This is a genomic window from Hungatella effluvii (genome assembly GCF_003201875.1).
Classification (GTDB): Bacteria; Bacillota; Clostridia; order Lachnospirales; family Lachnospiraceae; genus Hungatella; species Hungatella effluvii.
Map to the genome: position 1 here is coordinate 519,045 of NZ_QJKD01000002.1, position 57,671 is coordinate 576,715.

Annotated in this window: 46 protein-coding genes and 1 pseudogene (2 of these 47 cut by a window edge); 42 read left to right on the forward strand and 5 right to left on the reverse strand. The window is 49.7% G+C overall.

Annotated features, from left to right (window positions below):
* The 3 genes in view from DFR60_RS05520 to DFR60_RS05530 are tightly spaced (at most 27 nt apart) and all read left to right on the forward strand, a layout consistent with a single transcriptional unit that may run on beyond the window.
* On the forward strand, window positions 1–196 hold the end of the coding sequence (locus DFR60_RS05520; RefSeq protein WP_110321983.1) for a carbohydrate ABC transporter permease. 674 nt of this gene lie to the left of the window's left edge; the window shows 196 of its 870 coding nt (coding positions 675–870); the start codon falls outside the window, past its left edge; it ends in the stop codon at window positions 194–196.
* Complete coding sequence (locus DFR60_RS05525) at window positions 196–1,047, forward strand: carbohydrate ABC transporter permease (protein ID WP_110321984.1); 852 nt, start codon at window positions 196–198, stop codon at window positions 1,045–1,047. The genes DFR60_RS05520 and DFR60_RS05525 overlap by 1 nt, the downstream gene beginning before the upstream one ends.
* Window positions 1,048–1,074: 27 nt before the next feature.
* Window positions 1,075–2,760 (forward strand): alpha-glucosidase, encoded by a 1,686-nt coding sequence (locus DFR60_RS05530; protein ID WP_110321985.1) that lies wholly within the window; start codon window positions 1,075–1,077, stop codon window positions 2,758–2,760.
* Between the two features lie 47 nt (window positions 2,761–2,807).
* Here DFR60_RS05530 and DFR60_RS05535 read toward each other — a convergent pair whose 3' ends face one another.
* On the reverse strand, window positions 2,808–4,187 hold the full coding sequence (locus DFR60_RS05535) for an MATE family efflux transporter (protein ID WP_110321986.1): 1,380 nt from the start codon (window positions 4,185–4,187) through the stop codon (window positions 2,808–2,810).
* A gap of 188 nt (window positions 4,188–4,375) precedes the next feature.
* Here DFR60_RS05535 and DFR60_RS05540 point away from each other — a divergent pair, with 188 nt between their 5' ends.
* Window positions 4,376–5,200, forward strand: coding sequence for a MerR family transcriptional regulator (locus tag DFR60_RS05540; protein ID WP_110321987.1), 825 nt, complete (start codon window positions 4,376–4,378; stop codon window positions 5,198–5,200).
* Window positions 5,201–5,278: 78 nt separating this feature from the next.
* On the opposite strand, the gene DFR60_RS05545 is transcribed toward DFR60_RS05540, so the two are convergent.
* On the reverse strand, window positions 5,279–6,274 hold the full coding sequence (locus DFR60_RS05545) for a LacI family DNA-binding transcriptional regulator (protein ID WP_110321988.1): 996 nt from the start codon (window positions 6,272–6,274) through the stop codon (window positions 5,279–5,281).
* Window positions 6,275–6,686: 412 nt separating this feature from the next.
* On the opposite strand from DFR60_RS05545, the gene DFR60_RS05550 reads away from it, so the two are divergent.
* From DFR60_RS05550 to DFR60_RS05690, 31 genes and pseudogenes are all read left to right on the forward strand, one after another.
* Complete coding sequence (locus DFR60_RS05550; RefSeq protein WP_243004979.1) at window positions 6,687–7,421, forward strand: hypothetical protein; 735 nt, start codon at window positions 6,687–6,689, stop codon at window positions 7,419–7,421.
* Between the two features lie 163 nt (window positions 7,422–7,584).
* Complete coding sequence (locus DFR60_RS05555; RefSeq protein WP_110321990.1) at window positions 7,585–8,157, forward strand: hypothetical protein; 573 nt, start codon at window positions 7,585–7,587, stop codon at window positions 8,155–8,157.
* A 59-nt stretch (window positions 8,158–8,216) separates the two neighbouring features.
* Window positions 8,217–8,336: pseudogene (locus DFR60_RS05560) on the forward strand (ATP-binding cassette domain-containing protein); the annotation flags it as partial.
* 9 nt (window positions 8,337–8,345) lie between these two features.
* Window positions 8,346–8,750 carry a hypothetical protein gene (locus tag DFR60_RS30145; protein ID WP_146218578.1) on the forward strand — a complete coding sequence of 135 codons (405 nt, stop codon included), beginning with the start codon at window positions 8,346–8,348 and terminating at the stop codon, window positions 8,748–8,750.
* A gap of 1 nt (window position 8,751) precedes the next feature.
* On the forward strand, window positions 8,752–9,627 hold the full coding sequence (locus tag DFR60_RS05565) for a sugar phosphate isomerase/epimerase family protein (protein WP_110321991.1): 876 nt from the start codon (window positions 8,752–8,754) through the stop codon (window positions 9,625–9,627).
* Window positions 9,624–11,024 (forward strand): MATE family efflux transporter, encoded by a 1,401-nt coding sequence (locus tag DFR60_RS05570; RefSeq protein ID WP_110321992.1) that lies wholly within the window; start codon window positions 9,624–9,626, stop codon window positions 11,022–11,024. Before DFR60_RS05565 ends, DFR60_RS05570 begins: the two co-directional genes overlap by 4 nt.
* A gap of 256 nt (window positions 11,025–11,280) precedes the next feature.
* Complete coding sequence (locus DFR60_RS05575; protein WP_110321993.1) at window positions 11,281–12,156, forward strand: carbohydrate ABC transporter permease; 876 nt, start codon at window positions 11,281–11,283, stop codon at window positions 12,154–12,156.
* Window positions 12,146–12,979, forward strand: coding sequence for a carbohydrate ABC transporter permease (locus DFR60_RS05580; RefSeq protein WP_110321994.1), 834 nt, complete (start codon window positions 12,146–12,148; stop codon window positions 12,977–12,979). Before DFR60_RS05575 ends, DFR60_RS05580 begins: the two co-directional genes overlap by 11 nt.
* 14 nt (window positions 12,980–12,993) lie before the next feature.
* Window positions 12,994–15,522, forward strand: a complete 2,529-nt coding sequence (locus DFR60_RS05585; protein WP_110321995.1) for a hypothetical protein — start codon at window positions 12,994–12,996, stop codon at window positions 15,520–15,522.
* The gene (locus DFR60_RS05590; protein ID WP_110321996.1) at window positions 15,515–16,594 is read left to right on the forward strand and encodes a glycoside hydrolase family 88/105 protein; all 1,080 of its coding nucleotides are present in this window, start codon (window positions 15,515–15,517) and stop codon (window positions 16,592–16,594) included. Before DFR60_RS05585 ends, DFR60_RS05590 begins: the two co-directional genes overlap by 8 nt.
* 16 nt (window positions 16,595–16,610) lie before the next feature.
* On the forward strand, window positions 16,611–17,525 hold the full coding sequence (locus DFR60_RS05595; protein ID WP_110322076.1) for an AraC family transcriptional regulator: 915 nt from the start codon (window positions 16,611–16,613) through the stop codon (window positions 17,523–17,525).
* A 21-nt stretch (window positions 17,526–17,546) separates the two neighbouring features.
* Window positions 17,547–18,806, forward strand: coding sequence for an ABC transporter substrate-binding protein (locus tag DFR60_RS05600; RefSeq protein ID WP_110321997.1), 1,260 nt, complete (start codon window positions 17,547–17,549; stop codon window positions 18,804–18,806).
* 313 nt (window positions 18,807–19,119) lie between these two features.
* Complete coding sequence (locus DFR60_RS31550) at window positions 19,120–19,236, forward strand: putative holin-like toxin (protein ID WP_373266368.1); 117 nt, start codon at window positions 19,120–19,122, stop codon at window positions 19,234–19,236.
* Window positions 19,237–20,251: 1,015 nt separating this feature from the next.
* Window positions 20,252–21,616: an ABC transporter substrate-binding protein gene (locus DFR60_RS05605; protein WP_167437512.1), complete on the forward strand. Its 1,365-nt coding sequence runs from the start codon at window positions 20,252–20,254 to the stop codon at window positions 21,614–21,616.
* Window positions 21,617–21,670: 54 nt separating this feature from the next.
* Window positions 21,671–22,591, forward strand: coding sequence for a carbohydrate ABC transporter permease (locus tag DFR60_RS05610; RefSeq protein ID WP_243004980.1), 921 nt, complete (start codon window positions 21,671–21,673; stop codon window positions 22,589–22,591).
* On the forward strand, window positions 22,591–23,469 hold the full coding sequence (locus DFR60_RS05615; protein WP_110321999.1) for a carbohydrate ABC transporter permease: 879 nt from the start codon (window positions 22,591–22,593) through the stop codon (window positions 23,467–23,469). Before DFR60_RS05610 ends, DFR60_RS05615 begins: the two co-directional genes overlap by 1 nt.
* Before the next feature lie 111 nt (window positions 23,470–23,580).
* Window positions 23,581–24,795, forward strand: a complete 1,215-nt coding sequence (locus DFR60_RS05620; RefSeq protein WP_110322000.1) for an ROK family transcriptional regulator — start codon at window positions 23,581–23,583, stop codon at window positions 24,793–24,795.
* Window positions 24,796–24,823: 28 nt separating this feature from the next.
* Entirely contained in the window at window positions 24,824–26,908 is a 2,085-nt protein-coding gene (locus DFR60_RS05625) for a Sip1-related alpha-galactosidase (RefSeq protein WP_110322001.1), read from the forward strand.
* A complete protein-coding gene (locus tag DFR60_RS05630; protein ID WP_110322002.1) occupies window positions 26,908–28,314 on the forward strand; it encodes a sedoheptulokinase in 1,407 nt (468 codons plus the stop codon). Before DFR60_RS05625 ends, DFR60_RS05630 begins: the two co-directional genes overlap by 1 nt.
* A complete protein-coding gene (locus tag DFR60_RS05635) occupies window positions 28,305–29,285 on the forward strand; it encodes an ROK family protein (protein WP_110322003.1) in 981 nt (326 codons plus the stop codon). Before DFR60_RS05630 ends, DFR60_RS05635 begins: the two co-directional genes overlap by 10 nt.
* A 12-nt stretch (window positions 29,286–29,297) precedes the next feature.
* Window positions 29,298–30,746 (forward strand): sucrose phosphorylase, encoded by a 1,449-nt coding sequence (gene gtfA / locus DFR60_RS05640; protein ID WP_110322004.1) that lies wholly within the window; start codon window positions 29,298–29,300, stop codon window positions 30,744–30,746.
* A complete protein-coding gene (locus DFR60_RS05645) occupies window positions 30,736–33,318 on the forward strand; it encodes an FAD-dependent oxidoreductase (protein WP_110322005.1) in 2,583 nt (860 codons plus the stop codon). Before gtfA ends, DFR60_RS05645 begins: the two co-directional genes overlap by 11 nt.
* A 17-nt stretch (window positions 33,319–33,335) precedes the next feature.
* Window positions 33,336–35,792: an alpha-mannosidase gene (locus DFR60_RS05650; protein WP_243004981.1), complete on the forward strand. Its 2,457-nt coding sequence runs from the start codon at window positions 33,336–33,338 to the stop codon at window positions 35,790–35,792.
* The gene (locus DFR60_RS05655) at window positions 35,779–38,208 is read left to right on the forward strand and encodes an alpha-mannosidase (RefSeq protein WP_110322006.1); all 2,430 of its coding nucleotides are present in this window, start codon (window positions 35,779–35,781) and stop codon (window positions 38,206–38,208) included. The genes DFR60_RS05650 and DFR60_RS05655 overlap by 14 nt, the downstream gene beginning before the upstream one ends.
* Window positions 38,209–38,211: 3 nt before the next feature.
* Window positions 38,212–38,817 carry a D-sedoheptulose-7-phosphate isomerase gene (locus DFR60_RS05660; protein WP_110322007.1) on the forward strand — a complete coding sequence of 202 codons (606 nt, stop codon included), beginning with the start codon at window positions 38,212–38,214 and terminating at the stop codon, window positions 38,815–38,817.
* A 235-nt stretch (window positions 38,818–39,052) separates the two neighbouring features.
* Window positions 39,053–40,066 carry an ABC transporter ATP-binding protein gene (locus DFR60_RS05665; RefSeq protein ID WP_110322008.1) on the forward strand — a complete coding sequence of 338 codons (1,014 nt, stop codon included), beginning with the start codon at window positions 39,053–39,055 and terminating at the stop codon, window positions 40,064–40,066.
* Window positions 40,067–40,933, forward strand: coding sequence for an ABC transporter permease (locus DFR60_RS05670; RefSeq protein ID WP_110322009.1), 867 nt, complete (start codon window positions 40,067–40,069; stop codon window positions 40,931–40,933).
* A 24-nt stretch (window positions 40,934–40,957) separates the two neighbouring features.
* Window positions 40,958–42,328 (forward strand): GldG family protein, encoded by a 1,371-nt coding sequence (locus DFR60_RS05675; RefSeq protein ID WP_110322010.1) that lies wholly within the window; start codon window positions 40,958–40,960, stop codon window positions 42,326–42,328.
* 61 nt (window positions 42,329–42,389) lie between these two features.
* Window positions 42,390–43,370, forward strand: coding sequence for a DUF4340 domain-containing protein (locus DFR60_RS05680; protein WP_110322011.1), 981 nt, complete (start codon window positions 42,390–42,392; stop codon window positions 43,368–43,370).
* A gap of 312 nt (window positions 43,371–43,682) precedes the next feature.
* Window positions 43,683–44,192, forward strand: coding sequence for a hypothetical protein (locus DFR60_RS05685; protein WP_110322012.1), 510 nt, complete (start codon window positions 43,683–43,685; stop codon window positions 44,190–44,192).
* 346 nt (window positions 44,193–44,538) lie between these two features.
* Window positions 44,539–45,039 (forward strand): MarR family winged helix-turn-helix transcriptional regulator, encoded by a 501-nt coding sequence (locus tag DFR60_RS05690; protein ID WP_110322013.1) that lies wholly within the window; start codon window positions 44,539–44,541, stop codon window positions 45,037–45,039.
* A gap of 83 nt (window positions 45,040–45,122) precedes the next feature.
* On the opposite strand, the gene DFR60_RS05695 is transcribed toward DFR60_RS05690, so the two are convergent.
* Entirely contained in the window at window positions 45,123–45,374 is a 252-nt protein-coding gene (locus tag DFR60_RS05695; protein WP_110322014.1) for a hypothetical protein, read from the reverse strand.
* 286 nt (window positions 45,375–45,660) lie between these two features.
* Here DFR60_RS05695 and DFR60_RS05700 point away from each other — a divergent pair, with 286 nt between their 5' ends.
* Window positions 45,661–46,839: a MalY/PatB family protein gene (locus tag DFR60_RS05700; RefSeq protein WP_110322015.1), complete on the forward strand. Its 1,179-nt coding sequence runs from the start codon at window positions 45,661–45,663 to the stop codon at window positions 46,837–46,839.
* Window positions 46,840–46,910: 71 nt separating this feature from the next.
* Here DFR60_RS05700 and DFR60_RS05705 read toward each other — a convergent pair whose 3' ends face one another.
* Together DFR60_RS05705 and DFR60_RS05710 are read right to left on the reverse strand one after the other, a co-directional pair.
* A complete protein-coding gene (locus tag DFR60_RS05705; protein ID WP_110322016.1) occupies window positions 46,911–48,257 on the reverse strand; it encodes an SLC13 family permease in 1,347 nt (448 codons plus the stop codon).
* 182 nt (window positions 48,258–48,439) lie between these two features.
* Window positions 48,440–49,363, reverse strand: coding sequence for a LysR family transcriptional regulator (locus DFR60_RS05710; protein ID WP_167437513.1), 924 nt, complete (start codon window positions 49,361–49,363; stop codon window positions 48,440–48,442).
* A gap of 341 nt (window positions 49,364–49,704) precedes the next feature.
* Between DFR60_RS05710 and leuB the strand changes: the two genes are divergently transcribed.
* From leuB to DFR60_RS05745, 6 genes are all read left to right on the forward strand, one after another.
* A complete protein-coding gene (gene leuB, locus DFR60_RS05720; protein WP_110322019.1) occupies window positions 49,705–50,787 on the forward strand; it encodes a 3-isopropylmalate dehydrogenase in 1,083 nt (360 codons plus the stop codon).
* A gap of 29 nt (window positions 50,788–50,816) precedes the next feature.
* Window positions 50,817–52,493 (forward strand): dihydroxy-acid dehydratase, encoded by a 1,677-nt coding sequence (ilvD, locus tag DFR60_RS05725; RefSeq protein ID WP_110322020.1) that lies wholly within the window; start codon window positions 50,817–50,819, stop codon window positions 52,491–52,493.
* Window positions 52,494–52,701: 208 nt separating this feature from the next.
* Complete coding sequence (gene ilvB / locus DFR60_RS05730; RefSeq protein WP_002604620.1) at window positions 52,702–54,381, forward strand: biosynthetic-type acetolactate synthase large subunit; 1,680 nt, start codon at window positions 52,702–52,704, stop codon at window positions 54,379–54,381.
* Between the two features lie 27 nt (window positions 54,382–54,408).
* Window positions 54,409–55,494 carry a 3-phosphoserine/phosphohydroxythreonine transaminase gene (gene serC / locus DFR60_RS05735; RefSeq protein WP_055660678.1) on the forward strand — a complete coding sequence of 362 codons (1,086 nt, stop codon included), beginning with the start codon at window positions 54,409–54,411 and terminating at the stop codon, window positions 55,492–55,494.
* A 19-nt stretch (window positions 55,495–55,513) separates the two neighbouring features.
* The gene (locus tag DFR60_RS05740; protein ID WP_110322021.1) at window positions 55,514–56,677 is read left to right on the forward strand and encodes a phosphoglycerate dehydrogenase; all 1,164 of its coding nucleotides are present in this window, start codon (window positions 55,514–55,516) and stop codon (window positions 56,675–56,677) included.
* Window positions 56,678–56,819: 142 nt separating this feature from the next.
* Window positions 56,820–57,671: the 5' portion of a DUF1015 domain-containing protein gene (locus tag DFR60_RS05745; protein ID WP_110322022.1), read on the forward strand. The gene runs 396 nt beyond the window's last position; only the first 852 of its 1,248 coding nucleotides appear in the window; it begins with the start codon at window positions 56,820–56,822; the stop codon falls past the right edge of the window.

The window sequence follows — 57,671 nt, forward strand, 5'->3', positions numbered from 1 at the left end:
TGATCAGAACCTGGCGCTGACTCAGGGCGGCCCTTATAAATCAACGGAAATGCTGGCGCTGAACATCTACAACTCCGCATTTGGGGCCAATGAGTTCGGATTTGCACAGGCAAAGGCAATTATCTTTATGATCGTGGTGGCAGCCATCGGTGTTACACAGCTGGTGCTCACAAAGCGGAAGGAGGTAGAGATGTAATGGCAGAGACGAAGAATGTAAAACGTGATTCCAAAGGTGCTCAGAGAATTATTATGGGAGCTGCCGGACTTTTTCTCGGTTGTCTGTTCCTGTTCCCAATCTATATTCTGGTTCTGAACTCATTTAAGAATACGAAGGGAATCTTTACCGATGTCATCGGATTCCCGAACGCGGCTACCTTTACACTGGCAAACTACCCCAATGCGTTTGAGGCTCTGGAGTACATCAGATCTTTTATGAACTCCCTGACAATCACGGTGATCGCAACAGTTCTGATCCTGCTGATCTCAGCTATGGCGGCGTGGGTTTTAGTCCGGTATAAGACAAAGACCAGCAAGATTATCTTCTTCCTGTTCGCGGCCTCCATGCTGATCCCGTTCCAGTGCGTGATGCTTCCGCTGGTGGGATTTGCCAGCCGCATCGGAATCATGAACCCACAGGGGCTGATCTTCATGTACATGGGCTTCGGCAGCAGCATGTCCATCGTTATGTTCCACAGCTTCATCAAGAACATTCCGGAGGAACTGGAGGAGGCGGCTACCATCGACGGATGCGGTTCCTTCCGGCTGTTTTTCTCCATCGTGATTCCGCTTATGAGAACGATTTTAATCACGGTTGCGGTGCTTAATGTGATGTGGATCTGGAACGATTATCTGCTTCCGTCCCTGATTATCAACAAGCCGGGCTGGCAGACACTTCCGCTGAAGACCTACCTCTTCTTCGGACAGTTTGCAAAGCGCTGGGATTTAGCGTCCGCAGGACTGATCATGTGTATCATACCAATTATCATCTTCTATCTGTGTTGTCAGAAGTATATTGTTAAGGGCATTACGGATGGCGCGATCAAATAAATAGTAACTCATTAAAAGGAGAGAATTATGGCGGCAGAATGGTGGAAAAAGGCAGTAGTCTACCAGATTTATCCCAGAAGCTTTAAGGACAGCAATGGAGACGGAATCGGGGATTTAAACGGCATCACGGAAAAGCTGGATTATCTAAAGGAACTGGGAGTGGATGTGATCTGGGTCAGCCCGATGTATTGTTCTCCCATGGATGATAACGGATATGATATCTCTGATTACTATAAGGTAGACCCGATGTTTGGCACGAATGACGACATGGACCGGCTTCTGGCCGAGGCGGAAAAAAGGGGCATGAAGGTGATCCTGGATCTTGTGGTCAACCACTGTTCCGACGAACACCAGTGGTTTGTAAAGGCGAAGCAGGACCCGGACTGTGAGGAAGCAGGATACTTCTACTTTAGAAGGAAGGAAGACGGCGGAGAGCCGAACAACTGGAGGTCCAATTTCGGCGGCTCCGTGTGGACGGAGCTTCCGGATGGGCGGTGGTATTTCCATACGTTTTCCAAAAAACAGCCGGATTTGAACTGGGAAAACCCGAAGCTGCGGGAGAAAATCTATGAGATGATCAACTGGTGGCTGGAGAAGGGCGTGGCCGGATTCCGGGTGGATGCGATCACCTTCATCAAGAAAGACTTAACCTTTGCTTCCAGGGAGACGGAGGACGGCCTTCGCTACCCGATTGAAAATCTGACGGACTATCCGGGAATCGGGGACTTCCTGGCGGAAATGAAGGAGAAGTGTTTCGACCTGCACGACTGTATGACTGTGGCGGAGGCCCCGGGAGTGGGAGAAGAAACGTTCCGCAGATATGCCGGAGAGCATGGGTATTTCTCCATGATCTTTGATTTTACCTGGGAGAACATGGAAGGCGAGGCGGACAAATCTTCCGTGGAAGCCGTGGAGCGGTGGAAACAGAGAATTTTAAAGAGTCAGCGGTTTACCAGCGAGATTGGCTGGAACGGGCTGTTTCTGGAGAATCACGACCAGTCCCGCTGTGTCAACAAATACCTGGAAAAAGATCAGATTGGATATGCAGGCGCTTCGGCCATGGCTGTCATGTATTTCTATCTCTACGGGACCCCGTTTATCTATCAGGGGCAGGAGATCGGCATGACCAATGCGGTGTGGAACTCCATCGAGGAGATGGACGATGTGCGTGCAAAGGGAATGTACCGGGAGGCCCTGGAGCAGAAGAAGGATCCACAGAAGGTCCTGGAATACTTTGGAGAACTGGGCCGCGACAACGCGCGGACTCCGATGCAGTGGTGCAATGAAAAGAACGCCGGATTTACAGAGGGAACGCCGTGGCTGAAGGTGAACGAAAACTATCAGGACATCAACGTGAAAGCGCAGGAAGCGCGCGATGATTCCCTTCTGGCCTTTTATAGGAGGCTGACTGCGCTGCGCCATCAGGAACCGTATGCGTCCGTGTTTGCGGAAGGCACGGTCCGGCCGGTGATGGAAGAGCTGCCTGCGGTGATCGCCTATGAAAGGGAATGGAACGGGCGGACCGTAACTGTGGCTGTGAACTTTAAAAAGACGGAGCAGGAAATCCCGGCGATTAACGGGGCTTTGTCTGCGGCGGGGAATCCTACGGAAGGAACTTGCCTGCTGAGCAATGAGGGAGAGCCGGAACGGATCGGAGAGAGGTATTTGCTGAAGGCTTACCAGGCGGTGGTGTTCGATGGAAAAATGGTATAAATGATCAGACGTGGAATTCCGTCTGTGACAGAAGAAAGTGCTGCCCGTTATCGGACAGCACTTTTTGGCGTTCTGAATACCTCGAATCGTTCTTTTTGATTCCAGAAGGTATCCTTCCGGCAGTAAATCAGCAGCAGCAGCCCTGTAACGGCAAGGCATGCAGTTTCCGATACCAGCGGAGACCACCAGATTCCTGCTCCTCCAAAGATTCTCGTCATGACGATGAGGCAGCCTGCCATCAGGACAAGGCCGCGGCCGGCGGAGATGACGAGAGCCTCGGCGGCCCGCTCGACAGAGGTAAAGTAGCCGCTGACCGCGATGTTGAAGCCAACCAGCAGGAATGAGGCTGCGAAGATGCGGAACGCAGTCACGGAACTGTCGCGCAGAGCCTGCAGTTCTGGTCCAATGAAAATATCCACGATACTGCGTGCCAGGATGAAACAGGCGGCGAACGATACGGTACACACCACGCCGGCAGCCACAAGACTGTAGCGGAACAGCGACTTGCATTTATCAAGACTTTTCTGTCCGTAGTAATAACTGATCAACGGCTGCGCTCCCTGTGCGATACCGGTAGCGGACAGTACAACAATGTTATTGACATAGGAGATGATGGTGTAGCTGACCAGCGCATCCTGAGTCAAATACATCAGGATGACCTGATTGAATAGAAAGGTCACCATACCGGAGGACATCTCCGTAACACCGGAAGAAAAGCCGTTGCGCATCTGCCGGACCAGGATACTGAAATCAGGCTTAAAGCGTTTGAAGCTCAAAACGCCTTTCCCACTCAGAAAATGGTGCAGGTACAGAATAATTACCGTGGCCTGGGAGAGGCTGGTTGCAAAGGCGGCGCCCTGAATCCCTTTGTGAAGCACCATGACGAAAAACCAGTCCAGAATGCAGTTTTCCACAGCACCAAAAATAACAATCAAAGTTGCTTTTTTCGGGTAACCATCGGTCTTCAATAAAATTTCGAAAGAGTAGGAGAGCAGGTAAACGCAGGAAAACGGTGCAATCCAGGTTATGTATTGGATTACGTAATCGGCAGTCTGCTGGTTCGGCGCTCCTAAAAAACGGGCAAAAGACTCCCGGTTTAACATGACCAGAAGCGCAATCACCAGAGAAAAGATTACCTGTAGAACAATATTCTGTGTAAATACCTCGCAGGCCCGCTGATGGTGGTTCTCCCCCAGCAGTATCGAGACAATGGTGGAAGCTCCCACTGCAAACAGAAGGGAGAGCGCAAAGAGAAACGCAACAAACGGATAGGATAAATTTACCGCGGTAAGTGCGATTTCGTTGACCCCTTTTGCCACGAACATGCCGTCTACCATGGAGTAGAGTGAATAGACCCACTGCGCAAGAATGGATGGAATGATGTACCGGATAAAGTTGCTTTTTAAAGATTTGCCGTCCAGATTCATACTATAACCTCGCTTTTTTACTTGAAAATATTGCCAAAAATTTTGTGCTTTCAGTATAAACCCTGGTATTGTCCCAGAGTCAAGCCTTAAAGAAGGGCCTTGATAATATTTTGTAAAAACCGAAATTCTGTGATAGAGTAAGAGCAGAATTGCCAAATGTACAAAATGCAGATAGGGGGATTGTTTACATGGAACCAGACAAAGGAAAATATCGAATGACAAAGGAGAGGTATTATACCATAGGGGAAATCGCCAAAATGTATCATCTGGGAGTGGATACGCTTCGTTACTACGAGGAGAAAGGGATCCTGGAGCCGATTCGCGGCCAGAATGGATATCGTTATTATGACAGTCAGAGTATCTGGAGAATGAATGTAATAACGAATCTTAGAAATCTCGGTTTCTCGGTGCCCCGAATCAGGGATTACTTTCAAAATCATACTGTGGAGACGACTCAGGAGCTGCTTTATGAGGAGCTGGGAGTGATTGCCGAAAAAATAAATGAATGGACGAATCTGCAGAAAATGGTACAGGAGCAGGTGAGAACCATCAGACAGGCCCAGGCACTTGAGATTGGAAAAGTGAGGTCTCTGGAATTAGAACCCAGAAAGGCCTTTGAGATCCGTAAGGATTACAGTACAGACGAAGATATGGATCTTTTGATGATGCAGCTTCTGGAGCAGAATCACAGAAAACTTTATATGATTGGAAATAACCGGATGGCTTCCGTGATGTCTGAAAATGGCGATCATGCGCTTTTTGAGAGTGCGGTCATGTTTGATGAGGAGGGAGACATTGACATACCCGGAGGGACCTATTTATCGGTCTGCTACCATGGGGTGACAGACAGCCGCCGCCAGGCCGATATTATAAGGGCATACGCCTCCGAACATCGTATTGTCCTGAAACCGCCATTTATGGATCTGATGTGGATCGATGTCCATATATCCGCGGATCCGGCTGAATATATTTCGGAGGTGCAGGTCCGGGCTGAATGGAAGCAGGAGAAATAGAATAAACCGGAGGGAAAGTATAAGAGAATGCAGCAGACGTGTTTAGATATCATGACATGTCTGCTGCATTCTCTTTTTCTAAGCCTGCAGCTTGAAGGTCTCTCCTTCAATCAGTTTTGGAGATACTATGATATGGTGAGCGGCGTCCTTGCCGTCCAGAAGACTCATAAGTGTATTGATTGCATTTGTACATAGGAACTCTCTCTGGTTGTCAACCGTTGTCAGGCGCGGAGTGCAGGCAAAGGCAAAGTCAGAGTTGTTGAAACCGACTACCGGGATGCTTAAACCGGCGGTATTCAGAGCCTGAAGGGCGCCGACAGCCAGGAGATCATCTGCGGATAGTATGGCGTCAATTCGCCGCCCGTTTCGGATGAGCCGTTCAATTTTTTGCTGTGCATCCAGGATCTCATTGCTGTAAATTGGAATTGTAATGCATTTGGAAGTTGCTTTCAGATTGCATTTGTTTACGCCTTCCAGGAATCCATTCCTTTTTTCGACGGCACAGAAGGTGGTATTGTCCTCCAGATAGTAGATATGGCGGCAATTCCGCTTATACAACTCTTCGACCAGATTGCAGATGGCGCTTCGTTCATCACAGCGGATGCTGTAGACGGTTGGAACATCTACAAAGCCATTTAAGATTATAAGCGGAACCTGCTCTGAAACTTCTCTGTAGACCTCCAAATCATTGGCATCTCCGTAAGATGAACCAATTTCGATGATCGCATCTACCTGCTTTGCCATTAAAAATTCAAAATGCTCCCGCTGATAGGGGCGATACTCTCCCGAGCAGCACAGAAAAGAGCTGAAGCCGTGTTCGCGCAGCTGTTTTTCCAGCAGAGAGAGGATTTTTGCGTGGTTGATATCGTCCAGCTCGGAACATAGAATACCAATACTTTTGGTCGATTTGGAATTCAAACCACGGGCAAAAATGTTAGGGGTATAACCATGGTCTGCCATAACAGACAAAACCAGTTCACGCTTTTCCGGCCGTACATTTGGCTGGTTGTTGATGACTCTGGAGACCGTTGCAACAGATACTCCGGATAGTTTTGCAATGTCTTTAATATTCATAGAAGATATTATTCCTCACATTTATTTCCGCAGGGAGCGAGCCGGCTGATATACCTGGATGGTTTGCCGGTGACTCTGGCGGGCATTTCATTACGATATATAGAAACATCCACATTATAACATGCAAAAAGCAAAACATCCAGTAAGAATATTGATAACTAGTTACATATAGTTGCTGACTAAATCGGCTGAAAATCAATTGAAGAATGAAATAAATAGTAAAAATGCATATCAAAATACAAAAAATAATCAAATATAACAATGAATTGAACAAAACGTATTGACAAAAAGAACAAAAGGTTATAGAATACAATCGTAACAAATGAAACTAGTTACATAAAACCAAAAAATAAAAGTAAAAGGGGAAGAGAAATATCTCGGAAACCTGGAGAAAGGAAGGAGAATTGTGGCAATGGATATTACCAAAAAAGAAGACATCGCACTAGAATTTCATAATGGATACGCCAGGACGGAGGTGCTGAAAGGCGTTTATCCACTGGTAAAGACGTACAAATGTCTGCTGAAGGCGGGGCATAGGGCAGAGCCGGAAAGATATTCGGATAAAATACAGGTGTTCAGCTTTACAAGTGGTACTGGTTACATATGCGGGGAGAAGAAAGCTTATAACATTGAAGAACTTAGTTTTTACATTCCTGATTTTGATCGTGAAAGGTTTTCAATTTATGCAGCAGAAGACATGGAAATTGTACTGTGGGTTATCGATATGCTGGAATCGGATCGTGTGGCATATGAGGATACGCACATGGTTCTTCCGAGTTTTAAACGCTTTTCAGAATGTGAGCCTTATGACCAGAGCTGTAAGGGACCGCATACCCAGAGCTGGACGGTCATCACCGACGGCAATCTGGCGAGAGTGCTTATGGGGGTTGTAAAAGCGGAAGGCGAGGGGACGAAAGAGAGAGGCCACGCAGAGGTGGCGCAGTGGAATTACTGCCTTCCGGGGTCTGATTTCTATTTTACAGTTGAAGAGGAAACGGTAAATCATTATGAGGGGGATTTCAGCTATGTGACGGCCGGTCTGGATCATTCTCTGATCGCAGATCCCGGAAAGACTGTTTTTTATATCTGGTTTGAGCACCGGGTGGAAGAAAAGAAGATAAACCCACAAAGCTATGAGGTGAAATAATATATGCATTGAAAGGAGAAGGAAGCAATGCAAAGGTATTAATTTCCAGGGGTAAAGATTACAATCCGACAGACTATGTGAACGGACTGGCAAAAGAGGAGGTCCTTCCGGGAATATGTGATGAGATTGCTATGTATCGCTGTACTTTGAAGGGGGGACTTCGTTGAAGCCCGTGGTATTTGCGTTTGAAGAAAAAATGCAGATTTTTCTGTTCGTAGAAGGAAATGGTTACATAACTACGGATACAGAGGCCTATCGTATTGATGACCGCGCTGTATTTGTATCGAATTTCAACAAGAACGAGGTGCTTATAAAAGCTGGAACAAAAGATCTGACCTACATTCACATCGTGGGTGAAATGACCAGATGGGATCAGGAAAGAATGAAGATTGATCTTATTGTCCTGCCCCGCTTCCGCCTGCTGAAAGACTCCTGGGAATATGCGGAAGGCTTTACCGGAGATGCCGGTTCCAATATTAAAAGCCATATGGTTCTGGAACATGAATATCTTGGACGCTACAGTATGGGCTGGAACTGTGGAAAAGGACCTGCGTTTATCGGTACCCATGTTCACGAAGACCTTCTACAGTGGTACTTAAATATGCCGGGTTCCAGTTTTACTTATCATGCTGCGGATGAGACCGTGAATGTAGAAAGCGGTGATATCACATTTACCGAAATCGGTTCTCCGCATGGAAGTGAAGCGCCCGAGGGGCAGTGCATTGACTATGTGTAGTTTGAACTGGCAATCAACGGTTACCTCCATGATGACGATGTTTTGGAGAGAATCAAGTACTGAGAGGCGTTAATACGAAGGTTGAGAAGGGCGAGGTGGTTTGTGTAATCGGACCGAGTGGATCGGGAAAAAGCACATTTCTTCGCTGTATCAATAAGTTGGAGGCAGCCACAGGGGGCATATCTACTTTGAAGGCGGATTATCACGTTTCACTGGCAGTAGGCGGGAACAATGCGTTTGCCGCAGATCTGCCTGAATATAGAAGGCTGATGGAGAAAATAAAGAATCCTTCCGTAAAGTGTTTTTTTGAAACAGAAATTCTGCTGTTCAGCAAATATACGTTGCGGGAATGGCTTGGTGAACTGAAGGAGGCGCTGGTACATATTCATTTTGCAGATGCTAATGAAATGGGAAGCTGCAAAATAGGAGATGGCTGTCTGCCGATGAGACAATATCTGGGTGAAATCATGAAAAGCGGTTATCTGGGCGGTTTGAGCCCATTTTTTACGGAATTTTCCTGTGAGAAGAACCCTGTTTTGATCAGTTTGGAGCATGAACGGGTTTTAAGAGAACTTTTAGAGGAGGAGCTTTAAAATGCTGAAACGGGAACAGATTGCAGGGATGAATCAAATGTACCGGTTTTACTCCTTCGAATACTTTTTAAGCTGTATGGAAGCAACGGGGATAAGAAGCCTGGAGCTCTGGCTGGGATCTCCTCATTTCTGGATTGATACAATAGGGTATTTCCAGTGCCTGGAAAAGAAAAAACAGATCTGTGGTCATCGGCTTAAAGTTGTGAGTGCCTGTGTCCCGAGCATGGCATACCAGTATCAGTATGGACACGGGAACAAGGAATACCGGGACAAATCGTTTCTATTTTTTTCGAATGGAATAAAAGCGGCAGCAGCTATGGGGGCGAGAATTGCCGTTGTAAATTCCGGCTGCTGTGAGTTAGACATCCCTTTTGAGGAGGCGGTGAAAGGGCCGGCGGAACTTTTACACCGGCTGGGACGAGTGGCCGGGCAGGAGGGGGTTACCATGGCGATTGAATCCCTGACCGCCGATGAGACGAACATTGCAGACAGTCTTGCGCATACCAGGGAGCTCATCCGACAGGCCGATACGCCGAATCTGAAAGCGATGGCTGATACAGTCGCGGTCTATGCCGCGGAAGAAACCTTGGAAGAATGGTTTCAGGCTTTTGGAAAAGATTTGATTCATATGCATTTTATTGATGGATTTATGAAAAAACGTACCTATGATCATCTTGTTTGGGGAGATGGGGACTTTCCGCTTGCGGAAATGGTTCAATGTATGGAGAAATACGAATATGCAGGATACCTGACCCAGGAGCTGGAGTATGAAGCTTATTATGGAGATCCTGTGGAGGCGGAACGGAAAAACTGGAAAGCGCTTTCTGACACCGTGCTGTGTAAGGAATCGGGAGATACACGCTCTGGGGTTGGATGAAACAGAGCTTGCGTTTTGTGAAAGGCGGTGAGTGGTCTGTGCGTGCTCGCAGTAAAGTGATTGATATGACGACGGGATCGTCGGTAGGCTGTATTATGTACTTTGCATTGCCGATAATCCTGGGAAATCTGTTCCAGCAGTTATATTCTCTGACGGATGCGGTTATTGTCGGGCGGTTTGTTAATCTGAACGCGCTGGCGGCAATCGGAGGCACCGGCTGGGTGCGCTGGGCGATATTGGGCGTCTGCATGGACTGTACGATGGGGTTCGGCATTGTGGCATCCCGAAGGATTGGCGCGGGAGACCGGACCGGATTCAAAGAGGTGGTGGCAGCCGGTATTGAATTTGTTCTGGCAGCAGGGCTTTCTCTGACACTGCTGTCGTGTCTTTCTCTTGACTTTGTGCTGCGCCTCCTGCATATTCCAGAAAATATCTATGAAGATGCGAGACTTTATCTCTGGTATGCATCAGTCTCGATTCCGGTTGGGCTGATCTATAATATGGCCTGTGCATTTTTGAGGGCGGCGGGAAACAGTAAGGGACCGTTTGCGGCTGTCGTGCTCTCGGCAATACTCAATGTTGCCCTTGACCTGTATTTCATTGTGGACTTGCACTGGGGAGTCTGCGGTGCCGCCCGGGCAACTCTGATCGCGCAGACGGCTGCCGCTGTGCTGGTGTTGCTTCTGACGGTAAGGCAAGAACCGTTTCGTACTACGAGAAACAGCTGGAAGTGGAACCCGCGCATACTCAGGGAGACTTCTGCACTTTGGATTCCCATGCTTTTTAACAGTATAGCGATCTCGGCGGGAGGGGTGATTGTGCAGCGCTATATTAATTCCTGCGGCGCCATTGTGGCGGCGGGAATCGATGCGGGTGAAAAAATTTACTGTTTGCTGGAAACGGTAGAGAAGGCGGTTTGCTCAGCCATCAGTGTTTTTGTAGGACAAAATCTGGGGGCTATGAAGACGGTCAGAATCCGTAAAGGGATGAAAAGCATGACTGTGTTTGCCTTCCTCTTTGCGGCGTGGCTGGCTCTTGTTTTACTTGTGTTCGGAGATTCCCTGATCGGGCTTTTTTTGAATAAAAATCAGGATCCTGCTGATCTGAAAGAAGCCTATCACGCGGCCAGAGTGTATTTGAATGTACAGTGCGTTTCTATCTTTTTCATGGTGCCCATGCATTTCTACAGAGGAGCCGTCCAGGCGCTTGGGCATGCGGTATATCCTATGATAGCTGCGTTTCTGCAAATTGCCGCAAGGTGGCTTACGGTAGCGCTGCTTGTTCCTACGCTGGGGATGGTTGGAATGTGTCTACCTGATGGAGTCGCGGCGCTTGCCAGCCTGCCGGTTGTTGTTATACCGTATTTTATATTCATGAGGAGGCTGGAGCGGGAATGAGGAATGGAGAATGCTGAGCTGAGAATGCTGGGGCTGGTTTTAATTGAAAAGAGTGACAGATGATTGCGAAAAATCACCTGTCACTTTTTTCGTTATAGTAAAGCCTGCCCTGTGAAACAAAAAACTCTCTGTTCGTGCAAATGTTAAAAAAATAACGGCTCCGGGTGACAATATATTGTTATATTTGCATAAGAAAACAAGATTTTTACAAAAAAAATAGTGTTATAATAATAAAAAATAAAAGGAGAACCTGGAAATGAAGAGCTTTGAGCAGAAAATATTCCCATATCTTTTACTGGCTCCGACTATGATTATCTTCGGCCTGTTTCTGTTTTTTCCGGCGCTGAACGGCCTGTGGATATCGCTGACGAAATGGGATGGCGTTAATCCCCAGGTGTTTGTGGGGGTAAAAAACTATGTGACGCTTTTGGGCGATAAGAGCTTCTGGAACTCGTTTGTGAGGACGCTTATATTTACTCTGGTATCCGTCCCCTCGGTCTATGCGGCGGCCCTTGGACTGGCGGTTCTGCTGGCTGGAGGGATTCGCGGAAGCAATTTCTTCCGGGCGGTGTTCTACTGGCCGACCATGATTTCCACGATCATCGTCGGACTTACCTGGCGTTTTCTGCTGGGTGAAGATTTTGGCCTGGTCAATTACCTTCTGACTGCGATGGACCGGACGCCGGTCAAATGGCTGACTGATCCGAACAATGCCATGGGAGTCGTGATCTTTGTCACGGTCTGGAGCATGGCAGGCTACTACATGGTCATGTTTGTGTCGGGAATCAAGGCGATCTCTGAGACATGCTACGAGGCGGCCCGAATCGACGGTGCAGGCGCGTGGCAGCAGTTTCGGTTTATAACGCTTCCTCTGCTGAAACCCACCAGCCTTCTGGTGCTGGTTTTATCCACGGTATCGATCATCAAGACGTATCCTCTCGTGTATTCCCTGACCCAGGGCGGTCCGGCCGGGGCTACGAAATTCATGGTGCAGATGATCCAGGAGACAGGGTTCGAAAAGAATAAGATGGGCTATGCCAGCGCAATGACCATGGCGCTGTTTCTTATCCTGGCGCTGTTTACAATTATTCAGTTCAAACTGAATCAGGGAGGTGAACAGGATGCAGACTAAAACAAAGAAAATCTGTACAGAGGGGCTCAAATGGATTCTTCTTCTGGTTTTGACCTTTTTGTTTCTGATGCCGGTAGTCTGGGTGATCTGTTCTTCTTTTAAGAGCGTCGGCGAGCTGTTTTCCTGGCCACCCAGCCTGCTGGGGAAGAATCCGTCTCTGGATAACTACACAAAGGCCATGGCGGAAGGCCACTTTGGCATATACTTTTTCAACACGGTGTTTGTCAGCCTTGTGGCCACATTTCTGACCATAGTGGTAAATGTGATGAGCGGCTATGCATTTGCCAAGTACCATTTCAAGGGGGACAAAATCCTGTTTGGAATCGTTCTTGCAACGCTGATGGTACCGCTGGAAGTCATTATGATCCCCATTTTCAAGGTGATCGTGGCGACTCATCTATACAATAATTTGTGGGGGCTTATCATTCCGGCGGTCGCATCCCCGACGGCGGTGTTCCTGGTGCGCCAGTATTATGTGGGAATCCCGGATGCCTATATGGAGGCGGCCAGAATCGACGGTGCGTCAGAGCTTAATATCCTCTTAAAGATCATGCTTCCCATGGCGAAGCCGGTCATATCGGTTCTCTGTATCTTCTCCTTCATGTGGAGGTGGAACGACTATCTGTGGCCGAAGCTGGTAATTAACGGAAAGGAGCGCTATACCATCCAGCTGGCCCTGGCCAACTATTCGGGCGAGTATTCTGTGGACTGGAACAGCCTTCTGGCCATGTCCGTGATCTCGATGATACCGGTGATCATTGTATTTGTAACACTTCAGAAATATATTATCGGCGGCATGACTGCCGGAGGAGTAAAAGAATAAGAGGAGGGTCTGCTATGAAGTACTTGGAATATCCGCTGTTTGCGGAAGGGTATGTCAACCGTTTTCTGACCGCCGGTGTCTTCACGGAGGTTCAGCAGTTTGACAAGGTGAAGCTTTACGGCCGGGTGAATGAGTGGCTGAAAAAGGGATTTGCAATCCATGAAAATCCGTGCAGAAAAGAGTTTGTAAGAAAGAGACAGGAGAAAATGCCGGATTATCTGGAACTTGACGGGGCAGTGGACGGGAAAACAGTAAAGGTCTTTGGACAGACGCGCCCGCTCATTCCGTACTTTCCGTTCGGCAACACGGGCGTGGATAGCTCTGGATTCTATTACTGCCCGACCTGGCTGCGCATGTACAGTTATGTGCTGCTGGAAGCAGAGGCGGAAGGTGACGTGGAGTTTGAGCTGGAAACCTGCGGCGGTGTTACAATTTGGGTGGATGGGGCGTTTGTCACGGACTTTACCCCATTTACAAGGAACATGGTGAAGAAGACGACGGTCGTTTTGCCGCTTAAGGCGGGAAAAAACCGGCTTCTGGTCTGCCTCGATGATCTGGCGGAGCGGGACACGGACTACTATTTCCGCTTAAAACGCCTGGGAGACGCGTCGCTTACCATGCTGGTGCCGGTGAGGGATGAAGTGGATGCAGACGTGATCGGGCGGTTGGAAAATATGCTGGATCAGATGTATTTCGATAAGGAAGCGTATATCAGTGAGACGGTGAAGCTAAATATATCGAATCCATTTTCCTGTCCTCTGCCTGTCGCGGTAGCGGTAGCTCCGGGTGAATTTATCGAGAAGATGGAGGGGCAGGAAAGTCTGATGCGCGCCTTCCGCCATGAACTGGAACCGGATCAGAAGGTTCTGGAGCTTTTCGAGTCGGATGAGATCCCGCCGGGATACTGTTGCTTTACGGTGTGTGCAGAACATCGGGGGATTTCTCTGAAACGTAAGATTGGGAATCAGCTGGTAAGAAAAGAATTCTTAGAATATCATGAGGCTGATCTGGAGGATAGAAAACGCCATATCCTGAGGGTAATTACAGAGTATGCGCCGGAAAATACATACAAGGCGGCTGCGCTCTTAAAGCTGGGCCCTGAGACGGAACGTGCAGAGCGGATCCTTCTCACGGAACTTCCCGGCGTTTGGGCGAGAAAGGACTGTTCGGATTTCCATTTTATTATTATGCTGTATATTTACCGTACATTTTATGAGCGTCTGTCGCCGAAGATGCGGGAGGAGCTGGAGCTTGCCATGTGCGGCTTCCGGTACTGGATCGATGAGCCGGGAGATGACGTGATGTGGTTCTTCAGTGAGAATCACGCGCTTTTATTCCATTGCTGCCAGTACCTGGCGGGAAGCTGGCTTCCGGACAGAATCTTCACGGGCAGCGGGAAAACCGGGCGGGAGGCGAGCGCCAGAGGCGAGGAGCTGCTTCGCGAGTGGTTCGAGGACTTCTTCAAAGAATTTATCACCGAATGGAACTCCAATGCCTATATTCCGGTGGATGTGCTGGGCCTGGGCACGCTCTATAATCTGACGGAACCCGGAAGCGAGTTCCATCAGAAGGCAAAACGGGCTCTGGACATGATCTTCTGCTCGCTCCGGGTAAATGCGCACAAGGGCGCCGTGATGACCAGCTTCGGCCGCTCCTACGAAAAGGAAATGAAGGGAAATTTCAATGCGGGTACGACGTCTCTCCTCTATCTCGCCTACGGAGACGGGTATTTGAACCGGGCCTGCAATGGCTGTATTCCGCTGGCTCTCGGAGACTATGCGGCACCGGAGGAGTTTAGGCCTTACGGAGCGTTAAAGGAGAACCAGGAACTGATATTTAGGAATACTCAAGGGTTTGAGAAGCATGTGAATCTCTATCTGTATAAGAACGCTTATGCCCTGCTCTCGACTGCGGTGGGATTCAAACCATTTCAGAAGGGATATCAGGAGCATATTGTTCAGGCAGTGATTGATGAACTGGCCCAGGTGTTCGTAAACCACCCGGGGGAGTCATTCCCGTACGGCAGCGGCCGGCCTAACTTCTGGGCTGGGAATGGGATCCTGCCACTGGCAGTCCAATACCGCAATACGGCGATTCTCCGGTATCGGATTGGCAGGGAGGAAAGAATCGGCTATACTCATGCTTATATACCGCTCTCCGCATTTACCCGGTATCTTGGGGAAGACGGCGTCATTGTCCTGGATAAGGACGGCGCTTACATTGCGGTGAAGGCGATGAACGGGCTGACCATGCAGCAGGAAGGACCAAACTGTTTCCGGGAATTCATGAGTCAGGGCCGCGATAATGTGTGGGTCATTCGGGCAGGACGAATGGACGAGTACGGCGATTTGGATGCGCTGCTTGCTGCGTTTAAGAAAATAGAGATCCGGACAGACGGGGAGGAGACTGTGGTAAGGGATGAGAGGGGAACGGAGTTCCTGACCGGCCCGGATTTCCTTCTGAAAGTAAACGGAGAAACGGTCTATGACTATCCGCTGGACGTGGAGGGCAAATTAATTCTGGAGGAATGCGATCGTGGTTGAGAAACAGATTATGGAAGAAAAGCTGAATCTTGTATCGGACAAGATGATGATACTGAAAAATAATGGAATGAAGGAGAAATATCCGGTCAGCCTGATCGACATCAACTGTTGGGAATGGCCGCAGGGGGTGGGGCTGTTCGGCCTTTACCGGTATTATGAGATGAGCCGGAAACCGGAGCTGCTCACGTTCCTGACGGAATGGTATGACAGACGCATGGAGGAGGGAATCGTTGAAAAAAATGTGAATACGACTTCCCCCATGCTGACACTCACCTACCTTTATGAAATTACGAAAAAGGAGTCCTATCTCTCCTTAATTGGAGAATGGGCGGACTGGATCATGGAGGATAAAGGACTGATTCGGACCGGAGACGGCTGTTTTCAGCATATGATTACCGGCAATCCCAATGACTCGGAGATCCTGATCGACACACTGTTTATGACGGTGCTGTTTCTGGCCCGGGCCGGCAAGCTCTTAAATCGGCCGGATTATATCGAGGAAGCAAAGTATCAGGTTTTGTGCCATATTAAATACCTTCTGAATAAAAATGAGGGGCTGTTTTACCATGGCTTTAATTTTAAGAGGAACGACAATTATGGCGGAATTCTCTGGGGGCGGGGAAATTGCTGGTATACGATTGTGGCAATGGAACTGATCCAGGAAATTCCTATGGAGGAAGGGCTGAAACGCCATTTCCTTACGGTCTATGAAAATCAGGTGGAGGCGCTGAAACGGTATGCAGATCCGGAAACGGGGCTGTGGCACACGGTGATCGACGACCCGGATACCTACCTGGAACTCTCCGCCAGCGCGGCATTTTTAAGGGGCATTATGCAGGGCGTGAGGCTTGGAATTCTGAAGCGGGAAGCGTACGAGGGGCTCATAGAAAAGGCCGTGAAGGGGCTGCTGGACAACATCGGCGATGACGGAACGGTGAAGAATGTATCTTATGGCACCCCAATCGGGCTTGATAAGGAATTTTACAATAAAATTCCGTGCTGCCCCATGACGTATGGACAGGCACTGATGATACTGGCCCTTCAGGAGGCATTGACGGATTACTGGCATTAGAATGGAGGTTGTGACAATGAAAGAACGCGTATTTTTTGAAGAATTTGAATCTCTGTATTATTTTCATGGAAGTACACAAAACTGGTCGATGCAGGGCTTTCATTTTCACAACCAATATGAGATTATTCTGTTCTTAAGCGATGGGGCGCTGCTGGAAATCGGTGACCGCGTCTACCATGTGATGAAGGGCGATCTGTTTTTTGTTAACAACCGGGAATATCACCGCACCAGTGGGGCGGAGGGGCAGGAATACAACCGATACGTCCTGATGTTTGAACCGGAACTGCTGGAACCGATGACAAAGGCGTTTGGCTATGACTTTACCATGTTTTTCGAGAACAGGGGAGACGATTTCGTCCACAAGCTCTATCTGGAGGGCGAAAATCTGAAGCGGGTGGAGCGGCTCCTGGCCAGAATCGAGACGAATATAGGCAGCGGCAGCAGTGATGAAGCGTCTGTTAAGATCCGCCTCTCCATTCTGGAACTGATTACAGCCATTAATGAGATGTATAAGTTTTTTACGAAGGAGAAACACACTGCCGCGGATCAGGAGGAACGGAAACTGAAAGGGGACGAGGAGAAATTCCGGGACCCGATTCTGTACCGGGAGCGGGTGGAACAGATCAAGAAATATATCGCAACCCACGTGGAGGAAAAACTGGACCTGGATGAGATTGCGGGAAAATTTTATATGAACCGTTATTATTTAAGTCATTATTTCAAAAAGGAGACCGGGTTTGCGGTTCTGCAGTATGTGACGAACCAGAAGATTATTGCGGCCAAAGCACTTTTGAAAAAGGGCACTTCGGTTACGGATGTGGCGCTGAAACTTTCTTACAACAGTGACAGCCACTTTATCTCGGTGTTTAAAAAGAGTACGGGGATCACACCGAAAAAGTATGCACAGAATAAAAAGAACAATAATGTATGATTTTTGAAAGGAGAGAATCTTATGAAGAAATGGTTATCAGTTCTGCTGGCAGGGGCTATGGTATTGGGGACGCTTTCCGGCTGTTCCGGCGGGGGCAGGAAGACCGAAAATGAAGTAAAGACGTTGGATGTCGTCTGGTTCAGTGATGGAAAAGAGGGGGAATCCTTCATGAAACTGGCCGGCAAATATATGGAGGAGCATCCGAATATCAAGATCGAGCTGATCGAAGTTCCATATGCGGATCTCGAAAGCAAGATCAAGAACATGATCAACGGCAAGGAAGCTCCGGCGCTGGCCAGGCTTACGAATATCGGGCCGTTCCAGAACCAACTGGTGGATTTGGGCGGATACGTGTCGGACAAGGATACGTTCCAGAACAGCTTTGGCGAGGGGTTAAAGTTTGTATTTGACGGAAAAATCCTGGCGGCTCCCATGGATGTAACAGCCAATGGATTAATTTATAATAAGACAGCGTTTGAAAAAGCCGGTGTGGCTGTGCCGCAGTCAGAGGATGAGATCTGGACCTGGGATGAATGGAAGGAAGCCATGAAGACCGTGATGGATAAGAGTGACTGTAAATACGGACTGGTCTATGACAAGTCTCCGCAGCGTTTCACCACTCTGCTGTACGAGGCTGGAGGCAGCATGTTAAACAGCGATTTGACAGCGTCGAATTTCAATACAGATGAGACGAAAAGGGCGGTAAGCTTCTTTAAGGATCTGCACGACGAGGGAATTATCCCGACCTCTGTATGGCTGGGATCGGAAAACCCCAACAACCTGTTCCGTACCGGTCAGGTGGCCATGCATTTTGCGGGAAGCTGGATGATTGCAAACTATAAGGAAGAGATTACGGACTTTGACTGGGGCGTTACCTATCTGCCAAAGGAAGCGATCCGTTCCTCCGTACCGGGCGGCAAGTACCTGGCTGCTTTCCAGAACACAGGTGTGGAGAAGGAAGCTGCGGAATTCATTGAATGGATTTCCAAGGCGGAGAACAATGCGCAGTACTGCGTGGAAAACAGCTACTTATCTCAGGTTAAGGGCAATGAGAGCCTGGACTATGAATACGGAAAAGAATTCTTCACGATCTTCTCTCAGGAGCTGGCAGCTACAGGACCGCAGCCGGGTGCAGAGTGGGGCTACCAGGCATTTACCGGGGCGATTCAGAATGATTTGAGAGATAAGCTGATCGAGGTGCTGGCCGGCCAGCTGACGGTGGATCAGTATGCGGAAGATATGGACAAGCTGATTACGGATACGCTGGAGGAATTGAAATAGTTGGAAGAGGATGCCTGAGGGAAAAGAATAATAAACTGGGATCAAAGGAAATGGGTTTGTGAACCAGTGAGATGAGCTGCCGTACCGGATGAGGGGATCAGATGGGACGGCGGCTTTTCTTGGGTAAAGATGAAATTGAGCGCTAGGCCATAAATTGTAACGCCTTGCGAATTAATTTAGATTCTTTACTCCGTTAGGGATTACAAAGTAAAAAATTCGGAGTAAAATAATAAGTGAAAAGTACTCATGACAGGAGTGACAGCCTCCCAGCCTTCGCCGGTTCGCCGGAATACATAGGAAGGAGGTGGCGCCCATGACAGCATACGAGATCATAACGGTCTTCATAGGGATATTAGGATTATTGATATCCTTTGGTTGCCTGATTGTAGCGTTGATCGCCTTTCTCGATAAGAGAAATAAGCACAAATAAAATGCCCACCCTGTCAGCAGCAGGGTGGGCGATGTCCGTCATGGACATGTAACTGTTCATCTTGGGAGCATCCACTTTTGGAGTGAGTGCTTTTCCTTGTAAATTTATTATAAACAATACATCTTTAAAAATCAAGTAATTTCTGAAAAATCATCCGGAAAATTCCTCGGATGTTACTATTCATGGCCAATGTCAGTTAGCTAAGCCCATAACACTTGACATCAATGTCTAAATGTGCGGGTACTTTCACTGATTAATCAGCGAAAGTACCCCTTGTATTTATAGTGTTTTTTTCACTAAGTACAAGGAGGTATTAATTTATGACTTTTCCTTTCCGCATCAAAGAGGTTCTTCTCTTTGAAATCAAATGTATGGATTCGAAATAGGACAACTTTTCTAAACATCCGGTTCTGTTAACCATGAACTCATGAAATTCTTCAACTGCCATAAGGACATACCTATACTCTCCGCTTTCTATCAACAGTGCAGCAAGCTTTCCGACGATGTTTTACAGGAGCTGTTTTACCGTTTTAATTCCCATTTTGCGCCAACCTGTTACAAGGACAAATACGCCTTAGTACAGCATTGCATGTGAGTGTTCCTCTTTTACTTTTTCCAGGAATATGAAAGATGTGGCTTCCTAACATTTATAAATATAATTATCAAACTCCCCTAAAGGAGTATTGACAACATTTTGGCTACATGAAAAGGAAACAACCTGTTGTATGATTGCTTTGAATGGTTAAATAAAATATAATAACTATAAAAGTAAAAATAACAGTAAAAGTAAAAAACGATAAAAATATCTTTTGCATATAGTCGATAACGTTGTGTTATACAGAATTTACAAAATAACTTTGTTTGATTTGTTTAAAATAATGAAAAAGAAGATATTAAACTTAATTTAATAAATGATATTGACAACGCCGCGAAAGAAGCGTATATTAAAAAGCAGGAAGAGTATTGGAACTTCTAATGAGTAAAAATTAAACTTAATTTAATGGAGGAGAAAGGCATGAGAAAAAAACTGATCGGTTTATCAATCGCCACAGCACTTGGGATCATGAGTCTGACCGCATGCAAGAGCCAGCCGGCTGAAAACGCGGGCACCAATGGAGCCGCGGATACGACGGCCCAGGCAGAAGGAACGAAAGAGGAAGGCACGTCAAAAGAGGCGTCGGGGGATCGCGTTAAACTGGAAATATGGGACTGGTGGGGAGATGGTCAGTACAAACATGTAATTGAACAGCTCTGTCAGAACTTTAATGAGTCTCAGGATACATATGAGGTGGTGCATGTCAACTATCCATGGGGGGATGTATGGACAAAGGCATTGGCAGCCACCGCGGCAGGGAATCCTCCTGACGTGATTATTCAGGATATCCGTACCGTTACGCACAGGGCGGAAGCGAAGCAGGCGACGGACTTGACGGATCTGATTGCAAAAGAGGGCGATGGTTTTACAGACCAGTTTTATCCACAGCTGATGGATGCCATGATGTATGACGGACATGCCTATGGACTGCCTTACGTAACAGATACCAGAATTCTTTACTATGACAAGGATGCATTTGCGGAGGCGGGACTGGATCCGGAAGCACCGCCAGAAACATGGGCACAGCTTGTGGAGTATGCCAGAAAGCTGGATGTGAAAAAGGACAACGGTTCCTATGAGCGCCTCGGATTCTTCCCGGGAACCCTGGAGTGGAATGCATGGGCATTTACCGCAGACGGAAAAGATTATACAGACGCAGACGGCAATGTCTACGTGAACACACCTGAAAAGGTAAAGATGTTTGAGAATATTTATAATGATTTTTACCAGTATTATGGAAAGAAAGAACTGGACAGTTTTTCGGCTGAATTTGGCAATGGTATGACGAATCCTTTCGTCGCCGGCAAAGTGGCGATGTGGGTGAATACACCGACCGAATTTACAAAGGTACGCGACTATGCACCGGATAAGAATTACGGTGTGGCCCTGCTTCCGGCACTGGAAGAAGGCGGCGAACACTATTCCTGGGGCGGCGGTTTCTCTGTTGAGATCCCTTATGGAGCCAAGGATACAGACGGTTCATGGGAATTCGTAAAATTCATCACCAGCAAGGAATCACAGATTTACTGGGCATCTGAAGTTTACGATACCGTAGCGAATATTGAAGCATCACAGGATCCGTCCCTGATGGATATCCCTGTATTTAAGATGGCGCTGGAGGCCATGCCGACCACAGTCGTTACTCAGGACCGTCTGACTGCACCGGGCGCTTCCGACATCGTGCTTCCGTATCTGGATGAGATCATTCTGGGTAACAAGACACCGCAGGAGGCACTTGACGAGGCTCAGGCTTCAGTTGAACAGTTGGTACAGGACAGCAAATAACGGCGCTGGTAACTTTCTGTCACAGAGACAGGGGGAGACACAGGGGGGTGTCAAATGACAAAGATGAAACACACCATGACGAAGCGTGAAAGCAGAGAGGCGCGAGCGGGCTGGCTGTTTATCAGCCCGTGGCTGATAGGCTTCCTCTGTCTGACAGGAGGACCATTGCTTTTTTCGCTGTATGCATCATTTACGAATTATAACATGACTTCCAGAATGGACTTTATCGGGCTTTCCAATTACATAAAGATGTTTACTAAGGATCCTGTATTCTGGAAGTCATTGGGAAACACACTTTACTACGTGGCGCTGGCAGTGCCCAGCTCCTGTATCTGTGCGATTTTTCTTGCGACGCTGCTGAACCAGAAGGTGAAGGGAACACCGCTGTTTCGGATGCTTTTTTACCTGCCTACCGTACTTTCCGGTGTGGCGGTATATCAGCTCTGGATGCAGCTGCTGGCTCCTCAGAGCGGACTGATCAATTCCGTGCTGCGGCTGGTGGGAATCGAAGGGCCTTCCTGGCTCTCCGATCCGGCCTGGACGAAACCATCTCTGGTTATGATGCGGGTATGGGCACTGGGAACCAGCATGCTGTTATACTTATCTTCCATGAATTCGGTTTCCAGGGATTTGTATGAAGCAGCCGATATTGACGGCGCCTCGTTTTTACAGAAATTCCGTAAGATCACACTGCCGCAGATTTCCCCTATTATCTTTTTTGACATCATCACCAATATGACGGGTGCATTTCAGGTATTCCAGGAGGCGCTGGTCATGAGCAAGAACGGTAAGGGAGATCCGGCAGGGTCCCTTCTGTTCTATAATCTGCATATTTATCAGGAGGCATTTACCCATTACGACATGGGATATGCGTCTGCGATGGCATGGTTTTTGCTCCTGATTGTTATGTCGATAACCGTGGTCAATCTGATCGCATCAAAATACTGGGTACATACGGAAGAAGGTGAGACGTAATGGCTGCTGATACGAAAACAGGAAAGAGGGGCGGACTGACCAGCAGACGCAGGAAAAAGACAATCGTTAATGTGATCTGTTTTATTCTTCTGGCGGCCGCGTCCCTGACGGTGATCATGCCCCTGTGGTTCATGGTGTCCACCGCCTTAAAGAGCATGGATGAGATATTTACGTATCCGATTACGTGGTATCCCCACGAGCCAATTTGGAGCAACTTTAAGGACGCCTGGGTAAGCGCGGAATTTACCCGGTGGTTTTTCAATTCCGTATTTGTGGCGGCATTTGCCATTCTCGGCGGTGTGCTCGCTAATTCTCTGGTGGCCTACGGATTCGCAAAGATACGGTTTCCAGGCAGAAACATCATGTTCTCCATTATCCTGGCGACGATGATGATTCCGGAATTTGTGACGATGATCCCCCAGTACGTCCTGTATGCGAAGCTGGGATGGGTCGGCACGTATCTGCCGCTTATTGTACCGCAGTTTATGGGATCAGCATACTTTATCTTTATGCTCCGGCAGTTTTACGCGGGGATTCCCAACTCGGTCATTGAATCGGCGCAGATCGACGGCGCCTCCCATTTCCGGATCTGGAGAAGCATCATGCTTCCTATGGCCAAGCCTGCAATCATGACGGTGGTGGTACTCTCCTTTAACTGGAGCTGGAATGACTTTTTGAAGCCGCTGCTGTACCTGATGGATACGAAGACTTTCACCCTGCAGCTGGGGCTTAAGATATTCGTGAGCCAGTCCAATACCCAGTGGAACTACTTAATGGCGGCTTCCTGTATTGTTTTACTTCCGATTATCGTCGTTTTCATGTGCCTGCAGAGATACTTTACAGATGGCATGAATATCGGCGGAGCGGTAAAGGGATAGTTTATTGCTGCTGTTCAATCTGTTGAAGCATTTGGCGAATTGAAATATCATTTGCCCTGAAGTATAATGGTACTATGAGTTTCAGACAAATGAAAAGGAAAAGGAAGAAATATGGCAGACCAGAATAATCAGGTACAGCTCAAGAATTTTAACAGAAGAACAGTGCTGGGTTACATCAGAAGGAACGGCACGGCTACGAAGGCAGGACTCGCCAGCGTTACCGGCCTGACGTTTATGGCGATCAAGAAGATCCTGGCGGAGCTCCAGGAACTGAATCTGATCCGTGACGGACAGATGGAATCGGGCGGCATGGGCAGAAAAGCAGTATCCTATGTGATCAATGAGAATTACCGCTACACCATAGGCATCCATATCAATAAATTTATTACTGGTATTGCCCTCTTAAATCTGCGGGGGCAGATTCTGGCCATCGAGCGGTATTCCATGGATAAGGAATTTGAGAATCAGAACGATTTTGTGACCATGCTGGCTGAGGCCGTGAACAGGGTGATAGAAAAATCCGGTGTGAAGCGGGACGATATTCTGGGTATCGGTGTAGGCGCTCCAGGTCCTCTGGACTGTGAAAGCGGCGTAATTCTGACTCCGCCCAATATGCCGATGCTGGATTACCTTCCTTTGAAGGAAACGCTGGAGGGGAGAACCGGTTTTCCCGTCTTTCTGAATAAAGATACGAATGTAATTGCATTTGCCGAGTACTGGTACAGAAATAACCGGGACTGCTCCAATCTCGCATACGTGGAAGTGGATATGGGAATCGGCAGCGGTATCATTATCGATGGAAAGCTGAACGTAGGCGCCAACTGTATCGCCGGTGAGTTCGGGCATATCACCATTGATTTAAACGGTCCGCTCTGCAACTGCGGGAACCGCGGGTGCCTGGAGGCCATGAGCTCCGGCATTGCCGTACTGCGGATGCTGGGAGAACAGCTTGAGAATCAGAAGGACCACCCGCTTTACCATAAGAGGAATTCCCTGACGATCGAGGATGTGTTTGAGATGACGGACAAAAAGGATCTGCTCACCATTTCCATCTTAAACCGCTCCGCTTTCTATGTCGGAGTGGCGGTCAGCAATCTGATCAATACCTTTGATCCTGAGATGATTATTCTGGGCGGAATCCTGATACAGAAGTATCCCATGTATTTTAATATTGTCCAGGATGTGGCGAATCAGAGGAAGGTGAAGGGAGCAAAGGAAAACTATATGGCGGTATCTGTATTAAGGGAAAATGCAGGTGTCATTGGAGCCGGCGAGATTGTGACGGATCACTTCTTCAATCAGTTTGTGAACGAAGTGTTCCATTAAAAAGAGAAAAGAAGAAAAAAGGGGTTCTATGTTTAGCAGCAGAAAAATAACTCAGTGTGATCAGATAGAAGTGATTTGGGAGGACAGAGTAGTTTTTCTGCTGTCTCTTTCTCCAGAGGAGGGGACGGCGGGAGAACTGCAGGAGACAGCAGCGGAAGATACTGTGCTTATTACGGTGCGGGCGGAAAAGGAGACGAGGGAGCCCTGTTTTGGACCACAGACATATTTTGATCCCCGGGAAGGCCTTGTATACCATATGGAGCTTCCTGAGACGGAACGTTTCCTTGCCGTCTATCAGCATAAGGACTGGTGGGTCAGACCCGCTTTTTTTTCGGACATAAAAGCGCTTCCGGACAGGACGCAGCTCCTTCTGTTTCAGAACGGAGCCACGTATTTCGTCATTCTTTCCGTATGCGGGGAGAATTGCCGGACGGATTTATGTAGGGTGGAATCACACGAGGGAGATCATTCCCGGTCTGAGAACCGTTTGGCAGTCCGCATGGCGTCAAATGCTGGAAACAGAAACCGTATGGAAGACTTAAGTCTGGTGCTTGCCGGAGGAACTGACCCGTATCTCTGCTGTGAGAGAGCGGTTAAGACGGCTCTCGACAGGCTGGGGAGAGCCTCCATGTTCCGAAAAAACAGGAGGTTTCCGGAAAAACTGGATTCCTTTGGCTGGTGCACCTGGGATGCTTTTTACCACAGGGTTTCTCATGAAGGCGTGATGAAAAAGATGAGAGAGTTCCAGGTGAAGCAGCTTCCGGTAAAGTGGGTGCTGATTGACGATGGGTGGCTTGACGCGGATTACGATAAAAAGCTGCTGTTTGATTTGGACGCGGATAAAGGGCGTTTTCCGGAGGGCTTAAAAGGCTGTGTAGAGGAGCTGAAGGAAATCTGGAAGGTGGACAGCGTAGGGGTCTGGCACGCCGTCATGGGCTATTGGAACGGTCTGGCCAGCGGTTCTCCGGCGGCCCGGAAACTGAAAATGGGCTCCAGGGGGCTGCCGGATGGCCGGATTCTTCCGGAACCGGAGGCCGGAAAGGCATTTACCTTTTTTGAAACGTGGCATGAGTATTTAAAGAACCGCTGCGGCATCGATTTCGTGAAGGTGGACGGACAAAGCGCGGTCTCGCTGGCTTATGAAGGGTTAGAGACGTACGGACATGCATCCCGTGAGATTCAGAAAGGGCTGAACGCATCGGCGGCGCTTTATTTTGACAACTGCATCATCAACTGTATGGGGATGGCCAGTGAGGATATGTGGAACCGTCCCAGCAGCGCCGTAGCCAGAAGCAGCGATGACTTCGTCCCGGAGGTGCCTCACGGTTTCCGGGAACACGCGGTACAGAACAGCTATAATTCACTTCTTCAGGGCCAGTTTTTCTGGGGAGACTGGGATATGTTCTTCAGCAGCCATGAGGAAAACTGGCAGAATTCCATTCTCCGCGCGGTAAGCGGAGGCCCGGTCTATGTGAGCGACCGGGTGGGGGAGACGGATCCGGACTTTATCCGGCCCCTTATCACAGGAACAGGGCGTGTGATCCGGTGTGAGGACGTGGGCATGCCTACGACGGACTGTCTGTTTGAAAATCCGGCAGACACGCTGCGGCCGCTTAAGATATTTAACCGGTACGGAGAAAACTATGTGATTGGCGCCTTCCATATCTGCGGAAAAGAAGAAAACTGCCAGGGGAAGCTTGATAAGACCGACATTCCGGCACTTTCAGGACGAAACTGGCTGGTATACGATTATAAAGCGAGGACGGTTTGCAGACTGGGAGATGCCGGGATAAACTTTTTGCTGCCGGAAGGCGGGGCGAATCTGTTCCTGCTCGTTCCGGACTGCGGCCGGGGCAGGCTGATCGGAATACTGGAAAAGTATATTTCCTGTGGCGGCCTCCGAATCCTGCGCAAAGAGGAATGCCGTGTGACTGCCCTCGTTTGGGAGGCCGGCACGCTTGGCTTTGCAGCGGATCAGGGACCGTACCGGGTGCGGATTGACGGCAGGGAATGTGAGGCGGTCTGCCGGGGCGGGATGCTCTGGACGGTTCCGTGTGAAAAAGTGGACTGCCTGGTGGAGATAGAGTGGTATGGGAAAGGTGAGGTTGTGTGATGATATCTTTGGGAATTGATATAGGGACCACTTCGATCTGTGCGGTTCTCTATGATCTGACAGAAGATAAAATAATAAGGAGTGTAAGTGCACCTAATTCCTTTGTAAATACAGGAAGCTATCTTCAGGATCCGGATAGAATTGTATCGGTGGTAAAAGAGTTATATAAAGAATTGATGATGGAATTAAAGCTTTGGACCGGGGAACGTGAAACAAGAAAAGATGCGGTGCTGGCCGGAGTGGGAATATCCAGTCAGATGCATGGTATTTTGTATACAGATAGTATGGGGAAGGCGGTAACTCCGCTTTATACCTGGAAAAATGAAGATGGGAATAAGGAGTACCGCGATGGCCTGACCTATGCCCGTTATCTGGCGAAGGAGACGGGACTGCCCTTTTATACGGGGTATGGAAGTGTCACACATTTTTACCTTCAGGAGACGGGGCAGATTCCGGATAACGCGGCAGCGTTTGTTGGGATTGGAGATTATCTGGCTATGCAATTAACCGGAAGCCGAAAGGCGGTCGTTCATAAGACAACGGCGGTCAGCTTCGGAGGCTGTGACTTGGAGGAAGGCCGGTTTGAGCTGGAAAAACTCTTGGCAGCCGGCGTGGATATATCCTATTATCCCGCGGTTGCAGGGGCGAAAGATCTGACTGCCGGATCTGTGAACGTGGAGAGTGAGATGGATTTGACGGGCGGGGATCGTGTTGTGCCAGAATCGGTTCCGGTGCTTTATGCGGTAGGAGACAATCAGGCCAGCTTCCTGGGGGCTGTCAGGGATCAGGAGCATGCCGTCAGCATCAATGTGGGAACCGGCTCTCAAGTGTCGGTTTACAGCAAAGATTTTTACCCGGAGGCCGGAACCGATATCCGGCCCTGGATCGAAGACGGATACTTGTATGTGGGCGCCTCCTTAAACGGAGGAAAAGTGTATGAGCGTCTGGCTGCATTTTTCGAGGAGGTCTGCGAGAAATTTACCGGGCAGAAGATTGACGCCTACAAGGCTATGGAACGCCTGGCAATGGAGGAAAAAGAGACAAAACTGCGCGCGGTACCGACTCTTTATGGAAGCAGGAAAGAGATGGAACCGGGGCAGGAAGCGGGAATCTACGGGTTAAACCCGGATAATTTCCATCCGGAAGACTTCATCCGCAGCTTTACGGCGGGCATGGCCCATGAGCTGTTCTCCTTATACAGCACATTTCCGGACATGGTATGTGCGGGAAAGACGCAGATTGTGGCGTCCGGCAACGGGATTCGGAAAAATACGCTTTTGAGGGAAGACGTGGAACGTGTATTCGGTCTGCCGGTTATTTTTACGGACCGGGAAGAAGAGGCGGCGTCCGGCGCGGCGCTGTACGTCCGGCGGGCGGTCATTGAGGGGGGAGCAGAATGCAGATAATTGCTGGAATTGATATTGGAGGAACGAAGAGCGCCGTCTCCTTTGCCCGTTATGCGGACGGAGGAATCGAGATCCTGGATAAGGTGAAAAGGCCTACGAAGACAGACGATTACAGGGCAGCTTTCGAAGAGTATATCGGAATTATCCAGACACAGTTAAAAACGAATCCGGACTGGCGTCTTTGTTCTATCGGTATTTCGTGCGGAGGGCCGCTGGACGCGGAAAAGGGAGTCATCATGGCGCCTCCTAATTTGCCCAAATGGGATAACGCGGATATTTTTACACCCTTACAAAATGCGTTTCGCGTTCCGGTTATGCTGCAGAACGACGCGGATGCATGTGCGCTGGCAGAGTGGAGGCTTGGTGCGGGAAAAGGGACGAAAAATATGGTGTTTTTAACCTTTGGAACCGGAATGGGGGCGGGCATGATCTTAAACGGCCAGCTGTATCAGGGATCCACCTGTATGGCGGGCGAGGTGGGGCATATCCGACTGGAAAAGGACGGGCCTTATGGGTATGGAAAAAATGGTTCCTTTGAGGGCTTTTGCAGCGGCGGAGGAATCGCTAATTTAGGAAGAATGAAGGCGAAGGAAGCCCTGGAACATGGCATTGTTCCCTCCTTCTGTACATCGATGGACAGGCTTTCTGAAGTGGACTGTAAGGAAATCGGCAGGGCGCTGGAGGAAGGAGATGCCACAGCCAGGGAGATCTTTGATATCGTGGCGGAGTATTTAGGGAGAGGCCTTTCTATCCTGATCGATATTTTAAATCCGGATATGATCGTACTGGGCAGTATTTACGCCAGGCAGAAGGATGCTCTGGAACCGGGAATGCAGGCCGTGATCGCCAGGGAAGCCCTGGCCGCCTCGGGAAGAGCCTGCAAGATTGTACCGGCCACCCTGGGAGAGATGATTGGGGACTACGCGGCTGTTTCGGTAGGAATGAAAGCCTACGACGACTTTTACAGATAAGGAAATGATACGATGAAAAATAAAATTATGCTGATTACATACGCCGACAGCTTTGGTAAGAACTTAAAAGAGATGAAGGGAGTGATAGACCGGTATTTCAAAAGGGAGATTCATTCCATTCATATTCTGCCCTTCTTCCCGTCCTCCGGAGACCGGGGATTCGCACCGATCAATTACCGGGAGGTGGATGAAGCCTTTGGTACCTGGGATGACATAAAGGATATCGCCGGTGATTACGAATTGATGTTTGACTTCATGATCAACCATCTGTCCAGGAGAAGTCCGGAATTTCTTGATTTTATTGAAAAACATGACGAATCAGAATACGCGGATATGTTTCTGCGTTTCTGTAAGTTCTGGCCGGGCGGGGAGCCGACGGAGGCAGAAGTGGACTTACTCAATAAACGGAAGCCATGCGCACCCTGTGAAGAAATTACATTTCGGGACGGGACCACGGAAAAGATCTGGTGTACCTTTGATGATGAACAGATGGATCTGGATCTGCAAAACGAAGCGGCCTGGAATTATGTGGAAAGCACGCTGCGTTTTCTGATGGACCAGGGGCTTTCCCAGCTGCGGCTGGACGCATTTGCCTTTGCCACGAAAAAGGTGGGAACCACCTGCTTTTTCCTGGAGCCTGAGATATGGGAGATGATGGATCGGATTCAGCGTGTGCTGGATGAGAAGGGGATCCCCATGCTGCCGGAGATTCATGACCATTATACCGTGCAGCTTAAAATTGCAGAACACGGTTATGCAGTTTACGATTTTGTCCTGCCGGTCATGGTGCTCCATACTCTCTTTTCAGGCAGCAGCGCCAGACTCAGGCACTGGCTTTCCATCTGTCCCAGAAATCAGCAGACGACGCTGGATACCCATGACGGGCTGGGAACCGTGGATGTCGTGGATTTACTCTCCGCGGAGGAGCTTCAGGCCGTGGTCCGTCAGACTGAACAGTATGGGGCTAATTTTAAATGGGATTACAGCAGCGGAAATAGCGGCGAAAAGGTGGTGTATCAGATTAACTGCTCCTACTATTCAGCGGTGGGGGAGCGGGATGACAGCTACCTTTTGTCCCGCGCGATTCAGTTTTTTACACCGGGGATTCCTCAGGTTTACTATATGGGGCTTCTGGCAGGGGAAAATGATTATGAGCTGATGGAGCGCACTAACTATGACCGGAACATCAGCAGACATAACTATACATTAGAAGAGATTGACCGGCTGGCGGAGAAGCCGGTCGTAAAGAATCTGTGTGTCATGATGCGGTTCCGAAATGAATATCCCGTGTTTGACGGAGAGATGACTGTTCACGATGCACCGGACGAGTGTCTGTGGATTTCCTGGAGGGAGGGTCAGTATCGGGCGGACTTAAAGGCGAACCTTAAGGACCATTCCTTTGTGATCACCTATCTGGACCACGAGGGCGTGGAGAAGAAACTGGATCTAAATGTCTGCTAATCGGTGGAGAGAGACCACCTACCTGATAACCGGCAATACGCTGGAGGCGGTAAAACGGTCTGTATGTCTGGCGCAACAGGGAAAAGCAGTTCTGCTGGCGGTGGAGGAGACGTTTCTGGCCGCAGATACAGGCAGTTTTTTAAACTGTGAAAGCAGGGCGGAATGGAGGGCATTTTTCCCGGATTCGCTGTGGGAGAACGGTTATCTGCATCCGGATGGATATAAAAAGTATCTGGAGCAGTTATGCCGCGAACAGGGAGCGGCCTTCTTATACGGATTATATTTTGTGGATGCGGTCCCTGCGGAAATGGGCGGTATCGAGGTAAGATTTGCCTCCAAGGGAGGGCTGTATGGAGTCCGATGCCAATATCATGAGGCCTATGGACCGGAGAAGAATTCGGAAAAGACCGCTTATGCCGCCTGGATAACCGATGAGAATGCCGGTGAAAACAGAATCCTGAAGGCGCCGTTTCCCTGGAATCCGGCGAAAACGGAAGCAGAGAATCTGCTCGCCGGACGAAGAGAACTGCTCCTGGCCTTTGGACGTTCAAAGGCGGAAAATCCGGCGCTCAATCTGGGGCGGTTTGCATTGCGGGGGGGAGACGGCTTCCTGGCCGGTACAAAGCTGACGAAGACACATTTTGACGTGATCGTAGCAGGAGGGGGCACTGCCGGAGCCATGGCGGCCCTGTATGCCGCCCGGGGCGGTGCAGAGACTGTTCTGATCGAACCGCAGTACGACCTGGGAGGAACCTCCACATTAGGAGGCGTCAGTACCTACTGGTTTGGAAACCGTTACAGAGATGTGGAAGAGATTGATCGGGAGACGGACCGGATCGAGCGTAAGCTTGGAATCAGGAGAAGACCAGGGCTGTGGAGTGAGCATGACGATTTTCATGCGGGAGTCAGGGGATACGTGCTGCTAAAGCTGTGTCTTGACGCTGGTGTGGCCGTGGTATTCGGGCAGATTGCCTATGATGTGGTGAAAGAGGGGCCGCGCGTATGCGGCGTAAAAACCGCGGGGCATGAGGGAAAACAGACTCTGTGTGGTTCACTGGTCATCGATGCAACCGGTGACGGGGATCTGGCGTATTATGCCGGAGCGAGGACGGTCTACGGCTCCGGCCGAGACTGTTTTACCTACTGGGCTTCTCTGGCCCAATACACGGGAACTGACGGATACCGGAATAATTTTTCGTCTATGGTGATGGCAGCTGACCCGGAGGACATGACCCGGTTTACCGTTCTTGGAAGGCAGAGAGGGGAAGGGACGTTTGACCATGGGGCCTACGTGAGCATGCGTGAGAGCCGCCATATCATAGGGGAAAAAGTGATCGATCTGCGGGATTTATGCATGTTTCGGACATATGAAGACGGTATCTGCACTTTCTTTTCCAACTATGATCCAAAAGGAAAGCTGGATGCGGATATGGTATACTGCGGCTACCTTCCGCCTCAGGTGAAAATGCAGCTTCCCTTAAGGGCGCTGATCCCGATACATCTGGAGGGGTATGCACTGAAGGGATTGTATGTGGCGGGAAAGGCAGTCTCCGCTACTCACAACGCTTTTCCCGGACTGCGTATGCAGCCGGACCTGATGCATCAGGGGGCGGTATTGGGGCTGCTTGCGGCCAGGGCGGTATATGAAGGCTGTCTGATTGAAGAACTCCCCACTCTGCAGAGGAGAGAATGGATCAGGGAGGCGACGGGAGACAAGCTGACTCTTCCCGGGAAGCTCCGGTATCCATATGACGGCGGAGACAATCCTGACTTTGCATTTTATGCGGAACAGGTAACTGGAGACAGCCGCACACACTGGATTGATGTTCCATTTACGTATGAAGAGAAGGAGATAAGTCCTATCCTGGCTCTTGCGTGCGGTGAGAGTGAGAGGGTGCTGCCCTGTATCCGGAAGAGGATACGGGAACTGGAGGAAGAGGAAAACGGGCGGAACCGTGGAACACTGGCGGCTCTGAAACGGATGGCTCTGTTTCATGGCTGCGTGGATGATATGGAAGAGATTCAGCAGACTGTTATGAGAAAGATAAAGGAGACAGCACCCTGTCTGCCGGTGAGAGAAGGATCTGTGATGTGTGCGCAGCTTCTGCCGGATCATGGGGTGATGCCGGAGCTCGTGTATGACTTAAATCTGCTGTCATGGGGGACTGGATTTTCCATGGAACCATTTTACCTGGTGTTTGAAGCGCTGAAAACGGAAGAGCGGAATTACATGGATATCAGAAAAGGGACGTATTCCTATCTGGAATGCTTTGCCTATGCGGCCGAGAGAAGCGGCCGTGCGGAATTCATCCCTCTGCTGAGGAAACTGGCGGAACTGCCTGAATTTAAAGAGGCGCTGCGGGAAGAAAATCAGGTATCGCTGCTGGCGGAACGCCTTCAGACACTGCTGCTCCTGCTTTACCGGGCGTTAGCCGGGCTGGGAGCGGAAGAGGGGATAAAAGGTCTGGAGCGGTTGAGTACGGTTCGCTGTCTGGCAATCCGCAAATCTGCGGAGATGGGGCGGAAAGCCGTAAAAGAAGGGATTTTTGACAGAACAGAAAAAACATGGTGAGTGTATACGGAGGCGTGATGGAGAAAAAACAGCTCTATATGATAGGAAATTCCCATATTGATCCGGTGTGGTTCTGGGAATGGGAGGAGGGAATGCAGGAGGTAAAGGCCACTTTTCAGTCCGCCCTGGACAGAATGCGGGAATTTGAGGACTACAGGTTTACAACCACGTCCACAGCGTTCTTTCAGTGGATTGAAAAGCTGCTGCCCGATTTATTGGAGGAGATCAGGCAGCGGGTTTACGAGGGCAGGTGGGAGATAACCGGAGGCTGGTTTATCGAGCCGGACTGTCTTCTGCCCTGCGGAGAAGCGTTTGCCCGCCACGGCCTGTACGGCCAGCGCTATTTAAAAGACCGTTTCGGGGAAATCTGCCGGATTGGCTCCAATGTAGACAGTTTTGGCCACAGCGGAAACCTTCCGCAGATATTGAAGAAAAGCGGCATGGATTCCTATGTGTTCATGCGTCCCAGGCTGAATACCCCGGTTTTTCGGTGGGAAAGTCCGGATGGAAGCAGTGTGAATGCAATATGTCTCCCAGCGGAGTACACGACCTGGTTCAGAGAGCCTACCCTGAAAAATATAGGCGATACGCTGGAACGAACTAAGGGATACGACAGAATGGTCTGCTGCTATGGAGTGGGAAATCATGGGGGAGGACCGACGATCGAGAATATCGAGACGATCCGTGAACAGATGGAAGACTTTGACGGAGCGGATCTGCATTTTTCTTCCTTTGGGGAGTATCTGAAAGATATCAGGGACTGGGAACTGCCCGTGAGAAAGGGGCCGTTTGAACGAATAAATGAGGGCTGCTATTCCAATGATTCGGAATTTAAGCGTCTGAACCGCCTTGCGGAGGGCCGGCTCATAGCGGCCGACACCTATCTGGCCATGGCGGCTGCGCAGACAGGAGAGTGGTCAGAAGAAACTACAAAGATAGAGGAGCTGTGGAACACGCTGCATTTTAATGAGTTTCATGATACCATGGGCGGCACCACCATTAAGCCGGCCCGGGAGGAAGCGGTGATGCAGCTGTCGGCGGTATGCGCAAAAGCCGCTTTCATCAGAGAGACGGCGAAGCAGAGAATCGTAAACAGTCTGGATACCAGAGGCGAGGGATATCCGCTGTTCCTGTTCAATTCTCATGGCAAGGACTTTTCCGACTGCGTGGAGGTGGAACTGGAATGGTTTTGCCAGAGTCCTCTTAAGGTGTCAGATCCTTTCGGTAAAGAGGTTCCGTATCAGAGAATTCATACTGCGGCCAAAGTCCGCCACACGGTGCTGGGAGGCAGACGCCGCATCGTCTTTTACGCGTCGGTTCCCTCCTGCGGTTATGCCGTATACCGGCTTTCTAAAGAGGCTCCTTCTCTTGGGTTTAATCAGAAGATGGAAATTGATAATCCGGATCCCTATACGCTGGAAAACCAGTTTCTGCGGGCCGAATTTGATAAGGAAACGGGAATGCTGTGTGTACTGATGGATAGAACTACAGGATACGACGCCTTAATAGGCCCGGCTTCGGTCCGGCTGTATGTGGACGAGCGGGACGCGTGGGGCGGTCTGCAGGGCAGGCGTTACGAGGACAGAAACGTATCATTCCGGCTGGAATCCATCGACAAGGTGGAGAGCGGAAAGATCCGGGAGACCATCCGGGTCAGGCTTACTTATGAGGGGACGAGGCTGGAGCAGCTCTATACTCTGGGAGCCGGTGACCGGGAGCTCCGGGTAGAGAACCGGCTGTGCTTTACGCAGCCGTGCGCACTCTTAAAGGCTGCCTATCCGACTGGGGAAGACTGCATCGCAACCAGAGCGGAGACCGCGTATGGAATTGTGGAGAGAGTGCATGAGGCGGATGACGGGGAATACAGTATGCAGCGTTTTCTCGATGTGGCGGACAAAAGAGGCCGTGGACTCGCTGTCGCCAATGACGGAAAATATGCATTTAATCTGACAGAGGGCAGAACACAGATAACCGTGGCCCGGAGTGCCATTTACGCTCAGGGCAGCAGTCCTGACTGGGAGAACGAAATTGAGAGCTATGAATATATGGATATCGGAACACAGACGTATCACTTACTGTTAAGGCCTCACGGGGAGCGGCTTCCTGCATCTGAGCTGTACCGTATTGCAGAGAAAGCAAACGGTTCTTATGAGTATCTCATGGACAGCGCTCACATGCCGCTGACAAAAAACAGCCGTAATTCCGTTGTCTCCTCTTTTGTGGGAACTGACCGGGATAATGTGGTGGTGCAGGTTGTAAAGAAGGCGGAGGATGATGATGGCTTCATTATACGACTGCTGGAGCTGGAGGGAGAAGATACAGACTATCACCTGTTCCTTATGGGAAATGCGTATCCCCTGGCAATCGGGCATTATGAGATACAGACCATCAAAACGGACCGGGAAGGCAGAAGCATAAAAGCAGTGAATTTACTGGAATGGGAAGAGGAAAGGGAACGGAATGGAGAAAGATAAAAAATTATACATGATAGGAAATGCTCATATTGATGTTGTCTGGCTCTGGCGGTGGCAGGAGGGGCTGCAGGAGGTGAAGGCAACTTTTAAATCCGTACTGGACCGGATGAAGGAATACGACGACTTTATCTTTACCGGCAGTTCTGCCGCTTATTATGAGTGGGTAGAAGAAAATGATCCCGCCATGTTTGAGGAGATATGCATGCGGGTGAAGGAGGGCAGATGGGTGATCGTGGGCGGCTGGTGGACTGAGCCGGACTGCAACGCTCCCTGCGGGGAATCCTTTGTGAGACAGGGGCTTTATGGCCAGAGGTATTTTGAGGAAAAATTTGGTGTAAAGTCCGTCTGCGGTTATAATGTCGACAGCTTCGGCCATAACGGTAACCTTCCGCAGATCCTTAAGAAATGCGGCATGGACAGTTATGTATTCATGCGCCCTGGCCGCCACGAAAAGGGGATTGCAGGGGAAACCTTTGTCTGGAAGTCCGCCGATGGTTCATCGGTGCATGCGTTTCGGCTTCCCTTTGAATACTGCACCTGGCCCGACCAGATCGAAGAACATGTCAGACGGTGCGCCGGTGAGATTAAGAATTCCGGCGGCGGTATCATGTGCTTTTACGGCGTCGGCAATCATGGGGGCGGTCCCACAAAGAGAAATATCGACAGTATTCACCAGATGGATGCCAGACCCGATATGCCCGAGCTTAAGCTGTCTTCTCCCAATGAATATTTTGAGGACGTGAAAAAGAGCGGGAGAGATCTGCCTGTGGTCTGCGGAGGACTGTTCCATCATTCCAGCGGCTGCTACAGCGCAGAATCGAGAGTCAAGGCGTTAAACCGGGAGGCGGAGATGCGCCTGCTTATGGCGGAGCGTGTTTCCGTGATGGCAGGGCTCCTTGCCGGCGGAAAATATCCGGCAGAGGAGTATCGGAAAGCCTGGAAGAGCGTGCTGTTCAACCAGTTCCATGATATTCTGGCGGGGACCAGCCTGCGGGAGTCGTACGAGGATGCCGCAGAGGATTACGGCTATGCGCTTCACATTGCGGGAAGAGGTTTAAACAGTGCCGTTCAGTCCTTGTCCTGGCAGATAAATATTCCGATGGAAGAGGGGATGAAGCCTCTCGTTGTGGTCAATCCGAATGCGTTTGAGGCGAAGGCCGAGGTACAGGCAGAGTCCTGGACGTTCCAGGAGGGCACGGTGCTGCTGGACGAGAAAGGGAACCAGATTCCCTATCAGCTGGTGCAGTCTGGCGCATCTTTGCAGGGCAGATGCCGTATCTGCTTTGTGGCGGATCTTCCTTCCCTGGGCTGGAGGACGTACCGGTTTGCAGTCAGGGAGAAGGCGGAGACATTTCCGGAGGTGACTGTATCGGAGTGCAGTGCAGAAAATAAGTGGTTTAAGCTCACCCTTGACCCGGAAACAGGATATATTACCTCACTGTTGAAAAAGAGCGACAGTACGGAGTATTTCTCCGGTCCGGCGGCAGTCCCGGTTGTGATCAGGGATGAGAGCGATACCTGGTCTCATGCAGTGCGGATTTTTGATGATGAAATCGGCCGGTTTAAAGCCGTTTCTGTGCGCCTGATCGAGAGTGGTCCCGTTAAGTGCGTATTCCGTGTAACCAGCGTTTACGGCGACTCCAGAATGATTCAGGACTTCTCTGTTTTTCAGGATCTGGATTATATTACGGTTAAGACTACGGTAGACTGGCATGAAAAACTGGCCATGCTAAAGCTTCAGTTCCCCATGAATATGAACTATTTGCGGACCAGCTGGGAGATTCCATATGGAGTGGAACAGAGAGAGCCGGACGGTGAAGAGTACCCGATGCAGATGTGGATGGATCTGGAGGGAACGAACCCTGGCATGGAGACTTCCATGAATGGGCTGTCCATCTTGAATGACGGAAAATTTGCAGGCAGCGTGGCGGGAAAGACGGCGGCGCTCACCGTGCTTCGGAGTCCGGTCTACACCCACCATGAGCCATACCAGCTGCAGGAAAACCTGGAATATGTTTATGTCGATCAGGGAACGCAGACGTTTACGTACGGTCTCTATCCCCATGACGGAAGCTGGGAAAACGCGGCGACCGTGAGGCGGGCGAAAATGTTGAACTGCCGGCCGGCAGTCCTGTTCGAGACGTATCATGAGGGTAGTCTGGAGCAGAGCGGTTCCCTGCTGGAGGTCAATCAGAAAAATATCATTGTGGAAGTTCTGAAAAAAGCGGAAGACGGCAGCGGGGATTTGATCCTCCGGGCTTATGAGACGGCTGGCCGGGCGGTGAAGGCAGAAATCATAATCGGTGTATTGGGACAGACCATAGAGGCGGATTTCCAGCCATTTGAAATTAAGACTCTGCGGCTGCCGGGCCAAAAAGACGGAGAGGCTGTCTGGACTAACATGCTGGAGGAATAGAGGATGGATCATTTAAAACGGCTTCTGGAGCGGTATCCCGCTTTATGCGGCATGAAAGAGGAGATAGAACGTGCTTATGGCCTGCTGGAAACCGCTTATTCACAGGGTGGAAAACTGCTGGTCTGTGGAAATGGAGGCAGCGCGGCAGATTCCGACCACATTGTGGGGGAACTGATGAAAGGATTCTATAAAAAGCGCCCGCTGAGTGACGCAGAAAAGGATGGGCTGGGAGATCTGGGAAACCGTCTGCAGGGCGCGCTCCCTGCGGTCTCGCTGACAGGGCACAGCGCCCTGTCCACCGCCTTTTCAAATGACGTAGACCCGGAAATGGTATTTGCCCAGCAGGTGTACGGCTACGGAAGGCGCGGTGATGTGCTGATGGCGATCAGTACTTCCGGCAATTCCATAAATGTGGTAAATGCCGCCAGAGTGGCAAAAGCAAAGGACCTTTCTGTCATATCTCTGACCGGAGGTGCCGGGGGCCTCTTAAAGGAAATCAGTCACGTATGTCTTGCGGTTCCAGCACTGATGACAGCCGACATTCAGGAACTGCATCTTCCTGTCTATCATACGCTGTGTGCGATGCTGGAAGAACATTTTTTTCCGTGACAGACGTGGTGCTGGACGGCAAGCAGAGGAGGACTGGAACGCAGATGCGTTTCAGCCGCCTCTGCTTTTTTGGTTCACACTTTTATCACAGAAACATCAAAATATGAACACAGAATCAACACATTTATTTTTTACCCTATGTATTAACACCGAATATGCGAGGCGTGTGGTGAGGCCAGATGTCAGCGGCCATTTCCTGCGCCCGCGTAAATATAGAAATCAGGAGGAGAACGAGTTGATAGAAGTAAAGAATCTCGTAAAAGATTACGGCGGCCATCTGGCAGTGGATCATCTGAACTTTACCATCGAAGACGGTCAGATTTACGGCTTTTTAGGACCTAACGGCGCCGGAAAATCGACTACCATGAACATCATGACCGGTTATATCGGTGCTACGGAGGGAGATGTCCTGATTAACGGACACAACATACTGGAAGAACCTGAGGAAGCGAAGAAATGTATCGGCTATCTGCCGGAGCTTCCTCCTCTTTATGTCGATATGACGGTTATGGAACAGTTGGAATTTGCAGCGGAATTAAAACGGATACCGAAGAAGGAACGGAAAAGTGCCATCGGCGAGGTGGTGGAGCTGGCGAAGCTGGAAGACGTGCAGGGAAGGCTGATCCGAAATCTGTCAAAAGGCTACAGGCAGCGTGTCGGGCTGGCCCAGGCGGTGCTCGGTATGCCTCCTGTGATTATTTTAGATGAGCCGACGGTAGGCCTCGATCCAAAACAGATCATCGAGATCCGGGATATGATCCGGGAACTGGGAGAAAAACACACAGTGATATTAAGCTCCCACATCCTTTCCGAGGTCAGCGCGGTCTGCGACCACATCCTGATCATTGACCGCGGAAAGCTGATTGCCAGCGACACGCCGGAGAATTTGGAGCGTCAGATGGCCGGGGCCTCCGGCATGGAACTGCTCGTCAAGGGAGAGGAAGAAGAGATCCGGGAGATTCTCGAACCGATTGACGGAGCAGAAGAAATCGCGGTGAGCGAGAGCGGCGAGGAAGGTGTGAGGAAAGTGACCTTCCAGCTGATAGGAGAGAATTGCCTGGAAGACATCGATATCATTCCGCAGACGGACATCAGAGAGACTATTTTCTTTGCATTTGCAGATCGGAAGATCCCGATTTTATCCATGCATACTTCAAAGGCATCTCTGGAAGAAGTATTCCTGGAACTGACTGCGGACAATGCTTCGGACGAAGACTTCACGGCGGAGACGGAAAAGGAGGAAGTATAAATGGCGGCGATTTATAAAAGGGAAGTGAAATCGTATTTCCAATGCATGACCGGATATGTATTCATCGCGTTTCTGGTTCTGTTTGTCGGAATTTACTTCATGGCTTACAATCTGATGAGCGGTTATCCGTATTTTTCCTATACATTGTCCGGCATGGTAACGATCGTGATGATCGGCATTCCGGTTCTGACCATGAGAAGCTTTGCAGATGACAGGAAGACGAAGACGGACCAGCTGCTTCTCACAGCACCGGTCTCCGTACCGAAAATGGTCCTGGCCAAATATCTGTCCATGGTTACCGTTTTTGCGGTACCGGTCCTCATTTCCTGCCTTTGCCCGCTCATAATAAAGATGAACGGAACGGCATACTTAAAGACGGATTACGCGTCAATCCTGGCGTTTTTCCTTCTGGGCTGTGTTTACATTGCTATTGGAATGTTTATATCGTCCACCACAGAGAGTCAGATTATCGCGGCGGTGGGAACCTTCGGAGTTATTTTGCTGCTGCTTTTATGGCCCAGCCTCGTGAACTTCCTTCCAACCTCGGCTTCCGGTTCGCTGGTGGGTTTCCTGCTTCTCTGGACACTTTGCGTGGTGATCCTTCATCGGGTAACGAGCCATAACCTTCTGGCGTTTGTGCTGGAGGCGGCGGGAATTGTCGCCCTGGTGGGAGCGTATGTTGCCAAAAAGAGCATGTTTGACCGCGCTCTCGTAAATCTTGTAGAGAAGATTGCGGTTACGGATGTGTTTCAGAATTTTGCCAACAACTATATTTTTGATGCGGGTGGTCTCATTTACTATGCGAGCATTATTTTTCTGCTGGTATTTCTGACCGTGCAGTCCGTGGAAAAACGCAGATGGAGCTAATTACTCAAAACTAGGAGGCTGGAAATGACAAGAAAACTAAAAAAGGGCGGCTACGCGGCGATCCTTTCTGTGATCGTAATCGCGGCTGTCGTGCTGTTAAATATGATCGTAGGCCGTCTTCCTGAAAAGGTACGCCAGTGGGATTTGAGCGGTACACAGATTTATACAGTGGGAGATACGACGAAGGAGCTTCTCGCATCCCTCGATAAGGACGTAACGATTTACGTGGTGGCAGATCCATCGGCGGTGGATGACAGGATTACGAGCTTTGTTAACCGGTATGCGGATCTTTCGGATCATATTAAGGTAGAGAACGTGGATTCCGTCCTGCACCCGGATCAGGTAAAGCAGCTGAACGCAGAGAACAATACGATTCTGGTGATGTGTGAGGACAATGGAAAAACGGAAACGATCCAGATGAGCGATATCATTAAATATGACCAGATGTCTTACTATTATTACGGTCAGGCAAAGGAGACGGAGTTCGACGGAGAGGGCCAGCTTACCAGCGCTGTCTCCTATGTAACAAATGACGTGCAGAAAAATATCTATGTGACGGAAGGCCATGGGGAGACGGCGTTAGGGACGCTTACTTCCGATATGCTGGAAAAGTCAGGCCTTACGGTAAATACCATCAACTTGCTGACTGGAGGCGGGATTCCGGAGGACTGCGAGCTTCTCATGATAAATGCACCGGCAAGTGATCTTGCTGACGATGAGAAAACCATGGTGACAGACTACATGGATGGAGGCGGAAATGTACTTTTAATTGCCGGATATTCCGATAAGGACCGCCCCAATCTGAATGCCGTTATGACTGCCTACGGTCTAAATATGGAAAATGGCCTGGCGGCCGATACGAAGAGCTGCTACCAGAATAATCCCTATTACATTTTCCCGACTCTCGTATCCGGCAGTGAGATTACGACGGGAGTTGACAGAAAGAGCACTGCTCTGATCCTTCAGTCCGCTGCATTTAGCCAGCTGGAAACGCTTCCCGATGAGGTTACGGTAGAGCCGTTTATGGAGACAACGGATGGCGGCATGCTTGTCACGGAAAACGGGCAGACAGCGGGCACATACATTCTCGGGGCAACGGCGGTGAAAACACTGGATTCCGGCACTGCGAGACTGACGGTATTCGGTACGCCTTCTCTGATCGATGACGGATTAAACAGTACCTTTACGAATCTTACGAATCTGGACCTTTTTATGAACGCGGTAACGGCCAATTTTGAAGATGTGACCAACGTTTCCATACCGTCCAAGAGCCTTGAGGTGACATATAACACTGTGACTCATGGCGGCATGTGGGGAATCGTCTTTATTCTCGTCATTCCGGTGATAACCGTGGCGGCGGGACTTATGGTATGGCTGAAGCGGAGACGTTTATAGAAAGTAATTATTTAGCCGTGCGGCAAAAAGCACTCTCGGAAATAAAAATGGAGGCGTGGCAATGAAGAAGAATTACGGACTGCTTACAGGCTGTCTGGTGGTCGCGGCGCTGGGCGTTATCTATGCCGGTGTCGGGGCGTATCAGGCTCATATAAAGGAAAAGGAACAGCAGCAGGCGGAAAACGAAAAAATATATATGACCGATTTCTCTGAAATAAAGGCTGTTTCCTACGATAATGACGGAAATGTGCTGGCATTTACAAAGGCTGGCGATTCCTGGACGTATGACGGCGACGACCAGTTTCCGGTAAATACTACCCGTATGGATTCACTGGCAGGAACGGTAAAGAAGCTTCCAGCAGTGAGAAAACTGGAGGGCGGGGACGATCTGACCGCATACGGCCTGGATACACCGGTGCGGCGGGTGACCGTATCGGCGGATGAAGGGGATACGACCACCATTCTTATCGGTGATAAGACGGACGACGGAAACTATTATGCCGTTATCGACGGGCAGAATGTGCCTTATCTCATCAGCTCCTCCCTGTTCGATGAGACGGCTTACGGACTGGAGGATATGATGGCTCTGGAAGCGTTTCCGGCTGTCCTGGGGACGGATATCCAGACGATCACAATAGAGAAAAACGGAGTCAGCGAACATTATGTGAAGAAGACACTGGATAAGGACGGAACCATTGCCTGGTACCGCGGTTCGGACGATACGGAAGACAACAAACTGCCGAGCAACGCGGCGCTCAATGTGCTGGCAGATTCGCTGAGCGGCCTTGTGGTTAAGAGCTGCGCGAATTACAAGGTTACGGACGAAGAACTGGCAGGCTACGGGCTGGATCATCCGCAGGCGGTGCTGAGCTATACGTATGAGAAGGACGGAGAAGAGAAGACATTTACGATGGCGGTAGGAAATACAGGTGAGGATGGAACCACCTACTATACGAGGACAGAGGACTCCAAATATGTAAACGAAATCGATAAAACGACTCTGGATAAATGTATGACGGTTGATACCGGGAATGAGGAATAAAAAAGGATAATGAAAAAACGCTGACACCAGTTGATCACCACTGTGCATCAGCGCTTTTTTATTTCACAGGAAGGTTTGTCCTATGAAATAAAAAACCTCCGGGGATGCGCACTCCGCGCTAAAGAAATATGGCCGCTGAAGCGACCGCGCTCCGGCGCGAGAGTCCGGCTTGCCGGACTCTTTCCTGTTCTCCCCTTCCTCTCGGAATATCGTAAGAATAACTTAGTAAATAATTTCTTTCCGCAGTCTGCAAATGTAGTATGATAAAGATAGAAAAGGATAATCGTTTTTGGCAGATGGAGGTGAATGAAGATGATAAAACAGAAGCGGAAACTGTCCCAGAAACAGGTTCTCCTTATATTCTGTACAGTACTTGTCATTCTGACCTATATAGCGGCCACATTTCCTCAGCCCTTTCTTCGAAGGGGGACTGAAATCTATGGAATCCATTTCGCCTATACGGAAAACGTTCAGAATCCAAATCCCGGGAAGACACCGGGATACCTGGCGGAGGGAAGCAGGCTTCAGCCCTGCATAGACATACTGGGAGCGTATCAATACCGGCCCTGCGTTTATAAGCCCCGGAACGAGTTTGCAGAGGCGACGAAAGAACTGAGTGTTACCGTGTATTATACGGAATTTGATTACGATACGTATCTCTTTTATTCAGATGGAACGATTATGAAGTACCGGCAGGGGGATAAGTGGATGAAGCAGGTTCATATCGGTTATGGATTAGGCGGAGAAAAGGGCCGGGAGCTGTTTGAACGGCTGGCCGGGATCGCAGTACCGTTTGTATCGGATGAACAGGGCCTTCCGTGAGGACGGAATGTTACAGTTCACTCCCCACCAGGGGCACCGCAGTCCGGTTTGGCCGGGCAGGCTTGCTCAGTCTTTCCTGTGACTTTGCAGGGTATTAGAAGTTCTTAGCGCGCAAAATTTCCCCTGGTTTTTAGAAAAATTCTGCACGTTTAGAACTTCTTATGCCCGAAACCGGAACAGGAAAGACTGAGCAAGCCTGCCCGGTCGAACCGGACTGCGGTGCTCCTGGTGGGGAGTGAACTGTAACGACGGAATACGTAAAGGTAGAAACACAGGCAAGGCCATATTGACAAACACAGGTCTTTCCACTTACAATAAAGGAACCAACAGGGAAGAGAGTGGGGCTATGGGCGTAGATAAACGATATGAATTATTTTGTGAACTGTTAAAAACAATGGATGAAGGCGTCGACGCGATTGATGAATACGATTCTCTGCTCCATGATTATCACGGAACCGTCCTCTACCAGGCGGAGTCTCAGATTATCAAGGCTGTAGGGGACCAGCCGGGAATTACGGCCTCGGAACTGTCCAGGGAGTTTAATAAGACTAACAGCGCCTGTTCCCAGCTGATCCGCAAGCTTAAGAAAAAGGAATGGATCAGGCAGGAGCGGAACGAAAAGAATAACCGGGAGTATAATCTTTATCTGACAGATGAGGGGAAAGTTATCTATAAAAAGCACGAAGATTTTGAAAATGCCTGCTATGAAAGGACGTATCATATGCTGGATGAGATCTCTGAAGAAGAGATGAGGACGTATATCAGAATCCAGAATCAACTGAACCGGGCGTTTAAGCTGGATGTGGAGGAAAGCCGGCAGCTGTCGGGAAACGGCGGGGCCGATTAGATCCAGCGCAGTATTGCACAATGCTGTAGTACCGGGGCCGCAGCGAAAGAATATTTACTTTCGCAGCGGCCCTTTTGACTCTGTTACGTATGGATTAAGTGCGATGCTTTATCATAGTCCTTTTTTAGAACATAGATTCTGTATTCGGTTCCGGCAGTGATATTCTCGCCAAACTGCTGTATGGCGGGCCCGCGCGCTCCCATATTGCGCATGACGGTTCCCTTGGTATCGATGATATAATCAATTCCTTCTGCGGTTAAGATATCGCGGATCCGTGCCTGCTCATTTATGGAATAGGTAATAGCCAGTTCTTTTCGGTTAAATATGGTAATCATATCGGTATGTCCTCCATTCTCTGGTGACGGTTCGAAGGCTTCAAATGAATGGTTCATGCACTGAATTACATGTATCATACCATGCCTTACCAGCAGATTCAAGCACTGAAAGATTTAGATTCAAACACAGATAGATTCCTGTTGACAAACAGCGGGAGATGTATTAATCTGATGGTAGAACAAACGGTTAAGCAGATTAAATATTAATTGGCTTATATGAAGGTGATTAAAAAAAGTATCGGAGTAATAAGTGAGTAAATAACAACAGATGACAGGAGGCTGCAATATGAAGTATGATTTTGACACACTGGTAGAAAGAAGAGGCACACACTGCTGCAAATTCGATACCATACCGGAGGAAGCCGGGAAAAACGCCATTCCGGTATCCATCGCGGATATGGACCTGCCTTGTGCAGAGCCCATTATCCGTGCTCTTCATGAGCGGATAGACCAGAGGATTTTCGGTTACACGGTTTATGAAAATGAAGTCTGCAAAGAGGCCGTAACCGGATGGTACCGGAAGCGGTTCGGCTGGGAGATTGACAAAGATGATATATTCTTCAGTCCGGGCGTCGTTCCTGCGCTGGCATTTTTGATTCAGTTCCTGACAAAAGAAGGGGATGGGGTCATTATTCAGAGGCCGGTTTACCACCCATTTACGGGAAAAGTGGAAGCCAACGGCAGGAAAGTGATCAATAGTCCTCTGGTTAGAAAAGGCAGCACCTATGAGATGGATTTCGATGATCTGGATAGAAAATTCGCAGATGAGAATACGAAGGGAATGATTCTGTGCAGTCCTCATAACCCGGTTGGACGTGTGTGGAGAGAGGATGAATTAAGGAAGATTGTCGATATTGCAAAGAAGTATGATAAATGGATTATTTCAGATGAAATTCACGCGGACTTAACGAGAATCGGAGTTACCCATACGCCGTTATTAAAGCTTGCGCCGGACTACAGTGACAGAATCATCGTCTGCACAGCCCCCAGCAAAACCTTTAACCTGGCCGGAATGCAGTTTTCCAATATTATTATTCCTAATAAGGAGTATCAGAAGCAGTGGAACGAAGTGGTCTCTAACCGTTTATCCGTTGGCATGTGCAGTCCTTTCGGTCTGACTGCCATCATCGCGGCTTATACGGAAGGGGAGGAGTGGCTGGATCAGGCCAGGGCCTATATCGATGGAAATATCCGTTACATAGAATCGTTTGTAAAGGAGAATCTGCCAAAGGCAGCGGTAATGGACTGCCAGGGAACTTACCTGGTATGGCTCGATTTAAATGAATACTGCTCCGATCCTGAGAAACTGGAGGAGCTGATGGTCCGGAAAGCCGGAATTGTATTCGACGAAGGCTACATTTTCGGACCTGAAGGCAATGGATTCGAGCGGATCAACGCAGCGACCCAGAGAAGTACAGTGGAAGCGTGCATGAATAGAATGAAAGCAGCACTCGATACGCTATAAGGCAGAGAAGCAGAAAAAGAGGAAGTCCGATCAGTCATGTTTGTACAGACCGTCGAACCTCCTCTTTTCGATTACAGAAGACCGATCAGATGCCAGTATGGAATTCCAATTACCATCAGATACAAAAATGCCACCGCCATTTTCATGGCAAGCCCCTTCACAAAATCCTTCAACGACATCATGCCATAGGAAAATGAGATCAGGTAGAGTGCGTATTCATAGGGCAGAAGGATCTGATCCAGCCCCTGAAAGAAGGAATACAGCACCGGCTGTGGATTGATTCCCAGAGTCTGGGCAAGCTGGGCCAGCGGCGCTCCGAGGGAGGCCATGGCGGCCAGCGGTGTCAGCAGGAAATTTACAATCACAGCCACAAACCATACCGCGCCCAGGAGAACCGTCTCGTGCATCTGATAGAGGTACGGGAAGAGCATATCCGCCAGGATCTGGCCGAATCCCAGTTCCGTTGCAACCATACCGATGGTCATGCAGCCTGTGATAAAGAACAGAAACGGGTAATTGACAGTCCGGAAATCTTCTTCCCTGGAAATGCCAATAACCGGTATAAAGCCTGCGAACGCCGCCAGGATGAAGCCAAACATCATTTCCTGACCGCTGATTAAGTACAGGAAGAGGCAGATGATAATGACAGTCGCCTTCTTCTCTGCGGAGGTAATCTTCCCCAGCTTTCTCTGCTCTTCCTTATAATATGCCTTTCCACTGACGGCATGCTCTGGCCGGAACATCTTAGAGAGGATGAAAACCAGAAGCGGAATGAGCGGCAGGAATATGAGATTCTGTTTTAAATATTCCAGGTAGGTGATCGATATTTCCGCAGATCCCATCAAAACTCCTGTGTTGCTGGGATCGAAGATGAAGTAACCTGGAACCAGGGTCGAGAAGACACCGGTCAGCATGATGCCTGCGCCGGCCTTTGACTTCTGAATGCCGAGCGCCTTGCAGATACCGTAGGTAAATGCGGCAGTAACCGGGACAAAGCCTCCGGGCATGACTAAGTTGGAGATCATGCCAAACAGGAAGATTCCCCACAAAATACCGGTGTAGGTGCCGCCGGTTTTCACAATGCACCAGACCGCCACTCGCTTCAACAGTCCGATACGTTCCAGCGTGTTCGACAGGATAAACGCACCCAGGACCATCCATGGGATGTTGGTGGTCCACGGTCTGAAGACAGTCTCAAAGCCGATGAGCGACAACATGACATAACCGACGGGCAGAACAATGGCCGGTACGATATTGGGCAGAATTTCCATGGCAAATGTCATGACACCCCACACGGTAAGGCATAAGAAAAGCTTGATCGGATGACTGAAAGCCCCGGATTCCGGCATACAGAAGATAAGGAGCGGTACTCCCAGAACTGCCGCCCATTTAAGAATTTCTAATTTTTTTGTACTCATTTTTCCCTCCGTCTGGCTCGCAAGCCCCGGAGCTTTCCTCGCAAATAGTGGTTGGAAAAAGAGGTTACGGCCATTCTTTTGTTTGTCAAAAACATAACAATTATGGCCATATGTTATCAAAATGCGGGAGGTTTGCATATCAGTATCCCTTTGGGGGGATACAACAGAAAGTTGTAACCTGCCTACTGATGAGATTCCAGAAGCGCAAATCGTTTTCGGACAATAGTTAAAAACGCGGCAAGACATGGGGACAGCCGGTCCTCTTTGCGGTACAGAAGCTGGTAGCGGATGGCGGCGTGCGGGTGGCTTACAGGAATGACCGACAGCTTGCTTTTCTCCGCAAAGGAATAGTCTTCCTGCCAGTCCAGACGGTTGGTCAGCCCGTACCCCGCACCGTCCTGTACCATCTGGCGGAACAGCTCCGTACTGCTGGTCTCCAGAAGAATTCTGGGATTTCCGTATCCTTTAAAGAATTTTTCTGTGATAGACTGGTTCTCATATTGAATCAGTGGTTCTGTTAAGAGTTCCTCCGGCCGGATGATGCGTTTGGCGGAAAGGGAAGACTTCTGGGAGACGCATACAAGCATATCCGCCCGATATAATTCCTCATAGATCAACGAATCTGAAAGAGACGGATTCTCCTCCTCCCAGTCCCCGAACAGCGCCAGGTCCAGTTCTCCATCCATCAGCGCCTGGTGCAGCCATTCCACGCTGTGTTCGCTGACGGAAAAGCGGACGCCGGGATTCTGACGGACAAAGGTATGGACAATCGTATGGAGAACTTCATTAACTATATGGTAATTAATGCCAAGACTGAGCTGGCCGGTAAATGCTTCGGATACGGGCTCTAAGTATGGCAGCAGCGATTTCCTCATGGCATAGTGCTCTTTTACGATTCGTCCCGCGTATTCGGACACAATTTCCCCCACCTCAGTCAGTTCCACTCCGTAATAGTGGCGTTTCAGCAGCGGCGCGCCAATCTCTTCCTCCAGAGTTTTGATGGCGCGGCTTAAGCTCTGCTGGGATATATAAAGCTGTTTTGCAGATATATTGATAGAACGGGTCTGCGTTACATTCAGAAAATATATCAGATAGTCGATTCTCATACCTTCCTCCATTCACGGGGGATTCCAGTCCCCGTTTTCCTGTATCCTGTTATCATATCATACTGGACGGGAAAATGCCGAAAAATCGCAGTGAATAAGAAGAGGGTATCGTACCAGGCCGCCGCAGTGACACCGGTTTCCATGCCATGGCAGAAACATAAACGCGTTCTGAGCCCCATTTCTATAACTTCCATTTATAGTACTAATTCCAATCTCATATAGTATTTTGCAGAAAAATCCCGTAATATAGTTGAAAAATCCCTCTAAATGTTCTATGATGAAGAGAAATACATCAGCATGGTACAGTGACAGAACAGAATTGTGAAGAGGGAGATAGAAAAATGAATTATAATATAGCAGTAATTCCCGGGGACGGTATTGGACCGGAAATCATCAGAGAAGCTAAAAAAGTCTTAGACAGAGTCGGAAACGTGTACGGCCATGCGTTTTCCTATACCGAGGTTCTGATGGGCGGCGTGTCCATCGACGCATACGGTGTCCCTCTTACGGATGAAGCGTTGGAGACAGCAAAAAAAAGTGATTCCGTTCTTCTCGGAGCAGTCGGAGGAGACGTGGGAAATTCGAGATGGTACGACGTGGCACCGAACTTGAGACCCGAGGCGGGCCTGTTAGCAATCCGCAAGGGTCTTAATTTATTCGCCAACATCCGACCGGCCTATCTCTACGAGGAGCTGGCTCAGGCGTGCCCTTTAAAGAAGGAGATTATCGGTGACGGTTTCGACATGGTTATTATGAGAGAACTGACCGGCGGCCTGTATTTCGGAGAGCGCAGTACGAAGGAAGTGGACGGCGTCATGACCGCCGTGGACACCCTTACATATAACGAGAATGAGATCAGAAGAATAGCCATTAAGGCATTTGACATTGCCATGAAGCGCAGGAAGAAAGTGATCAGCGTGGATAAGGCCAATGTGCTGGATTCCTCCCGGCTGTGGAGAAAGGTCGTGGAAGAGGTTGCCAAAGATTATCCCGAGGTGACGCTTAAGCATATGCTGGTCGACAACTGTGCGATGCAGCTGGTAATGAATCCAGGCCAGTTTGACGTAGTCTTAACCGAGAACATGTTTGGAGATATCTTATCCGATGAGGCGAGTATGATTACCGGTTCCATCGGAATGCTGTCATCTGCCAGCATGAATGAAGGCAAATTCGGCATGTATGAGCCGAGCCACGGTTCCGCACCGGATATTGCGGGACAGAATATTGCCAATCCGATCGCCACGATTCTGTCAGCGGCCATGATGCTTCGTTTTTCCTTCGATCTTGACCGGGAGGCGGATGCTGTGGAAGCGGCTGTTCAGAAGGTATTGTCCGAAGGCTTCAGAACGGGTGATATCATGTCGGAGGGCTGCAGGAAGGTTTCCACCAGCGAGATGGGAGATTTAATTGCAGAGCGGATTTAAGAACGTACAAAGAAAAGGAGTGACAGACTATGAAGAGTGATTCAGTAAAAAAAGGCATGCAGCAGGCACCGCACCGTTCCCTGTTCCATGCCCTCGGAATGACGGAAGAAGAGATGGAGCGTCCGCTCGTCGGTATCGTCAGTTCCTATAATGAGATTGTACCGGGCCACATGAATCTGGATAAGATCGTGCAGGCGGTTAAGATGGGAGTCGCCATGGCAGGCGGAACTCCGGTCATGGTTCCGGCTATTGCCGTCTGTGACGGAATCGCCATGGGCCACATCGGCATGAAGTATTCCCTGGTTACGAGAGATTTGATCGCAGATTCCACAGAATGTCTGGCGAAGGCACACGCATTTGACGCTCTCGTCATGGTTCCCAACTGTGACAAGAATGTCCCCGGACTTTTAATGGCAGCGGCACGCATTAATGTACCCACAGTGTTCGTCAGTGGCGGACCAATGTTAGCGGGCCATGTGCAGGGCCACAAGACCAGCCTTTCCAGCATGTTTGAGGCGGTAGGCGCCTATACGGCCGGTACCATGACAGAAGAAGAAGTCAGGGAGTATGAGTGCAAGGCATGCCCGACCTGCGGCTCCTGTTCCGGTATGTATACGGCCAACAGCATGAACTGCTTAACCGAGGTTCTGGGCATGGGCTTACAGGGAAATGGAACGATTCCGGCAGTTTATTCCGACCGGCTGAAGCTGGCGAAGCACGCGGGCATGCAGGTTATGGAGATGTACCGCAGAAATATAAAACCGAGCGATATTATGACAGAGGCGGCCTTTAAGAACGCGCTCACCATGGATATGGCGCTTGGCTGCAGCACCAACAGCATGCTTCATCTGCCGGCGATCGCACACGAGGCCGGAGTGGAGTTAAATGTAGATATTGCCAACGAACTGAGCGCAAAGACTCCGAACCTGTGCCACTTGGCGCCGGCGGGTCCTACTTACATAGAAGACTTGAATGAGGCCGGCGGTATTTATGCCGTTATGAATGAGATCAGCAAGCTGGGACTTTTAAACCTGGACTGCATGACGGTAACCGGCAAGACAGTCGGCGAGAACATTAAAAACAGTGTCAACTTAAATCCGGAGGTAATCCGTCCGGTAGAAAATCCATACAGCAAGACCGGCGGCATCGCCATCTTAAAGGGCAATTTAGCTCCTGATTCCGCAGTGGTGAAGCGTTCCGCGGTGGCTCCTGAGATGCTGAAGCATGAAGGTCCGGCGAGAGTCTTCGACTGTGAAGAGGATGCGGTGGATGCAATCAAAGGCGGAAAGATCGTGGCGGGCGACGTGGTCGTGATCCGTTACGAGGGACCGAAAGGCGGTCCTGGCATGAGAGAGATGCTTAACCCGACCTCAGTCATTGCAGGTATGGGACTTGGCTCAGAAGTGGCGCTGATCACGGACGGCCGTTTCTCCGGCGCGTCGAGAGGTGCATCCATCGGCCATGTATGCCCGGAGGCCGCGGTAGGCGGACCGATTGCACTTGTCGAGGAAGGGGATATCATCTCCATTGATATCAACAACAACCGTCTCGACGTGAAGGTTTCTGATGAGGAGATGGCGGCGAGAAAGGCGAAATGGCAGCCAAGAGTTCCGGAAGTAACGACGGGATACTTAGCGCGTTATGCGGCTATGGCAGCACCGGCAAGCAAAGGGGCCATCCTAGCACAGTATTGCATAAATTCCTAAGTAATAGCACCCGCTATCTACGCCAGGAGCACGCCTGCGAAGCTAGCCGTAGGGTCCACTACGCCGTCGCTTCGCAGACGCACACCTGACATAGATATCGGGCACTATTACTCAGTTATTTATACAATGCTGTACTAGAGGTACCGGGGAAATAAGGGCACTCTCAAAGTCTTTGAGAGCACTCTATAAGAGAAAGGGAGTAAGGCGTATGAATAAATTGACAGGAGCAGAAATCGTAATTGAGTGCCTGAAAGAACAGGGTGTAGACACTGTATTTGGATATCCGGGAGGAACGATTCTCAATATTTACGATGCACTTTATAAACACCAGGATGAAATTACCCATATCCTGACCTCTCACGAGCAGGGCGCGGCTCACGCAGCTGACGGCTATGCGAGAGCTACAGGCAAAGTGGGCGTCTGCATGGCGACATCAGGACCTGGCGCTACCAATCTGGTAACGGGAATTGCGACCGCGTGTATGGATTCCATCCCGGTTGTGGCGATCACCTGCAACGTGGCTGTCAGCCTTCTCGGCCGTGACAGTTTCCAGGAAATCGATATTGCGGGCATTACCATGCCGATTACGAAATATAATTTTATTGTCAAGGATATAACGAAACTGGCGGACACCATAAGGCGTGCCTTCACGATAGCGCAGACCGGAAGACCTGGCCCTGTGTTAATCGATATTACCAAGGACGTTACCGCCAATTCCTGTGATTACGAATACAAGGCTCCGGAGCCGATCGAGCGCCAGAATTCGACAATCACTGAGGAAGACATGGAAAAGGCGCTGTACTTAATCCGCAATGCAAAAAAGCCGTTTATCTTTGCCGGCGGCGGCGCGGTGATTGCGGACGCGGCGGATGAGCTTAAGTCCTTCGCCCATAAGATCCAGGCCCCGGTGGCAGACAGCCTCATGGGAAAAGGTGCGTTTGACGGAACTGACGAGCTCTATACCGGTATGGTAGGTATGCACGGGACAAAGACCTCCAACTTCGGTATCACGGAATGCGACTTGCTGATCGTTGTGGGAGCGCGTTTCAGCGACCGTGTGACGGGGAATGCGGCCAAATTTGCGCCGAATGCGAAGATTCTCCAGTTTGACGTGGACCCGGCTGAGATCGACAAGAATGTGAAGACATACGCCAGCGTGATCGGAGATGTCAAAACGATTCTCAAGAAGTTAAACGCACGGCTCGACCCGGTCAACCATGACGAGTGGCTGGCTCATATCGACCGTATGAAGGATATGTATCCGCTCCGCTATGACAAGAACCTCTTAACCGGTCCTTATGTGGTGGAACAGATCTACGAACTGACCCAGGGCGATGCGGTCATCACGACCGAGGTAGGCCAGCATCAGATGTGGGCCGCCCAGTTCTACAAATATAAACATCCCAGAACCTTTGTCACTTCAGGAGGCCTTGGAACCATGGGCTACGGCCTGGGTGCCGCGCTGGGCGCGAAGATGGGATGCAAAGACAAGGTCGTTATCAATATCGCCGGCGACGGCTGCTTCCGTATGAACATGAACGAGATCGCAACCGCGACGCGCTATAATATCCCGGTTATCCAGGTGGTATTAAACAATCATGTGCTTGGAATGGTACGTCAGTGGCAGACCTTGTTCTATGGAAAGAGATATTCCCATACAGTATTAAATGATGCGGTTGATTTTGTTAAGGTAGCAGAAGGAATGGGGGCGAAGGCCTACCGGGTAACCAGCAAGGATGAGTTCATGCCGGTTCTTAAGGAAGCCATCGGGCTTAACATTCCTGTTGTTATAGATTGTCAGATCCATTGTGATGATAAGGTATTCCCGATGGTTTCTCCGGGAGCGCCGATTCAGGATGCGTTCGACGAAAATGATCTGAAGATTTAGAACCCTATCAAAGAGGAGGAAAGAGATATGAGCAGAGTGTACAATTTTTCCGCAGGACCGGCTGTACTGCCGGAAGAAGTCTTAAAGGAAGCGGCCGACGAGATGATGGATTACAGGGGATGCGGCATGTCCGTTATGGAGATGAGCCACCGTTCCAAGATGTTCGAAACCATTATCAATGAGGCGGAAGCCGATTTAAGAGATTTAATGGGCATTCCGGACAACTACAGGGTGCTGTTCTTACAGGGCGGCGCTTCCCAGCAGTTTGCCATGGTTCCGATGAACTTAATGAAGAACCGTGTCGGCGATTACATCATCACGGGACAGTGGGCAAAGAAGGCGTATCAGGAGGCACAGCTTTATGGAAAGGCGAACGCCGTTGCATCAAGTGCCGACAAGACCTTCAGTTATATCCCGGATGTTTCCGATCTGCCGATATCAGAGGATGCGGATTACGTTTATATCTGTGAAAATAACACGATCTATGGTACAAAGTACAAAACGCTGCCGAATACAAAAGGAAAAACACTGGTAGCTGATATCTCCTCCTGTTTCTTATCAGAACCTGTTGACGTGGAAAAATACGGTCTTCTCTTCGGCGGTGCTCAGAAGAACGTAGGCCCGGCTGGCGTGGTGATCGCCATTATCCGAGAGGATTTAATCACGGAAGACGTCCTTCCCGGAACACCAACCATGCTGCGCTACAAGACCCATGCGGACGCAGCGTCCTTATACAATACTCCGCCCGCATACGGCATCTACATCTGCGGCAAGGTCTTCAAATGGTTAAAGAACCGCGGCGGCCTGGCAGCGATGAAGGAGTACAATGAGAAAAAGGCGAATCTTCTGTACGATTTCCTGGATAACAGCAAGATGTTTAAGGGCACGGTAGAGAAGAAAGACCGCTCCTTAATGAACGTGCCGTTCGTAACCGGAGACGCCGATTTAGACGCTCTGTTTGTAAAGGAAGCAAAGGCGGCGGGCCTCGAGAACTTAAAGGGCCACAGATCCGTAGGCGGTATGCGTGCAAGCATCTACAATGCTATGCCGATGGAAGGCGTAGAAACGCTGGTTGCTTTTATGAAGGATTTTGAAGCCAGAAATGGTAAATAGGAAAGGGAGAGACGCGAATATGAAGAAGATATATTGCCTGAATGCCATTTCCAGCAAAGGAACGGCTTTGTTAAATGAAGAGTATGAATTAACCGAGAATATGAAAGAGGCCTCCGGCGTGCTGGTAAGAAGCGCTTCCATGCATGAGATGGAGCTTCCTGATGATCTGCTTGCCGTAGCCCGCGCAGGCGCCGGAGTCAATAATATTCCGCTGGACGCGTGTGCGGACAAAGGAATCGTGGTATTTAATACTCCGGGAGCCAATGCCAACGGCGTAAAGGAACTGGTAATTGCCGGACTGATGCTGGCCTCCCGTGACGTGGTAGGCGGTATCAACTGGGTAAAGGATAATAAAGAAGACGAAAATATCGCCAAATCCGTGGAAAAGGCCAAGAAGGCATTTGCCGGATGCGAGATTAAGGGAAAGAAACTGGGTGTCATCGGACTGGGAGCGATCGGAGCGGAGGTGGCCAACGCGGCTGCATCCCTCGGTATGGAGGTCTACGGATACGACCCGTTTATCTCGGTCAATGCGGCGTGGATGCTTTCCAGAAATGTAAGACATATCACCTCCGTGGAGACTATTTACCGCGAATGTGATTATATCACCATCCATGTGCCGCTGTTAGACGGCACCAGAGGAATGATTAAGAGTGAATCCATAGCCCAGATGAAGAACGGCGTGGTGATCTTAAACTTTGCCCGCGACGTGCTGGTGAATGAGGATGACATGGCGGAGGCGTTAAAGGCCAAGAAGGTTAAATGCTACGTGACGGATTTCCCGAACACGAAGTCTGTCAATATGGAAGGCGCCATCGTGATTCCGCATCTTGGAGCGTCCACAGAGGAATCCGAGGATAACTGTGCGAGAATGGCAGTCGAGGAGATCGTGGATTACATAGACAACGGCAATATCCGCAACTCCGTTAATTTCCCGGCGTGTGACATGGGCGTGTGCCAGATGGCAAGCCGTGTTGCGGTTATGCATTTGAATATCCCGAACATGATCGGCCAGGTAACCGGAACTCTCGCGGCCGGAAATGTCAATATTTCCGATATGACCAACAAGAGCCGTGATAAATACGCGTACACCTTACTGGATCTGGAGTCCACACCGGATGCAATGATGATTCAGAAGCTTAATGCAATTAAGGGCGTTTTGCGGGTGCGTGTAATTAAGTAATGAAGCAATTAAATGCAGCAGTTCAGACGGGGCATGGAATGATCCATGGCCCGTTTGGACGCTGGAGTACTCCCGAAAACTCTCTTATACCTGTCTGTGTGGCTGAGTTTCCGGGAGCACTCATAGAGGAAAAGGAGAAAAAATGGCTGTAGTAAAACCATTTCCGTGTGTGAGACCGGATAAAAGGTATGCTGCCCGTGTGGCCGCACTCCCTTATGACGTGTATAACCGGAAGGAGGCGAAGGAAGTAACCGCCGCCAATCCGAAATCATTTTTAAATATTGACAGGCCGGAATCCCAGTTCCCGGACGACATGGACATGTATGACGACCGCGTCTACGATAAGGCAAAGGAGATGCTTGAGAACTGGATCGCAGACGGGACTTTCGTGCAGGATCCTCTGGCGGCCTATTATATCTACGAGCTTACCATGGATGGAAGAAAGCAGACGGGAATCGTGGCGTGTTCCTCCATCGATGATTACGTGAATGGAGTGGTAAAAAAACACGAGAATACCCGTGAAGAGAAGGAGCTGGACCGGATCCGGCACGTGGATACCACCGACGCGCAGACCGGCCCGATCTTCCTGGCGTACCGTTCCAACCCGATGATCAATAAAGTGGTGAATTTAAAGACGGGCACGGAGCCTCTGTATGACTTTACCGCAGAGGACGGGATCCGTCACCGTGTGTGGGAGATCGACAATGCGGATTCCATCCAGACGGTGGAAGCGGCGTTTGCGGAAATTCCGGCCACGTATATCGCGGACGGCCATCACCGCGCGGCTTCCGCGGTTAAGGTTGGTTTGAAGCGGCGAGAAGAGAATCCGGACTATACGGGAAAGGAGCCGTTTAACTATTTCCTGTCAGTCTTATTCCCTGATGACCAGCTGATGATCATGCCCTACAACCGCGTGGTGAAGGATTTAAACGGCATGACGGAGGAAGAATTCTTAACCCGTGTGGAAGAAGTCGGCTTTTTAGTGGACTCAATG

Bases quoted from the DNA above. Each gene is read 5' to 3' on its own strand.
- DFR60_RS05525 (WP_110321984.1), top strand. From the start codon at position 196: ATGGCAGAGACGAAGAATGTAAAACGTGATTCCAAAGGTGCTCAGAGA.
- DFR60_RS05530 (WP_110321985.1), top strand. From the start codon at position 1,075: ATGGCGGCAGAATGGTGGAAAAAGGCAGTAGTCTACCAGATTTATCCC.
- DFR60_RS05535 (WP_110321986.1), bottom strand. From the start codon at position 4,187: ATGAATCTGGACGGCAAATCTTTAAAAAGCAACTTTATCCGGTACATC.
- DFR60_RS05540 (WP_110321987.1), top strand. From the start codon at position 4,376: ATGGAACCAGACAAAGGAAAATATCGAATGACAAAGGAGAGGTATTAT.
- DFR60_RS05545 (WP_110321988.1), bottom strand. From the start codon at position 6,274: ATGAATATTAAAGACATTGCAAAACTATCCGGAGTATCTGTTGCAACG.
- DFR60_RS05550 (WP_243004979.1), top strand. From the start codon at position 6,687: ATGGATATTACCAAAAAAGAAGACATCGCACTAGAATTTCATAATGGA.
- DFR60_RS05565 (WP_110321991.1), top strand. From the start codon at position 8,752: ATGCTGAAACGGGAACAGATTGCAGGGATGAATCAAATGTACCGGTTT.
- DFR60_RS05570 (WP_110321992.1), top strand. From the start codon at position 9,624: ATGAAACAGAGCTTGCGTTTTGTGAAAGGCGGTGAGTGGTCTGTGCGT.
- DFR60_RS05575 (WP_110321993.1), top strand. From the start codon at position 11,281: ATGAAGAGCTTTGAGCAGAAAATATTCCCATATCTTTTACTGGCTCCG.
- DFR60_RS05580 (WP_110321994.1), top strand. From the start codon at position 12,146: ATGCAGACTAAAACAAAGAAAATCTGTACAGAGGGGCTCAAATGGATT.
- DFR60_RS05585 (WP_110321995.1), top strand. From the start codon at position 12,994: ATGAAGTACTTGGAATATCCGCTGTTTGCGGAAGGGTATGTCAACCGT.
- DFR60_RS05595 (WP_110322076.1), top strand. From the start codon at position 16,611: ATGAAAGAACGCGTATTTTTTGAAGAATTTGAATCTCTGTATTATTTT.
- DFR60_RS05600 (WP_110321997.1), top strand. From the start codon at position 17,547: ATGAAGAAATGGTTATCAGTTCTGCTGGCAGGGGCTATGGTATTGGGG.
- DFR60_RS31550 (WP_373266368.1), top strand. From the start codon at position 19,120: ATGACAGCATACGAGATCATAACGGTCTTCATAGGGATATTAGGATTA.
- DFR60_RS05605 (WP_167437512.1), top strand. From the start codon at position 20,252: ATGAGAAAAAAACTGATCGGTTTATCAATCGCCACAGCACTTGGGATC.
- DFR60_RS05610 (WP_243004980.1), top strand. From the start codon at position 21,671: ATGACAAAGATGAAACACACCATGACGAAGCGTGAAAGCAGAGAGGCG.
- DFR60_RS05615 (WP_110321999.1), top strand. From the start codon at position 22,591: ATGGCTGCTGATACGAAAACAGGAAAGAGGGGCGGACTGACCAGCAGA.
- DFR60_RS05620 (WP_110322000.1), top strand. From the start codon at position 23,581: ATGGCAGACCAGAATAATCAGGTACAGCTCAAGAATTTTAACAGAAGA.
- DFR60_RS05625 (WP_110322001.1), top strand. From the start codon at position 24,824: ATGTTTAGCAGCAGAAAAATAACTCAGTGTGATCAGATAGAAGTGATT.
- DFR60_RS05630 (WP_110322002.1), top strand. From the start codon at position 26,908: ATGATATCTTTGGGAATTGATATAGGGACCACTTCGATCTGTGCGGTT.
- DFR60_RS05635 (WP_110322003.1), top strand. From the start codon at position 28,305: ATGCAGATAATTGCTGGAATTGATATTGGAGGAACGAAGAGCGCCGTC.
- gtfA (WP_110322004.1), top strand. From the start codon at position 29,298: ATGAAAAATAAAATTATGCTGATTACATACGCCGACAGCTTTGGTAAG.
- DFR60_RS05645 (WP_110322005.1), top strand. From the start codon at position 30,736: ATGTCTGCTAATCGGTGGAGAGAGACCACCTACCTGATAACCGGCAAT.
- DFR60_RS05650 (WP_243004981.1), top strand. From the start codon at position 33,336: ATGGAGAAAAAACAGCTCTATATGATAGGAAATTCCCATATTGATCCG.
- DFR60_RS05655 (WP_110322006.1), top strand. From the start codon at position 35,779: ATGGAGAAAGATAAAAAATTATACATGATAGGAAATGCTCATATTGAT.
- DFR60_RS05660 (WP_110322007.1), top strand. From the start codon at position 38,212: ATGGATCATTTAAAACGGCTTCTGGAGCGGTATCCCGCTTTATGCGGC.
- DFR60_RS05670 (WP_110322009.1), top strand. From the start codon at position 40,067: ATGGCGGCGATTTATAAAAGGGAAGTGAAATCGTATTTCCAATGCATG.
- DFR60_RS05675 (WP_110322010.1), top strand. From the start codon at position 40,958: ATGACAAGAAAACTAAAAAAGGGCGGCTACGCGGCGATCCTTTCTGTG.
- DFR60_RS05680 (WP_110322011.1), top strand. From the start codon at position 42,390: ATGAAGAAGAATTACGGACTGCTTACAGGCTGTCTGGTGGTCGCGGCG.
- DFR60_RS05685 (WP_110322012.1), top strand. From the start codon at position 43,683: ATGATAAAACAGAAGCGGAAACTGTCCCAGAAACAGGTTCTCCTTATA.
- DFR60_RS05690 (WP_110322013.1), top strand. From the start codon at position 44,539: ATGGGCGTAGATAAACGATATGAATTATTTTGTGAACTGTTAAAAACA.
- DFR60_RS05695 (WP_110322014.1), bottom strand. From the start codon at position 45,374: ATGATTACCATATTTAACCGAAAAGAACTGGCTATTACCTATTCCATA.
- DFR60_RS05700 (WP_110322015.1), top strand. From the start codon at position 45,661: ATGAAGTATGATTTTGACACACTGGTAGAAAGAAGAGGCACACACTGC.
- DFR60_RS05705 (WP_110322016.1), bottom strand. From the start codon at position 48,257: ATGAGTACAAAAAAATTAGAAATTCTTAAATGGGCGGCAGTTCTGGGA.
- DFR60_RS05710 (WP_167437513.1), bottom strand. From the start codon at position 49,363: ATGAGAATCGACTATCTGATATATTTTCTGAATGTAACGCAGACCCGT.
- leuB (WP_110322019.1), top strand. From the start codon at position 49,705: ATGAATTATAATATAGCAGTAATTCCCGGGGACGGTATTGGACCGGAA.
- ilvD (WP_110322020.1), top strand. From the start codon at position 50,817: ATGAAGAGTGATTCAGTAAAAAAAGGCATGCAGCAGGCACCGCACCGT.
- ilvB (WP_002604620.1), top strand. From the start codon at position 52,702: ATGAATAAATTGACAGGAGCAGAAATCGTAATTGAGTGCCTGAAAGAA.
- serC (WP_055660678.1), top strand. From the start codon at position 54,409: ATGAGCAGAGTGTACAATTTTTCCGCAGGACCGGCTGTACTGCCGGAA.
- DFR60_RS05740 (WP_110322021.1), top strand. From the start codon at position 55,514: ATGAAGAAGATATATTGCCTGAATGCCATTTCCAGCAAAGGAACGGCT.